This window comes from Bradyrhizobium sp. USDA 3397 (assembly GCF_054060965.1).
Genome location: NZ_JBSSDS010000001.1, coordinates 7871528 through 7927597 on the forward strand (window position 1 = coordinate 7871528; position 56070 = coordinate 7927597).

Annotated in this window: 48 protein-coding genes and 2 pseudogenes (2 of these 50 only partly in view); 22 read left to right on the forward strand and 28 right to left on the reverse strand. The window is 64.8% G+C overall.

Translation table 11 applies throughout. The features are described from left to right. Window positions 1-765, forward strand: the 3' portion of a protein-coding gene (gene pdxR / locus ACVWYQ_RS36615) for a MocR-like pyridoxine biosynthesis transcription factor PdxR (protein WP_404542579.1). The gene continues 681 nt to the left of window position 1, outside the view; the window shows 765 of its 1446 coding nt (coding positions 682-1446); its start codon lies off the left edge, out of view; the stop codon is at window positions 763-765. A 213-nt stretch (window positions 766-978) separates the two neighbouring features. Here the strand turns inward: pdxR and ACVWYQ_RS36620 are convergent, their stop codons facing one another. The 4 genes from ACVWYQ_RS36620 to ACVWYQ_RS36635 all read right to left on the reverse strand — a co-directional run bounded on the left by ACVWYQ_RS36620 (window position 979) and on the right by ACVWYQ_RS36635 (window position 4464). Next, on the reverse strand, window positions 979-2202 hold the full coding sequence (locus ACVWYQ_RS36620; protein ID WP_271545353.1) for a bifunctional alpha/beta hydrolase/OsmC family protein: 1224 nt from the start codon (window positions 2200-2202) through the stop codon (window positions 979-981). A gap of 25 nt (window positions 2203-2227) precedes the next feature. Continuing rightward, the gene (locus ACVWYQ_RS36625; protein ID WP_271545352.1) at window positions 2228-2887 is read right to left on the reverse strand and encodes a sulfite oxidase-like oxidoreductase; all 660 of its coding nucleotides are present in this window, start codon (window positions 2885-2887) and stop codon (window positions 2228-2230) included. Window positions 2888-2973: 86 nt separating this feature from the next. After that, window positions 2974-4197 (reverse strand): cytochrome P450, encoded by a 1224-nt coding sequence (locus ACVWYQ_RS36630; RefSeq protein WP_271545351.1) that lies wholly within the window; start codon window positions 4195-4197, stop codon window positions 2974-2976. Between the two features lie 57 nt (window positions 4198-4254). Continuing rightward, entirely contained in the window at window positions 4255-4464 is a 210-nt protein-coding gene (locus ACVWYQ_RS36635) for a ferredoxin (protein WP_018648108.1), read from the reverse strand. A gap of 138 nt (window positions 4465-4602) precedes the next feature. Between ACVWYQ_RS36635 and ACVWYQ_RS36640 the strand changes: the two genes are divergently transcribed. Continuing rightward, the gene (locus ACVWYQ_RS36640) at window positions 4603-5250 is read left to right on the forward strand and encodes a TetR/AcrR family transcriptional regulator (protein WP_404542576.1); all 648 of its coding nucleotides are present in this window, start codon (window positions 4603-4605) and stop codon (window positions 5248-5250) included. Here ACVWYQ_RS36640 and ACVWYQ_RS36645 read toward each other — a convergent pair. The 4 genes and pseudogenes from ACVWYQ_RS36645 to ACVWYQ_RS36660 form a co-directional block, all read right to left on the reverse strand. Further along, window positions 5247-5897, reverse strand: coding sequence for an aspartate/glutamate racemase family protein (locus ACVWYQ_RS36645; protein ID WP_404542574.1), 651 nt, complete (start codon window positions 5895-5897; stop codon window positions 5247-5249). The genes ACVWYQ_RS36640 and ACVWYQ_RS36645 overlap by 4 nt on opposite strands. Window positions 5898-5991: 94 nt before the next feature. Continuing rightward, a complete protein-coding gene (locus ACVWYQ_RS36650; protein ID WP_275496623.1) occupies window positions 5992-7341 on the reverse strand; it encodes an aspartate aminotransferase family protein in 1350 nt (449 codons plus the stop codon). 110 nt (window positions 7342-7451) lie between these two features. After that, window positions 7452-8870 (reverse strand): amidase, encoded by a 1419-nt coding sequence (locus ACVWYQ_RS36655; protein ID WP_404542571.1) that lies wholly within the window; start codon window positions 8868-8870, stop codon window positions 7452-7454. A 116-nt stretch (window positions 8871-8986) separates the two neighbouring features. Further along, window positions 8987-9764 (reverse strand): annotated as a pseudogene (locus ACVWYQ_RS36660) (SDR family oxidoreductase). 153 nt (window positions 9765-9917) lie between these two features. Between ACVWYQ_RS36660 and ACVWYQ_RS36665 the strand changes: the two are divergent. Further along, window positions 9918-10991, forward strand: a complete 1074-nt coding sequence (locus ACVWYQ_RS36665; RefSeq protein WP_036004872.1) for a tartrate dehydrogenase — start codon at window positions 9918-9920, stop codon at window positions 10989-10991. A gap of 157 nt (window positions 10992-11148) precedes the next feature. Here the strand turns inward: ACVWYQ_RS36665 and ACVWYQ_RS36670 are convergent, their stop codons facing one another. The 5 genes from ACVWYQ_RS36670 to ACVWYQ_RS36690 all read right to left on the reverse strand — a co-directional run bounded on the left by ACVWYQ_RS36670 (window position 11149) and on the right by ACVWYQ_RS36690 (window position 16257). Then, the gene (locus ACVWYQ_RS36670; protein ID WP_456727066.1) at window positions 11149-11790 is read right to left on the reverse strand and encodes a suppressor of fused domain protein; all 642 of its coding nucleotides are present in this window, start codon (window positions 11788-11790) and stop codon (window positions 11149-11151) included. A gap of 165 nt (window positions 11791-11955) precedes the next feature. Next, window positions 11956-13029: a malate/lactate/ureidoglycolate dehydrogenase gene (locus ACVWYQ_RS36675; RefSeq protein WP_404542565.1), complete on the reverse strand. Its 1074-nt coding sequence runs from the start codon at window positions 13027-13029 to the stop codon at window positions 11956-11958. 11 nt (window positions 13030-13040) lie between these two features. Further along, window positions 13041-13952 (reverse strand): NAD(P)-dependent oxidoreductase, encoded by a 912-nt coding sequence (locus ACVWYQ_RS36680; protein ID WP_271545345.1) that lies wholly within the window; start codon window positions 13950-13952, stop codon window positions 13041-13043. A 12-nt stretch (window positions 13953-13964) separates the two neighbouring features. After that, window positions 13965-15215 (reverse strand): Zn-dependent hydrolase, encoded by a 1251-nt coding sequence (locus ACVWYQ_RS36685; protein WP_271545344.1) that lies wholly within the window; start codon window positions 15213-15215, stop codon window positions 13965-13967. A 124-nt stretch (window positions 15216-15339) separates the two neighbouring features. Next, window positions 15340-16257 carry a LysR family transcriptional regulator gene (locus ACVWYQ_RS36690; protein ID WP_275496617.1) on the reverse strand — a complete coding sequence of 306 codons (918 nt, stop codon included), beginning with the start codon at window positions 16255-16257 and terminating at the stop codon, window positions 15340-15342. A 120-nt stretch (window positions 16258-16377) separates the two neighbouring features. Between ACVWYQ_RS36690 and ACVWYQ_RS36695 the strand changes: the two genes are divergently transcribed. The 6 genes from ACVWYQ_RS36695 (at window position 16378) to ACVWYQ_RS36720 (ending at window position 22006) form a co-directional block, all read left to right on the forward strand. Next, window positions 16378-17193, forward strand: a complete 816-nt coding sequence (locus tag ACVWYQ_RS36695; RefSeq protein ID WP_157281198.1) for a putative hydro-lyase — start codon at window positions 16378-16380, stop codon at window positions 17191-17193. 89 nt (window positions 17194-17282) lie between these two features. Beyond that, on the forward strand, window positions 17283-18527 hold the full coding sequence (locus ACVWYQ_RS36700) for an ABC transporter substrate-binding protein (protein ID WP_404542561.1): 1245 nt from the start codon (window positions 17283-17285) through the stop codon (window positions 18525-18527). A 201-nt stretch (window positions 18528-18728) separates the two neighbouring features. Then, entirely contained in the window at window positions 18729-19607 is an 879-nt protein-coding gene (locus ACVWYQ_RS36705) for a branched-chain amino acid ABC transporter permease (RefSeq protein WP_271545340.1), read from the forward strand. After that, window positions 19607-20590 carry a branched-chain amino acid ABC transporter permease gene (locus ACVWYQ_RS36710; protein ID WP_271545339.1) on the forward strand — a complete coding sequence of 328 codons (984 nt, stop codon included), beginning with the start codon at window positions 19607-19609 and terminating at the stop codon, window positions 20588-20590. The genes ACVWYQ_RS36705 and ACVWYQ_RS36710 overlap by 1 nt, the downstream gene beginning before the upstream one ends. Next, window positions 20587-21318, forward strand: a complete 732-nt coding sequence (locus tag ACVWYQ_RS36715) for an ABC transporter ATP-binding protein (protein ID WP_271545338.1) — start codon at window positions 20587-20589, stop codon at window positions 21316-21318. The genes ACVWYQ_RS36710 and ACVWYQ_RS36715 overlap by 4 nt, the downstream gene beginning before the upstream one ends. Continuing rightward, entirely contained in the window at window positions 21302-22006 is a 705-nt protein-coding gene (locus ACVWYQ_RS36720; protein ID WP_271545337.1) for an ABC transporter ATP-binding protein, read from the forward strand. Before ACVWYQ_RS36715 ends, ACVWYQ_RS36720 begins: the two co-directional genes overlap by 17 nt. Before the next feature lie 181 nt (window positions 22007-22187). Here the strand turns inward: ACVWYQ_RS36720 and otnC are convergent, their stop codons facing one another. Then, window positions 22188-22874 carry a 3-oxo-tetronate 4-phosphate decarboxylase gene (gene otnC / locus ACVWYQ_RS36725; RefSeq protein ID WP_271545336.1) on the reverse strand — a complete coding sequence of 229 codons (687 nt, stop codon included), beginning with the start codon at window positions 22872-22874 and terminating at the stop codon, window positions 22188-22190. Between otnC and ltnD the strand changes: the two genes are divergently transcribed. The 4 genes from ltnD (at window position 22873) to ACVWYQ_RS36745 (ending at window position 27822) form a co-directional block, all read left to right on the forward strand. Next, entirely contained in the window at window positions 22873-23898 is a 1026-nt protein-coding gene (gene ltnD, locus ACVWYQ_RS36730) for an L-threonate dehydrogenase (RefSeq protein ID WP_271545335.1), read from the forward strand. The genes otnC and ltnD overlap by 2 nt on opposite strands. A gap of 13 nt (window positions 23899-23911) precedes the next feature. Beyond that, on the forward strand, window positions 23912-24694 hold the full coding sequence (gene otnI / locus ACVWYQ_RS36735) for a 2-oxo-tetronate isomerase (protein ID WP_157281212.1): 783 nt from the start codon (window positions 23912-23914) through the stop codon (window positions 24692-24694). After that, window positions 24691-25962 (forward strand): 3-oxo-tetronate kinase, encoded by a 1272-nt coding sequence (gene otnK, locus ACVWYQ_RS36740; protein ID WP_456727067.1) that lies wholly within the window; start codon window positions 24691-24693, stop codon window positions 25960-25962. Before otnI ends, otnK begins: the two co-directional genes overlap by 4 nt. Before the next feature lie 168 nt (window positions 25963-26130). Further along, window positions 26131-27822, forward strand: a complete 1692-nt coding sequence (locus ACVWYQ_RS36745) for a methyl-accepting chemotaxis protein (RefSeq protein WP_404542555.1) — start codon at window positions 26131-26133, stop codon at window positions 27820-27822. A 140-nt stretch (window positions 27823-27962) separates the two neighbouring features. Here ACVWYQ_RS36745 and ACVWYQ_RS36750 read toward each other — a convergent pair whose 3' ends face one another. Beyond that, window positions 27963-29471, reverse strand: coding sequence for an acetyl-CoA acetyltransferase (locus ACVWYQ_RS36750; RefSeq protein ID WP_404542552.1), 1509 nt, complete (start codon window positions 29469-29471; stop codon window positions 27963-27965). A 119-nt stretch (window positions 29472-29590) separates the two neighbouring features. Then, window positions 29591-30724 (reverse strand): nitronate monooxygenase, encoded by a 1134-nt coding sequence (locus ACVWYQ_RS36755; RefSeq protein ID WP_404542550.1) that lies wholly within the window; start codon window positions 30722-30724, stop codon window positions 29591-29593. 282 nt (window positions 30725-31006) lie between these two features. On the opposite strand from ACVWYQ_RS36755, the pseudogene yghU reads away from it, so the two are divergent. Continuing rightward, window positions 31007-31883, forward strand: a pseudogene (gene yghU, locus ACVWYQ_RS36760) (glutathione-dependent disulfide-bond oxidoreductase). 135 nt (window positions 31884-32018) lie between these two features. Here yghU and ACVWYQ_RS36765 read toward each other — a convergent pair. The 4 genes from ACVWYQ_RS36765 to ACVWYQ_RS36780 form a co-directional block, all read right to left on the reverse strand. Beyond that, a complete protein-coding gene (locus ACVWYQ_RS36765; RefSeq protein ID WP_275496603.1) occupies window positions 32019-32633 on the reverse strand; it encodes a flavin reductase family protein in 615 nt (204 codons plus the stop codon). 168 nt (window positions 32634-32801) lie between these two features. Then, window positions 32802-34079 (reverse strand): acyl-CoA dehydrogenase family protein, encoded by a 1278-nt coding sequence (locus ACVWYQ_RS36770; RefSeq protein ID WP_275496602.1) that lies wholly within the window; start codon window positions 34077-34079, stop codon window positions 32802-32804. Window positions 34080-34370: 291 nt separating this feature from the next. Beyond that, a complete protein-coding gene (locus ACVWYQ_RS36775) occupies window positions 34371-34751 on the reverse strand; it encodes a VOC family protein (protein WP_404542544.1) in 381 nt (126 codons plus the stop codon). A 106-nt stretch (window positions 34752-34857) separates the two neighbouring features. Continuing rightward, window positions 34858-35637, reverse strand: coding sequence for an SDR family NAD(P)-dependent oxidoreductase (locus ACVWYQ_RS36780; protein ID WP_404542542.1), 780 nt, complete (start codon window positions 35635-35637; stop codon window positions 34858-34860). A 166-nt stretch (window positions 35638-35803) separates the two neighbouring features. Here ACVWYQ_RS36780 and ACVWYQ_RS36785 point away from each other — a divergent pair, with 166 nt between their 5' ends. The 3 genes from ACVWYQ_RS36785 to ACVWYQ_RS36795 are packed head-to-tail and all read left to right on the forward strand — an operon-like array spanning window position 35804 to window position 37956. After that, entirely contained in the window at window positions 35804-36592 is a 789-nt protein-coding gene (locus ACVWYQ_RS36785) for an enoyl-CoA hydratase/isomerase (RefSeq protein ID WP_404542540.1), read from the forward strand. Further along, complete coding sequence (locus ACVWYQ_RS36790) at window positions 36589-37575, forward strand: phosphotransferase family protein (RefSeq protein ID WP_404542537.1); 987 nt, start codon at window positions 36589-36591, stop codon at window positions 37573-37575. Before ACVWYQ_RS36785 ends, ACVWYQ_RS36790 begins: the two co-directional genes overlap by 4 nt. A 3-nt stretch (window positions 37576-37578) precedes the next feature. Then, window positions 37579-37956, forward strand: coding sequence for a DUF6285 domain-containing protein (locus ACVWYQ_RS36795; RefSeq protein WP_157281234.1), 378 nt, complete (start codon window positions 37579-37581; stop codon window positions 37954-37956). Between the two features lie 253 nt (window positions 37957-38209). Here the strand turns inward: ACVWYQ_RS36795 and ACVWYQ_RS36800 are convergent, their stop codons facing one another. Next, the gene (locus tag ACVWYQ_RS36800; RefSeq protein WP_271545327.1) at window positions 38210-38989 is read right to left on the reverse strand and encodes an enoyl-CoA hydratase-related protein; all 780 of its coding nucleotides are present in this window, start codon (window positions 38987-38989) and stop codon (window positions 38210-38212) included. A 210-nt stretch (window positions 38990-39199) separates the two neighbouring features. Here ACVWYQ_RS36800 and ACVWYQ_RS36805 point away from each other — a divergent pair, with 210 nt between their 5' ends. After that, a complete protein-coding gene (locus ACVWYQ_RS36805; protein ID WP_404542535.1) occupies window positions 39200-40474 on the forward strand; it encodes an acyl-CoA dehydrogenase family protein in 1275 nt (424 codons plus the stop codon). A gap of 127 nt (window positions 40475-40601) precedes the next feature. Here ACVWYQ_RS36805 and ACVWYQ_RS36810 read toward each other — a convergent pair whose 3' ends face one another. Beyond that, complete coding sequence (locus ACVWYQ_RS36810) at window positions 40602-42179, reverse strand: fatty acid--CoA ligase (RefSeq protein ID WP_404542533.1); 1578 nt, start codon at window positions 42177-42179, stop codon at window positions 40602-40604. A 260-nt stretch (window positions 42180-42439) separates the two neighbouring features. Continuing rightward, entirely contained in the window at window positions 42440-43312 is an 873-nt protein-coding gene (locus ACVWYQ_RS36815) for an SDR family oxidoreductase (RefSeq protein ID WP_157281243.1), read from the reverse strand. Between the two features lie 116 nt (window positions 43313-43428). On the opposite strand from ACVWYQ_RS36815, the gene ACVWYQ_RS36820 reads away from it, so the two are divergent. The 3 genes from ACVWYQ_RS36820 (at window position 43429) to ACVWYQ_RS36830 (ending at window position 46585) form a co-directional block, all read left to right on the forward strand. Further along, on the forward strand, window positions 43429-44238 hold the full coding sequence (locus ACVWYQ_RS36820) for a crotonase/enoyl-CoA hydratase family protein (protein ID WP_404652623.1): 810 nt from the start codon (window positions 43429-43431) through the stop codon (window positions 44236-44238). Window positions 44239-44378: 140 nt separating this feature from the next. After that, the gene (locus tag ACVWYQ_RS36825) at window positions 44379-45923 is read left to right on the forward strand and encodes an acyl-CoA synthetase (RefSeq protein ID WP_456727068.1); all 1545 of its coding nucleotides are present in this window, start codon (window positions 44379-44381) and stop codon (window positions 45921-45923) included. A gap of 257 nt (window positions 45924-46180) precedes the next feature. After that, a complete protein-coding gene (locus ACVWYQ_RS36830; RefSeq protein ID WP_404542528.1) occupies window positions 46181-46585 on the forward strand; it encodes a YccF domain-containing protein in 405 nt (134 codons plus the stop codon). Between the two features lie 70 nt (window positions 46586-46655). Here ACVWYQ_RS36830 and ACVWYQ_RS36835 read toward each other — a convergent pair whose 3' ends face one another. The 3 genes from ACVWYQ_RS36835 to ACVWYQ_RS36845 all read right to left on the reverse strand — a co-directional run bounded on the left by ACVWYQ_RS36835 (window position 46656) and on the right by ACVWYQ_RS36845 (window position 49840). After that, window positions 46656-48080 (reverse strand): TRAP transporter large permease, encoded by a 1425-nt coding sequence (locus ACVWYQ_RS36835; RefSeq protein ID WP_145627859.1) that lies wholly within the window; start codon window positions 48078-48080, stop codon window positions 46656-46658. Beyond that, the gene (locus ACVWYQ_RS36840; RefSeq protein ID WP_271545321.1) at window positions 48077-48640 is read right to left on the reverse strand and encodes a TRAP transporter small permease subunit; all 564 of its coding nucleotides are present in this window, start codon (window positions 48638-48640) and stop codon (window positions 48077-48079) included. Before ACVWYQ_RS36840 ends, ACVWYQ_RS36835 begins: the two co-directional genes overlap by 4 nt. Before the next feature lie 93 nt (window positions 48641-48733). Beyond that, a complete protein-coding gene (locus ACVWYQ_RS36845) occupies window positions 48734-49840 on the reverse strand; it encodes a TRAP transporter substrate-binding protein (protein WP_271545320.1) in 1107 nt (368 codons plus the stop codon). Window positions 49841-51061: 1221 nt separating this feature from the next. Between ACVWYQ_RS36845 and ppc the strand changes: the two genes are divergently transcribed. Continuing rightward, window positions 51062-53860, forward strand: coding sequence for a phosphoenolpyruvate carboxylase (gene ppc / locus ACVWYQ_RS36850; protein ID WP_404542526.1), 2799 nt, complete (start codon window positions 51062-51064; stop codon window positions 53858-53860). A gap of 70 nt (window positions 53861-53930) precedes the next feature. Here the strand turns inward: ppc and ACVWYQ_RS36855 are convergent, their stop codons facing one another. Both ACVWYQ_RS36855 and ACVWYQ_RS36860 read right to left on the reverse strand, forming a co-directional pair. Beyond that, window positions 53931-54845, reverse strand: a complete 915-nt coding sequence (locus tag ACVWYQ_RS36855) for an SDR family NAD(P)-dependent oxidoreductase (RefSeq protein WP_109144458.1) — start codon at window positions 54843-54845, stop codon at window positions 53931-53933. Window positions 54846-55032: 187 nt separating this feature from the next. Then, window positions 55033-56070: the 3' portion of a thiolase C-terminal domain-containing protein gene (locus tag ACVWYQ_RS36860; protein WP_275496593.1), read on the reverse strand. 102 nt of this gene lie beyond the right edge of the window; 1038 of the gene's 1140 nt are visible here — the last part of the coding sequence; its start codon lies off the right edge, out of view; the stop codon is at window positions 55033-55035.

Sequence of the window (56070 nt, forward strand, 5' to 3'; positions counted from 1 at the left end):
GCTGCCTTTCACGCATCCGGCGCGCGCCTGACCGGCATCAGGCTGGACGAACAGGGCATGCAGCGAATGCCAGGCCTTGGAGCTCCCAGGCTGATCTTCATGACGCCGTCGCATCAGCACCCAACCGGCCGATTGATGTCGCTAGCCCGCCGAACCGAGTTTCTCGCGGCAAGCCAGCCCGGCAGGACCTGGATCGTCGAGGACGATTACGACGGCGAATTCCACTACGACAGCCGGCCGGTGCCGGCCTTGCAGGGGTTAGATGCCCATGGCCGTGTGTTCTATGTCGGCACATTCTCGAAGGCGATGAGGTCGGACATCCGGCTCGGCTATCTGGTCGCGCCGGCGGCGCTGGTCAGCACCTTGGAGATCGCGCAGCAGCACATGGGACTGATCGCCGCCAGCCACATCCAGGAGGCACTGGCCGAATTCATCGCCGATGGGCACTTCCTCGCGCATCTGCGCCGGATGCGCCGGCTCTATCACGCGCGCCGCGATCACCTCGTCGAGGAGCTGCAGCGGCATCTCGGTGGCATGCTCTCGGTCGAGGTGCCCCCCGGCGGTATCCAACTCGTCGCCCGCCTCAAGCGCGGTCGGGCCGATCAGGCTGCAGTCAAGCGACTGGTCGCTGCGGGCGTCGAAACGCGAGCTCTGTCCAGCCTTGCGCTCGGCCGCCCGCGCGATCACGGCCTGCTGCTCGGCTTTGCGGCGTGGCGCGAAAACGAGATCAGCGCGGCCGTGCGCACGATGGCGTCGTGCTTTTAGAGCATGGAGATAAGGCTCGATGCGGCAACGAAGGAGGTGCGCTCCCTCTCCCGCTTGCGGGAGAGGGGTGGGGAGAGGGTGTCTCCGCAAGCGAGAATCCCCATGTGGAGAGAACCCTCACCCGGCGCTTCGCGCCGACCTCTCCCGCAAGCGGGAGAGGTTCGAACGAGCCCGCGGGCGGTCTATTCAACTTAAAGCCAATCCGCTTAGGCGCTACCCGACGGCCTTCGTCACGATCCGGATCTCCGACGTCAGCGTCCGGTGCACCGGGCATTTGTCGGCGATCTCCATCAGCTTCTTGCGCTGCTCGGCATCGAGCGCGCCGTCGATCGCGATGTCGCGCTCGATCTGGTCGAGCATGCCCTCGCGTGTCTCGCACTCCGCACAATCCTTGGCGTAGATCTTGGAATGCTTCAGCGTGACCGTGACGCGGTCGAGCGGCAGCGACTTGCGGTCGGCATAGAGACGCATAGTCATCGAGGTGCAGGCACCTAAGCCGGCGAGCAGGAAATCGTACGGGCCGGGCCCGGCATCCGCGCCGCCGGCCGCAATGGGCTCGTCCGCCACCAGATGATGCGGGCCGACAATGATGGTCTGGTTGAACGTGCTCTTGCGGGTCTCCTGCACGACGACCTTGCGCGGCTCCTCCGGCAGATCCATCGCCTTCGCGGGCGTCGCTGCATCGACGTAACGGCTGGCCCAGGCCACGATCATGTCGGCCGTGTAGAGCGCGTCGGCAGGCTTGGTCAGAAGATGATCGGCGTGGTCGAGCGAGACGAAGCTCTTGGGATGTCTTGCCGCGACGAAGAGCTTCGTTGCGTTGTCGATGCCGACGGTGTCGTCAACGGGCGAATGCATCACCAGCAGCGCCTTGTGCAGGCCGGTGACGTCCTTCATCAGCTCGTGCTCGGCGATGTCGTCGAGGAATTCGCGCTTGATCCGGAACGGGCGTCCCGCGAGCGACACTTCGACCTCGCCCTGCGCGCGGATGTTGTCGAGATGCTCCCGGAACAGGCCGGTGACGTGAGCGGGATCCGAGGGCGCCGCGATGGTGGCCACCGCTCTCGCCTCGGGAATCCGTCCGGCAGCGGCGAGGATCGCGGCGCCACCCAGGCTATGGCCGATCAGGATCGAGGGTGCCTTGCGGGTCTCGCGCAAATGATCGGCGGCGCGGACGAGATCGGCGACGTTGGAGGAGAACGTCGAATTGGCGAAATCGCCGCCACTGGAACCAAGCCCGGTGAAGTCGAAGCGCAGCACCGCGATGCCCTTGGCAGCGAGCGCGACCGAGATGCGCTTGGCGGCCAGCGTGTCCTTGCCGCAGGTGAAGCAGTGCGCGAACAGCGCGAACGCCGCGGGCTCGCCGTCAGGCAGCTCCAGCGCGGCCGCGAGCTGGTGGCCGCCTTCGCCGGTGAATTGAAAGCGTTCCGTCGGCATGGGCTTCCCCCCGTCTTGCTCGAACCTAATCGCCCGAATAGCGCTGCTCGGCCCAGGGATCACCGCGGTTATGATAGCCGCGGACTTCCCAGAAGCCCGGCGCGTCCTCGGTCAGGAATTCGATGGCCTGGAGCCATTTCGCGCTCTTCCAGAAATAGAGGTGCGGTACGACCAGTCGCACCGGGCCGCCATGCTCGTCCGTCAGCGGCTGGCCGGACCAGGTGTGGGCGAGCAGCGCGTCCTCGGCGGCAAAATCCTCCAGCGCGAGATTGGTGGTGTAACCGTCATAGGAATGCAGCACGACGAAGCGGGCATCCTCGCGCGGCTGGCAGGCCGCCAGCAGCTCACGCGTGGCGAGCCCTTCCCATTCGTTGTCATAGCGCGACCAGGTCGTGACGCAATGGATGTCCGAGGTGAACTGGGACTGCTTCTGCGCGGCGAATTCGGCAAAGGTCCAGAAAACGGGGGTCTCGACCGCGCCATAGACGTCGAGCCGCCAGCGCTCGCGCGAGACCGGCGGCGTGACCCCGAGATCGAGCACCGGCCAGTCCTTGGTGAGATGCTGCCCGGGTGGAAGCCTTTGATCCTCCGGGCGTGTAATCTTGCCGGTGAGAAAGCGGCCCTCGCGCGCCCACTTCTCCTTGGTGCGCGTCAGCTTGCTGTCGGATGGCGTCTCGTCGGTCATGGCCTGTGCTGGTGGCAATGCATGGCTGAGGCCTGCTTGGTGTTGCGCACGCCATGAAAGGCCTGTCCGCTTCCTTTGGGAAGGCCTTACATCGCCTTTCCGAGCAAAAATGGCAACTGGCGGGGGCCGCGCACCGTTCCTTGCGACCAAGTCACCGTACCTGCCGGATCGAGCCGGAAGTCGGGAATCCGCTTCAGCCATTCCTCCAGCGCCACCTGCATTTCCATGCGCGCGAGGTTGGAACCGACGCAGCGGTGGATGCCGAGGCCGAAGGCCGCATGGCGGTTCTCGCGCCGGTCGATCACGACTTTGTCAGCGTCCGGAAACATCTTGGGGTCGCGGTTGGCTGCCGGGAACGACAGCAGCACCATGTTGCCCGGCTTGACCGGACAGCCGGATACCGTGGTCTCCTTGACCACTTCACGCGCCATCGTCACCGGCGAATAGGCGCGCAGCAGCTCCTCCACGGCTGTCGGGATCAGTCCGGGCTCGGCGATCAGCCGCTCGCGGTCGGCCGGCGTCTTCGCAAGATGCCAGAGCGAGGAGCCGATCGCGCTCCAGGTGGTGTCGATGCCGGCGATCAGCAGCAGGCGCAGCGAGCCCATCACATGGGTGTCCTCGAGCGGATTGCCGTTCTTGTCCCTGGCGTTCATCAGGTAGGAGATCAGATCGTCGGTGGGCTTGCTCTTGCGCGCTTCGATATGGCCGCCGAAATAGGCCGTCATCTCCTGCACGGCCTGGAGCAGCTTGCTCTCGTCCCTGATGCCGAGCTCGAGGATCATGTGGATCCAATTGATGAAAAGGTCGCTGTCGCTCTCGGGGATGCCGAGCATGTGCGCGATCGCCCGAACCGGGATGTGCTTGGTGTAGCGTGCCGCAGCGTCCACCCTCTGCTCGGCGATGAAGTCGTCGATCAGCTCGTTGCAGATGGCGCGGACGCGCGGCTCGAGCTTCTTCATCGCGTCCGGGGTGAACGGCGGCAGCAGCAATTGCTTGGCCGGTTTGTGCTCGGGCGGATCGGAGGTGATCGGCGGGGCTGCGTTCCGGCTGGTGATTTCCGGCCGTACGTCGCGGACGATGATGCGGCGGGAGGAGAAGTGCTCGGTGTCGTTGGCGATCTCGCGCACGGCTTCATAGGTCGTCGGCAAATAGCAGCCGAGGAAACGTTCGGTGTGCACCACGGGACTTATGGCCCGCAGCTCGTCCCAGATCGGGAACGGGTCCTCGGTCCATTGCGGATCGGTGTGGTCGAAATCATGGACCCAGTCGGTGACGGGCGGATGGGCGACAGGCTGGTCGACGTCGGACATGGCAGGCAATCCCTTGGCTCGTATTCGCTGAACGCATGCGGGGCGGCAACGGCCGCACTATTCCTCGATCACATCGATTGCGATTTCCGGGCAGTTGGATTTCGCAAGCCAGGCCTTGTCCTCGAGTCCTGGCGGGACGGTGCCGTCACCAGCTTCGTGCGCGTTGCCGTATTCGTCGAGCTCGAAAAGCTCCGGCGCGAGCGCCTTGCAGCGGGCATGACCCTGGCATTTGTCGGGATCGACGTGAACCTTCAGTCGCTCTGCCATTCTCGGCTTCCTTGGTCGTGTGCGCGCGAGGGCCCGAAGGCGGCGCGTTTCCCCATCCCAGCTTTATTTAAGTTATATGCTATTACATTCGCGGCGGGCTTCCCCTGTCAAGCGCAAACTTATAGGCTTCGCCCCGACATGCGCTCACGACCAGCCCGCAAGCCCGAGAAGACCTACCACCATGGCGATCTCCGCGATGCGTTGATCGAGGCCGCGCTGCAAGAGGCAGAGCGGGGCGGCGCGGAGGCCATCAGCATCAAGGCGCTTGCCAAGAAGCTCGGGGTCTCGCAGCCGGCGCCATACCGGCATTTTGCCGACCGCGAGGCGCTGCTCGCCGCCGTCACCGCGCAAGCATTCCGGCAGCTCTCGGCGCTCTTGCGCGAAGCGATGGCAAAGCCGTCGCAGCAATCGAAGCTCTCGCGGCTCGCACAGGCGACGCTCGATTTCGGCTTGCGCCGGAATGGCATCTACCGCCTGATGTTCGCCTCGCGCACGGTGTCCTGCGCGGCCAAGGGCAGCGAGCTGCACGAGGCGACGCGGGAGACCTTTGCGCTCGTGATCGAAGCTCTGGAAGCGCCCGCCGTGGGTTATTTGCGCGAACGGCAGGCGCTCAAGATCTGGGCGGCGCTGCACGGGGTGGTGATGCTGGCCGAGCAGGGCCTGTTCACCGGCGAGGCGGCGCATGCCACGCGCGAGGAACTGGTCGAGGATTTCGTCAACGAGACGAAGGCTGCGCTTGCGGTCGCGATCAAGGATGCGCGGCGTCGGACCAAGGCCGGCGCTTAGGGCTTCGCCTTCAGCAGCTTCATCAGCTTTTCGACCGCGCTGTCCGGCGTGGTCACGACGGGGCGGCCTGTGGCCTCCGCGACCAGCGGCGCCGTCGCGGCGATGCTGAATTGCGCCAGCGCGATGACGTCGCAATCGCGCAAGCTCCGTGAGGCCTCCGCGATCAGCCGGTCATGCGTGGCGCGGTCGCCGCGGTCGAGCGCGGTCAGCGCGCCGTCGGCGAGCTTCGGCACCACCTCGACGGAGTCGGGAAACTCGGGCGGCATCGACGCCAGCGTCGGCGGAAAGCTCGAGAGCAGGCCGATGCGCCGGCCCATGGTCACCGCCCTCTCAATCATGGCCTCGTTCGGCTTCAGCACGGGCATCGGCGCATGCGCGCGCGCGACGGCCTCGATGCACGGGCCGAAGGCGGAGCAGGTGAACAGGATTCCATCTGCTCCCGTCGCCGCTGCGTAGTCGCCGAGCGCGAGGAAGCGTTCGGTCATGGCATCATTGAGTTGCCCGTCGCGGGCGAGATCCGCCGAGAGACTGTCGTCAAGCAGGTTCATCAGCCGCGCCTCGGGCCACGCCTGCGCAAACGCTGCCTCGATCGGGGCGATGGAATGCTTGAGGGCGTGGATAAGGGCGATGCGAGGGGGCGTCGTCATGGAACGTCATTGCGCATGGAAGGTCTCGCACTTTTGAGACGCTGTGCATCGCGAAGTGCTACGTTCCGGTCGACGAAACGGTGCGCGCCGCCCCTCATTCGTCGACACTGCGTAATACGTTATCGACGGCGGTTCCCAGCTTGTCGACGATCAGGTCGATCTCGCCAGCCGAGGTGATGTAGGGCGGCGCCAGCAGCACGTGATCGCCGCGGACACCGTCCACGGTGCCACCCCCGGGATAGCAGCCGAGCCCATGCGCAAACGCCTCGGCCTTGATCTTCTGGTTCAGCTTGAGCGCCGGATCGAACGAGGTTCGGTCGGCGCGGTCGGCGACGAGCTCGATTGCCCAGAACAGGCCGCGTCCCCTGATGTCGCCGACATGGCGATGATTGCCGAAGCGCTCGATCAGGCGCTGCTCGAGCTGCTTGCCGCGCTCCTTCACGCGGGCGAGCAGGCCGTCCTCCCGGATGACGTCCTGCACCGCGAGCGCGGCCGCGCAGGCGAGGGGGTGTGCGAGATAGGTGTGACCGTGCAGGAACGCGCCCGAGCCCGCGCGGATGGTGTCGATGATCCTGCCGCTGACGAGCATGGCACCGATCGGCTGATAGCCGCCGCCGAGCCCCTTGGCGATCGCCTGAATATCGGGCGCGACGCGCTCCTGCTCCCAGGCATGCGTCGTGCCGGTGCGGCCCATGCCGCACATGACCTCGTCGAGAATGAGCAGTGCACCGTGGCGGTCGCAGACCTCGCGCACCGCTTTGAAGTAGCCGTCCGGGGCGGTCACGGCGCCGGCGGTGGCGCCGACGACGGGCTCGGCGAGGAAGGCCGCGACGGTGTCGGGGCCGAGCCGCTGGAACTCGGCTTCGAGCTCGGTGGCGAGGCGCGCCACAAACTGCGCATCCGACTCGCCCTCGCGCTTCTCGTGATAGGCGAAGGCCGGCGTGACGTGGCTGAAAGCGGTCGACAGCAGCGGCGCATAGGGCGCGCGGCGCCAGGCGTTGCCGCCGGCGGCAAGCGCGCCGAGCGTGTTGCCGTGATAGCTCTGTCGCCGCGCGATGAAATGCTGCCGCTGCGGCTCGCCGCGCTCGATGAAATATTGCCGCGCCAGCTTGATGCTGGCTTCGATTGCCTCCGATCCGCCGCTGACGAAATAGGCGTAGGCGAGCCCGCCGGGCTCGTGTCCGACCAGCTTTTCGGCCAGTGCTTCAGCCGGCTCGGAGGAGAAGAAAGCCGTGTGCGCGTAGGCGAGGGTGGACGCCTGATTTGCCATCGCCGCGATGACGCGCGGGTGCTGGTGGCCGAGGCAGGAGACCGCCGCGCCACCGGAGGCATCGATGATGCGGCGTCCGTCCTCGGCGAAGAGATAAATGCCCTCGCCGCCGATCGCCTTGGGTGGCGTTTCGCGCAGTGAGCGATGTAGCACACGGCTGGTGCGAGTGCTCATGGATCAACCTTTCTCCGAGACGCAGGTCGGCCGCGGCAAGCCGCGCCTCGGTATGTTGCCGCCGCCGAGCGAGAACGCCCCTCCGGCGAACGACTGCGCAGGCGCGGAGCTCAGTCCTTCACCTTCGGATAGATCGGCGTCGTGCCGCGCAGGCCCAGAATGTCTTCCAGCACCTTCGCTCCGGCGATCACCTGCGCGTCGGCGCGCGGCGCGCCGACTACCTGCACGCCGACCGGCAGGCCCGAGGCCGTGAAGCCGCAGGGCAGGGAGAGAGACGGGCAGCAGGCCAGCGTGATGGCGTAGACGATGCCAAGCCACTCGACGTAGTTTTCGAACCTCTTGCCGGCGCATTCGGCGACATAGCGATGCTCGATCGGGAAGGGCGGAACGATCGTGGTCGGCGTCAGCAACAGATCGTAGCTCTTGAAGAACTCGACTGCCCGCGCCGTCATGCCGACGCGCTGCGCCTCGGCGCGCGCGAGCTGCTCGACTGTCAGCTTGAGACCCTCCTCGATGTTCCAGATCACCTCGGGCTTGAGCAGGTCGCGCTTGGTGCGCAGCAGATTGGCCTTGGTGATCGCAAAGTCGAAGGCGCGCAGCACGTGGAAGCATTCATGCGCCTCGCGCCAGTCCGGATGCGCCTCCTCGACGATGGCGCCGGCTTCGGCGAAACGTTCGGCGGCCTTTCGTGTGATCGCCTTCACTTCGGGATCGACCGGGGTGATGCCTAGATCGGGCGAATAGGCGATGCGCCTCGGCCGCTTGCCCGCCTGGGCCGCCGACAGGAACGAGGTTGCGGGAGCCGGCAGCGACAGCGGATCGTCGGCATAGTCGCCGCTCATGGCATCCAGCAGCAGCGCGAGATCCTCGACGTTGCGCGCCATCGGGCCGACCACGCCGAGATTGCGATCGATGCCGGACTTTGGGGTATGCGCGACGCGGCCGATGCTCGGCCGCATGCCGACGACGCCGCAGAAGGCCGCGGGGCTGCGCAAGGATCCGCCCATGTCGGAGCCTTGGGCGAGCCAGGCCATGCCGGTCGCCAGCGCCACCGCCGCGCCGCCGGAGGAGCCCGCGGCCGATTTCGTCGTGTCCCAGGGATTGAGCGTCGCGCCGAACACCTCGTTGAACGTGTTGGCACCGGCCCCGAACTCTGGCGTGTTCGACTTGGCGTAGACGACCGCGCCGTTGGCCTCGAGGTTCTCGACCATGAGGTCGGACTTCGCGGGGATGTTGTCCTTGAAGATCGGCGAGCCCTGCGTGTTCAACACGCCCGCGACGTCGGTCAGATCCTTGATCGGCACCGGCAGCCCGGCGAGCAGCCCGCGCGCGCCGGCCGGCTTCTGCATCAGTGTCTTCGCACTCTCCCGCGCGCGATCGAAGCACAGCGTCGGCAGCGCGTTGACCTTGCCGTCGACCTCCTTGATGCGCTTCTCCAGCACGTCCAAGAGCTCGAGCGGCGAGACGTCGCCGGAGCGCAGCTTGTCGACGACGGTGCAGGCGGTTTCGCGGATCAGGTCTTGAGACAAATATCTTACTCCAGTGCTTGTTGTGTCGTCATTGCGAGCGCAGCGAAGCAATCCAGACTGTCACTGCGGCAAGATTCCTGGATTGCTTCGCTGCGCTCGCAATGACGAGAATAGAGTTAACCCCACCCGGCGCTGATGCCGCCGTCAACGGTATAGATCACCCCCGACGTATAGCCGGCGCGATCCGAGGCCAGGAACGCCATGAGGTCGCCGATCTCGCGCGCATGCGCGGGACGGCCGAGCGGCAGGCTCTTCTGGAATTCCTTGTAGCGGCTCTCGTCGCCGAACTGGTGCTTGGCCCGCGTCTTCAGCAGGGTGACGTGGCGGTCGGTGCCGACGGGGCCGGGATTGATGCCGACCACGCGGATGTTGTCGGCCAGGCTCTTGCCGCCGAGCGCCCGTGTGAACGCCATCAGCGCGGCATTGCCGGCGCTGCCGCAGATGTAGTTGGCGTCGAACTTCTCGCCGGCCGCGCCGATGTCGTTGACGATGACGCCGCCACCCCTGGCTTTCATCTGGGCGTAGATGTAGCGCGTCAGGTTGATATAGCCGAACACCTTCAATTCCCAGGCGTGCCGCCAAGTCGCCTCGTCGATCTTGTCGATCGAGCCGCCGGGGAATGTCGCCGGCGTTGTTGACGAGCACGTCGATGTCGGCGGCTTCCTTCGCCAGCCGGGCCACGTCCTCCTCCTTGCGCAGATCGACGATGCTCGTTGTGGCGTCGATCTGGTGCGCGGCGCGCAAACGGTCGGCCAGCGCCTTGAGTTGATCGCCGCTACGCGCCGCGAGGAGGAGATGCGCGCCTTCCTCGGCGAAGGCCTCGGCGGCGGCTGCGCCAATGCCCTTGGACGCGCCGGTGATCAGGACGCGCTTGCCGCGCAGATGCAGATCCATGGGGGTACTCGTTCGTGGGAATAGGATCAAATCAGTAGGCGCTTGGCCGCGCCATGGTCAACATTGCAGTGCAGCGTTGCACTGCCGCCGCGTTTGGTCCATTGCAGTGCAGTCAGAAGGCGGCGACTGCCGGACCAACCAAGGACGTTCTCGATGAGCAAGAAACAATACCGGATCGCGGTCATTCCCGGCGACGGCATCGGCAAGGAGGTGATGCCCGAGGGCCTGCGCGTTTTGGAGGCGGCGGCGAAAAAGCACAACGTCTCGCTGCATTTCGACCATTTCGACTTCTCCTCTTACGACTATTACGAGAAGCACGGCCAGATGATGCCCGACGACTGGAAGGAGAAGATCGGAAAGCACGATGCGATCTATTTCGGTGCGGTCGGCTGGCCGGCCAAGATCCCGGACCACGTCTCGCTGTGGGGCTCGCTGATCAAGTTCCGCCGCGAGTTCGACCAGTACGTGAACTTGCGCCCGGTGCGGCTGATGCCCGGCGTGCCGTCGCCGCTGGCGGGCCGCAAGCCCGGCGACATCGATTTCTGGGTCGTGCGCGAGAACACCGAAGGCGAATATTCCTCGGTCGGCGGCCGCATGTTCCCGGACACCGACCGCGAGTTCGTGACGCAGCAGACGGTGATGACCCGCACCGGCGTCGACCGCATCCTGAAATTCGCCTTCGAGCTCGCGCAGTCGCGGCCCAAGAAGCACCTGACCTCGGCGACCAAGTCCAACGGAATCTCGATCACCATGCCCTATTGGGACGAGCGCGTGGAGGCGATGGCCAAGAAGTTTCCAGGCGTGAAGTGGGACAAGTACCACATCGACATTCTCACCGCGAACTTCGTGCTGCATCCGGACTGGTTCGACGTCGTGGTCGGCTCCAACCTGTTCGGCGACATCCTCTCCGACCTCGGCCCGGCCTGCACCGGCACCATCGGCATCGCTCCGTCCGGCAACATCAACCCCGAGGGCGATTTCCCATCCGTGTTCGAACCGGTGCACGGCTCGGCGCCCGACATCGCAGGCCAGGGCATCGCCAACCCGATCGGCATGATCTGGTCCGGCGCGATGATGTTCGAGCATCTCGGTGAGAAGGAAGCCGGCAAGTCGATCGTCGAGGCGATCGAGCGCACGCTCGCCGAACGCACGCTGCGCACCAAGGATCTCGGCGGTAATGCCGACACGACGGCGTGCGGCAAGGCGGTTGCGGATATGGTGGATTGAGGCGGGGCACCCTGCGTAGGGTGGGTTTAGCCCTGCGCCGCGCGAAGCGTGGTCCGCTGGGCGTAACCCGCCACTGTTCGTATCCGCAGAGACAGAAGTGGTGGGTTACGCCAAGCAGATGCGCTTCGCGCATCCGCTCGGCTAACCCACCCTACGACTACACATACGACTTCCGCGCCGGATCGAAGATCGGCGGATAGTCGTTCTCGTCGAGCAGATCGAGAAACGGATCGAGCCCCCTGGACTTGATCAGCCCGAGCTCCTGATGCGAGATCAGGTTCACGGTCAGGATCTCCACCGGATCGCCCGCAATCTCCAGCGCCTCGGCGATCTCCTTGTCGGGGCCGATGATCGGTGTGAGCAACAGGAACGTCTGGAAGTCCGTTCCTGCAACCGGCGGCCACGGAAGCGCGACGCGATGGCCGAAGCCGAACCAGGTCGTGTCGATGAACGGCAGATTGGCCAGCCAGCGCAGATTGGCGCAAACGTCCTGCGTCGGCTCGCGGACGTACCACATCAGCTCGGCCCGGGGCTTTGCGTCCCCGGGGACGCCGTGCATCCGTTGCTCGCTCATGCCGTTGGTGAGAAGGACATAGCCTTCGTCGGAGCCCTCCTGGCAAACCGGGACGAAATCGCGGCCGAAGGCGTGGATGTCGATGCGGCGCTCCGCGTAGTCCGTGAATGTGCGCTCGGGCTCGCCAAGCTCGCTCTCGTAGATGGCGAGCCGTTGCCGGTAGAGATCGGATCCGGGCGACGGAAGGTTTGAGCCGGACACGAATTTTGCGAGACGGGAGAGCATGCGAACCTCGGGCGGATGCAATCGGATATCCGCATTGTCGCAAGGTCATGCGGGGCGGTTCAAACCCGTGCCGCGAGCACGTCGATATCTTCGCCGCCGTCCAGTCTCTCTTGCGCGATTGGTCATGAGGCGCGAGGCGACGCCGAGGAACGCGCCTCGCTCCGATCAGCTCGCGATCTTCTCGATCGCCGTCTGTTCCAGCCCGAACTTCTTCCCGGCATCCAGGATCTCCTGCCAGGTGGTTGGGTCGACCGGGATTCCCTCGGCGAGGCGTTTCTTCTTGATCTCGCGCTCCGGCTCGCCCGCGATTTTGACCTTGTCGACGCCGGGGGCAGGCGGCGAGCCGGTGTGCCAGCTCACGAAGCTCTCAACTTCGCGTGCAAGGTTCTCGCCGGTGCCGAGCTTGCCGGGGTCGATGACGATCGAGAGCATGCCGTTGAGGACATTGTACTTGCCGTCGGACGAGCCCTTGACCACCTGCCCGCCGGAGAGCGCGCCGCCGAGGATCTCGCACACCAGCGCGAGCCCCGAACCCTTGTGCTCGCCGAACGGCAGGATCGCGCCGTACGGCGGAATCACGGTGTAGCGCGGGTTTGTCGTCTGCTTGCCTTCATTGTCGATGACCGTGCCGGGTTCGAGCGCGACGCCTTTGTTGTGCGCGACGCGGGTCTTGCCCTGCGCGATCCTGCTGGTGGCGAAGTCGAGCACGATCGGATCCTTGCCGGCGCGCGGGATGCCGACGCAGAACGGGTTGGTGCCGTGGCGTGCGTCGCTGCCGCCCCAGGGCGCCACGATCGGCCGCGAGATCACGTTGACGAAGTGGATCGAGACCAGGCCGTGATCGATGCACTGCTCGGCCCAGTGGCCGATGCGGCCGATGTGATGCGAATTTGAGAGGCCGACAAGGCAAACACCGTTCTTCTTTGCGCGCTCGGCCGCGAGCTCCATCGCTTCATGGCCGATCACCTGGCCGTAGCCGGTGAGGCCGTCGAGGGTGAGAAGCGGGCCGGTGTCAAGCACGATCTTGACGTGTGAGTTCACGGCGAGGCCGCCATTGGTGACGCTCTGGACGTAGCGCGGAATCATGCCGACGCCGTGCGAGTCGTGTCCCTTCAAATTGGCTTCGACGAGATTGGTGGCCACGAGCTCGGCCTCGCGGTCCGAGGAGCCGCCGGCCCTGACGATGGCATGGATGGCCTTGGTGAGCGACTCAGCCTTGATGATGCGATAGTCGGCCATTGTTGTTGCTCTTATCCCTTCACGATCCGGCGGCAATGGACCAACGCCGCTTCAATCAGGTTCTCGCTCGCCTCCGGTGTGCGGAAGGCCGAATGCGCCGACAACGTCACGTTCGGCAGCTTCGTCAGCGGATGATCGCCGGGCAGCGGCTCGATGTTGAAGACATCGAGGCCGGCGTGGCGGATATGGCCGGACTTCAGCGCCTCGATCATGGCGGCCTCGTCGACAACAGCGGCGCGGGCGGTGTTGATGAGGATGACGCCGCGCTTCATTGCGAAAATTTTCTCGCGCGTGATCATGCCGCGCGTCTCGTCGTTGAGCAGCAGGTGCAGCGACACCACATCGCTTCTCGCCAGCACGCTGTCGAGGTCGGTGAACTCGACGCTCGCGTGGCTCTTCGGCGAGCGATTCCAGGCGATCACCTTCATGCCGCTGCCGGACGCGATGCGCGCGACCTCCGCGGCGATGCCGCCGAAGCCGATCAGGCCGAGCGTCTTGCCGGTGAGCTGCATGCCGTCCTCGCGCAGCCAGTTGCCGGCCCGCATCTCGCGGTCCATCATCGCAATGACGCGGGCCGACGCCCACATCAGCGCGATCGCGGATTCCGCAACCGCGGTGTCGCCGTAGCCCTTGATCAGATGCACGGAAATGCCGAGCTCGGCGAGCTCTTCCGGATTCATGTAGCTGCGCGCGCCGGTGCCGAGGAACACGACGTGCTTCAGGCCGGTGCATTTCTTCGCGACCTCGGTCGGCAGCGCCGTGTGGTCGACGATCGCGATCTCTGCGCCGTCGAGCACTTCCGGATATTGCTCGGGCGTGATGTCGGGATTCCTGTTGATCCGCACCTTGGGATCACCGGGCTTCTCCAGCCGCTCCATGATCACGGCAAGCGATTCATTGGCGTCGACGAAAACTCCGCGCATAATTCTCTCCGCTCAGGATGCGACGCCGGCGATCGCCAGCACGGTATGCATGAGGACGTTGGTGCCCGCGGCGCAGTCGCCCTGCGTCGCATCCTCCAGCTCGTTGTGGCTGATGCCGTCCTTGCAGGGCACGAACACCATCGCCGCCGGCATGATCGTGTTGAGGTTGCAGGCGTCGTGGCCGGCGCCGGAGGTGATGCGGCGCGAGGAATAGCCGAGCGTCTTGGCGGCGTTCTCGACGGCAGCAATCAGCTTCGGATCGAAATGCGTCGGCGGCTTGCGCCAGACCAGATCGATCTTGACCTCGACCTTGCGGCGCGCCGCGATCTCGGCAATCGCGGCTCGCAGATCGCGGTCGAGCGCGTCCATGATGGCGCCGTCGGCACTGCGGCAGTCCATGGTGAAGGCGATCTCGCCGGGAATGACGTTGCGCGAGGGATTGGCGATGACGGCCTCGCCGATGGTGCCGACTGCGTTCGGTCCGTGCTTCCTCGCAATCGACTCCATCGCCAGCACGATTTCGGACAAGGTCGCCAGCGCATCGCGCCGCAGCGGCATCGGCGTGGAGCCCGCATGGCTCTCGAAGCCGGAGATCTTGCCGTCGTACCAGAGCACGCCCTGGCCGGAATCGACCACGCCGATGGTCTTGCCTTCGGCTTCCAGGATCGGCCCCTGCTCGATGTGCAGCTCGACGAAGCAGCCGAGCTTCTGGAAGCCGACCGGCTTGTCGCCGCGATAGCCGATGCCGTCGAGCGCCTGGCCGACGGTGGTGCCCTCGGCGTCCTTGCGCGACAAAATGTCGTCGGTGGTGAAGTCGCCGACATAGGCGGCAGAGGCCATCATCGCAGGTGCGAAGCGCGAGCCTTCCTCGTTGGTCCAGTTCACGATGCAGATCGGCGCCTCGGTCTCGATGCCGGCATCATTCAGCGTGCGGATCACCTCCAGCGCGCCGAGCGTCCCCAGGATGCCGTCATACTTGCCGCCGGTCGGCTGGGTGTCGAGGTGCGAGCCGATGCCGACGGGTAGCTTCGACATGTCGCGGCCTTTGCGCAGGCCGAACTGTGATCCGAGCGCGTCGACGTGGACTTCCAGTCCGGCATCCTCGCAGGCCTTGCGGAACCAATCGCGCACCTGCTTGTCTTCACGGCTCAACGTCAGCCGCCGCACGCCGCCCTTGGCCGTCGCGCCGAATTGCGCGGTCTCGTGGATGGAGCCCCACAGGCGGGCAGAATCGATTTGCAGGTTGGTCGCGGCTCGGCTCATGCGGTCGTTTCCATTTGTCGCTGTCATTCCGGGGCGCCCGAAGGGCGAACCCGGAATCTCGAGATTCCGGGTCTGGTGCTTACGCACCATCCCGGAATGACGGGAGAAAGGTCCGGCGCCTTTTTCAATGACGCGCCTGTGCGGGCGCGTCAACCGCGAGGCTGCTCTGCGCAATTTGCCGTGCAAGCTCGGCGACGCGCTGCACGGCGACGACATCGGGCGAGGCCAGCCAGCTCGCGGTGAAAGTCAGTGGCGCGATGGAAAGATCGGTGTCGAGCAGCTGCAGGCGTCCGTCGGCAAGCTCGTTCTCGACGATGGCGTCGGGGATCACGGCGATGCCGAGTCCCTCGACCGCCATGTGGATGACGGTCGCCAGCGAAGCGGACGCATGCAGGCGGATCGGCGGCAGCTCCGGCCGGTCGAACACCTCGCGCACGACCTCGTAGGGCTTGGTCTTGCGCGGGAAGGTGATGATCGGAAACCGTGCGAGCTCTGCTGGCGTCACCGGGCCCTTGCCGAGCCCGAGCGACGGACTTGCGAGGAAGCCGATCGGATAATCGGCGAGCACGCGGTTGTGCACGCCGGAGGCGGACAGCGGTCCGACCACGAAGGCGAGCTCGATCTCCTGCGCGAGCAGGCGCGCGGTGAGGTTCGGCGTGATGTCGACCTCGATCTCCAGCGACAGGTTCGGATAGACCTCGTTGACGCTCTTGACGAGCCGCGGCAGCCAGGTGTGCACGATGGTCTCGGCGACGCCGAGCCGCATCACGCCGCGCATCGCGGAAGCATCTCCGATCTCCGCCATCATCGCCGCGCGCAGGCCGATCAGCTTCTCCGCATAGACCATCATCTGCCGGCCGCTCGGGGTCGGGGAGGCGATGCGATGATCGCGGTTCAAGAGCTTCACGCCCATCTCGCGCTCGAGCTGGGCGATGCGCTGGGAGATCGCCGGCTGGGTGGTATTGAGCCGTTGCGCGGCGCCACGGAAGCTGCCGAGCTTCACAACCCAAAGGAACGTCTCGATCGACCTGAAGTCCAGCATTGGAAGGATTTTCCCGATCGATAAATCAGATTTATCGAGATTGATTAGAAACGAAGATTAGACTTTATAGCACGCTTGGTGTTGGCTTGTCTTTGTCGAGTTTATAGGCAGGTCGATCACATGACTGTTTTGGTGGCAGCGCAGCAAACTGAAACACCCGACGCCCTCCCGAGCCGCAAGGCCCGGCTCGCCTACCGCGAGGGGCTGGTCGCCTCCACCGCCGGCGCCGCCCCCGGATATGTCCAGGGCAATCTGGCGATCCTGCCGGCGGAATATGCCGGAGCCTTCCACCGCTTCTGCCAGCTCAATCCCAAGCCGTGCCCGATCATCGGCATGTCCGATGTCGGCAGCCCTTACATCCCCTCGCTCGGCGCCGATCTCGACATCCGCACCGACGTGCCGCGCTACCGCGTCTGGCGCGATGGCGACGTCGTGGACGAGCCGACCGACGTGACGAGCTATTGGCGCGACGACCTCGTCACCTTCGTGCTCGGCTGCTCGTTCTCGTTCGAGGAGGCGCTGCTCGAGGAGGGCATGCCGATCCGCCACATCGAGAAGAACGTGCGCGTGCCGATGTACCGCACCAACATCGCCTGCGGTGTATCAGGTCCGTTCGCCGGCCCGATGGTGGTGTCGATGCGTCCGTTCAAGCCGGCCGATGCGATCCGCGCGGTGCAGATCACCTCGCGCTATCCGGCCGTGCACGGCGCGCCCGTGCATCTCGGCCATCCGCATCTGATCGGCATCAAGGATATCGCCAAGCCCGATTACGGCGATCCGGTGCCGGTCGCCGACGACGAGATCCCGGTGTTCTGGGCCTGTGGGGTGACGCCGCAATCGGTCATCAACGCCGCGAAGCTGCCGTTCGCTATCACGCATTCGCCCGGCCTGATGCTGGTGACCGATCTCAAGAACAGAAACATGGCCGTGATTTAGTGGGCAGCGTCTGCTGCTTCTTCAGGCTTTACCGCATCCACCAATCGCTTCATTCGATCAGCCGAAATTCAGGAACAGGGGACTTTGCCATGACGATCACTCGCCGCGACGTGTTGTTGGGAGCCACCGCCAGTGCCGCTCTCGTGCCGCTGGCAGCGCGCGCACAAACGACGGAAGTTGTGATCGGCGTGATCTATCCGTTCTCCGGCGGCAGCGCGCAGCAGGGCGTCGACGCGCAGAAGGCCTATGAGACCGCGCTCGAAGTCATCAACAAGGACAGCGATTTCGACCTGCCGCTGGCAAAGGGCGAAGGCCTCCCGGGTCTCGGCGGCGCCAAGATCCGCCTCGTGCTCGCCGACCATCAGGCCGATCCGCAGAAGGGCCGCGCCGAGGCCGAGCGCCTGATCACGCAGGAGAAGGTTTGCGCGATCATCGGCACTTACCAGAGCGCGGTGGCCGTCACCGTCAGCCAGATATGCGAACGCTATCAGGTCCCGTTCCTGTCCGCCGACAATTCCTCCCCGAGCCTGCACCGCCGCGGCCTGAAATATTACTTCCGCGCCTCGCCGCACGACGAGATGTACTCGGCCGCGATGTTCGACTTCTTCGATGCGATGAAGAAGAAGGGCACCAAGATCGAGACGCTGTCGCTGTTCCACGAGGACACCATCTTCGGCACCGATTCCGGCAATGCCCAGACCAAGATTGCCGGCGAGCGCGGCTACAAGATCGTCACCGACATCAAGTATCGCGCCAACTCGCCCTCGCTCTCGGCCGAGGTGCAGCAGCTCAAGACCGCCAATGCCGACGTGCTGATGCCGTCGAGCTACACCACTGACGGCATCCTCCTGGTCAAGACTATGGCCGAGCTCGGCTACAAGCCGAATGCGATCGTGGCGCAGGATGCCGGCTTCTCCGAGAAGGCGCTTTACGACGCCGTCGGCGACAAGCTCGAAGGCGTGATCTCGCGCGGCACCTTCTCGCTCGATCTCGCGCAGAAGCGGCCGATGGTCGGCAAGATCAACGAGATGTTCAAGGCGAGGTCCGGCAAGGATTTCAACGACCTCACTTCGCGCCAGTTCATGGGCCTGATCATCCTCGCCGACGCCATCAGCCGCGCCAAGTCGACCGACGGCGAGAAGATCCGCGATGCGCTCGCGGCGACCGACATCCCGGGCGAGAAGACCATCATGCCCTGGAAGCGCGTCAAGTTCGACGAGATGGGCCAGAACAACGACGCCGATCCGGTGCTGCTGCAGTATGTCGGCGGCAAGTTCGTCACCATCTTCCCGCCGCAGGCTGCGATCGCCGAGGCGATCTGGCCGATGAAGTAAAAGCTGCGGAGGGCAGCGGGGCAGGCGGGGTGGGAGCAAACTGCTCCCACCGTCATTGCGAGGAGCCCGCGACAAAATTGCGTAGCAATTTTGCGCTGGCGACGAAGCAATCCAGACTGCTTCCCTGGAAACATTTCTGGATTGCTTCGCTTCGCTCGCAATGACGAAGCCTGTCGTGACGTTTCGAACGGGGGACCAGAGTTGACAGCCCAAGCCATTATCCAGAGTCTCGCGAGCGGCCTTCTGATGGGCCTGCTCTACGGATTGATCGCGGTCGGCCTCGCGCTGATCTTCGGCCTGATGGACGTCACGAACTTCGCCCATGGCGAATTCCTGATGATCGCGATGTATCTGTCCTTCTTCCTGTTCGCCTTCTTCGCGATCGACCCGTTGCTGTCGGCGCCGCTCGTCGCCGCGGCACTCTTCATATTCGGAGCGGTCGTCTATCTGCTCCTTGTCCGCTTCGCCATGCGGGCCAAGGCCAATGCCGGCATGGTGCAGATCTTTACCACTTTTGGCCTTGCCATCGTCATGCGCGGCCTCGCGCAGTACTTCTTCACGCCGGACTATCGCAGCATTCCGCAGTCCTGGCTCGGCGGCAAGACCATCTCGATTGCCGGGATCTTCCTGCCGGAGCCGCAACTGGTCGGCGCGCTGGTCTCGATCGCGGCTTTTGCAGGTCTCTACTTCTTCATCCACAAAACTGATTTCGGCCGCGCAATCGAAGCGACCCGCGAGGATCCCGGTGCAGTCGCCCTCGTCGGCATCGACAAGAACCGCGTGTTCGCCTTCGGCTGGGGCCTCGGTGCCGCGCTGGTCGGCCTCGCCGGCGCGATCATGGCGGTGTTCTTCTACATCTATCCCGACGTCGGCGCCTCCTTTGCGCTGATTGCCTACGTCACGGTGGCGCTCGGCGGCTTCGGCAGCGTGTTCGGCGCCTTCGCCGGTGGCATCATCGTCGGTCTCGTCGAGGCAATCACCGCGCTGGTGCTGCCGCCGTCGCTGAAATCGGTCGGCATCTACTCGGTCTATCTGCTGGTCGTCTTCATCCGGCCGCGCGGCCTGTTCGGATCGATCTGATGGACAAGGATTTTGCAGCGCGGCGCCGCCGCGACCTCATCATCGCCGCAGCGCTCGCTGCCATTGCCGCGCTGACGCCGTTGTTCGTGAAGGACGTCGTCGTCCAGAACATCCTGATCCTGACGCTGATGTATGCGGGATTGTCGCAGAGCTGGAATATCCTGTCCGGCTATTGCGGGCAGATCTCGCTCGGCCACGCGCTGTACTTTGGCCTCGGTGCTTACACCACCGAGCTGCTGTTCACGAAGTTCGGCGTGCTGCCCTGGTTCGGCATGCTGGCGGGCGGGGTGGTGTCGGCGCTGATCGCGATGGGGCTCGGCTATCCCTTCTTCCGCCTGCGCGGCCATTACTTCGTGATCGCAACCATCGTCATCGCCGAAATCGGCTTGCTTCTGTTCCACAACTGGGAATGGGCAGGCGCCGCGATGGGTATCACCATTCCAATCCGCGGCGACAGCTGGCTGAAATTCCAGTTTCTGCGCACCAAGCTGCCCTACTTCTATTTCGCGCTGGCGCTGTGCTGCCTCGCCTGGTTCGTGACATGGTGGCTGGAAAACTCCAAATGGGGATTTTGGTGGCGCGCGGTCAAGGACAACCCGGAGGCGGCCGAGAGCCTCGGTGTCGACGTGTTCAATTCCAAGATGGGTGCGGCCGCGGTTTCCGCCTTCCTTGTCGCCGTGGGCGGCAGCTTCTACGCCCAGTTCGTCTCCTATATCGATCCGGAAAGCGTCATGGGCTTTCAGTTCTCGCTGCTGATGGCGCTGCCGGCCGTGCTCGGCGGCATCGGCACCCTGTGGGGGCCGGTGTTAGGGGCGGCCATCCTGATCCCGCTGACTGAGCTGACGCGCTTCAAGTTCGGCGGCTCGGGGCGGGGTGTCGACCTCATTGTCTACGGCACGCTGATCGTTCTGATCTCGCTGGCCCTGCCGCGCGGCCTGCTGAGCCTGTTTTCACGCCCGAAGAAGACGGGAGCTGCCCGATGAGCGCGCTGCTCGAAACCCGCGGCGTCTGGCAGCGCTTCGGCGGCCTCGTCGCCAACAGCGACGTCTCGATCTCGGTCGGCCGCGGCGAGATCGTCGGCCTGATCGGCCCGAACGGTGCCGGCAAGTCGACGCTGTTCAATCTCATCGCCGGTGTTCTGCCGCCGACGCAAGGCTCGATTCTATTCGACGGCGAGGACGTCACCAAACTGCCGGCGGCCGAACGCTGCCGGCGGGGCATCGGCCGCACCTTTCAGGTCGTGAAGAGCTTCGAGACCATGACTGTCATCGACAACGTCATCGTCGGCGCCCTCGTGCGTACCACCGTGATGCGCGAGGCGCGCCGCAAGGCGCATGAAGTGCTGGAGTTCACCGGCCTTGCCGCGCGCGCCGACGTGCTCGCCAGCGACCTCGTGCCGGCCGAGAAGCGCCGCCTCGAAGTCGCGCGGGCGCTTGCGACCGAGCCGAAGCTGCTGCTGCTCGACGAGGTCCTCACTGGCCTCACGCCGACCGAGGCGCAGACCGGCGTCGCGCTGGTGCGCAAGGTGCGCGATGCCGGCATCACGGTCTTGATGGTCGAGCATGTCATGGAGATCGTGATGCCGCTGGTGGACCGCGCCATCGTGCTCGACCTCGGCAAGGTCCTGGTCGAGGGCAAGCCCGCCGACGTCGTGCGCGATCCCAAGGTGATCAAGGCATATCTGGGAGATCGTCATGTTGTCGGTGCGTGAAGTCACGACCGCCTATCAGGGCCTGGTTGCGATCTCCGCGGTCTCGATCGAGGTCCAGAAGGGCGAGATCGTCTGCGTCGCCGGCGCCAACGGCGCGGGCAAGTCGACGCTGCTGAAGTCGATCGCCGGCGCCGAGCGTCCGCGCTCGGGCAGCGTGACCTTCGACGGCAAGCGCCTCGACGGCATGGCGCAGCATCACATCACGGCCACCGGCATCGCGTATGTGCCGGAAAACCGCCGTTTGTTTCCGCGCCTGTCGGTGCGCGACAACCTTCGCCTCGGCAGCTATCTCTACAGGGGCGAAGCGAACCGCGAAGAGCCGCTCGATCTCGTCTTCAAGCTGTTCCCGCGCCTCCAGGAACGTCTGGAGCAGCGCGCCGAGACGCTCTCCGGCGGCGAGCAGCAGATGCTCGCGATCGGCCGCGCGCTGATGACGCGTCCACGCCTGTTGATGCTGGACGAGCCCTCGCAGGGGATCATGCCGAAACTGGTCGACGAGATCTTCCAGGCCGTGAAGCTCATCCGCGACTCCGGCATGACCGTCCTCATCGTCGAGCAGCGCATGGCCGAATGCCTCGAGATCGCCGACCGCGCCTACATCCTGCAAACGGGCCGCGTGCTGATGCAGGGCTCGTCCGCGGAGATCAAGGGCAATCCGGACGTGAGGAAGGCGTATCTGGGGCTGTAGCCGAATAGTATCGGGCACGCCCGCGCAACATACCCGGTGTCATCGCCCGACTTGATCGGGCGATCCAGTACTCCGAGACGTCAGAGATATGCGGAGAAGCCGCGGCGTACTGGATTCCCCGCTTTCGCGGGGAATGACAGCGGTGGTGAGGCGACGCTCGTCCACCCCTTACCGCAAGTCGCTAATGCTCGTACCCGTGCTCCGGCAACGTCACCCCGAACACCTTCACCAGATCCGTCACCTGCTCCGGAGACAAATACCGCGGGTTCATCCCGCGCAGCAGCAGATACAGCTTCGCCGTCTCCTCCAGCTCTTCCGTCGCGAACACCGCCGCCTCCAGCGTATCGCCGGCGACGACAGGGCCGTGATTGGCGAGCAGCACGGATGAATATTTCCCCGCCAGCCCCTTGATCGCATCTGCGACCGCGGGGTCGCCGGGGCGGTAATAGGGCACGAGCGCGGTGGCGCCGCATTTCATCAAATAATAGGCCGTCATCGGCGGCAGCGCGGCGCGCGGATCGATCTCGGGCAGCATCGAGAGCGCCACCGAATGCGTGGAGTGGAGATGCACGATGGCACGAGCACTGCCGCGCGTGTCGTAAAGCGCCGTGTGCAGCGGAACTTCTTTCGTCGGGGCATCGCCCGAAACCAGCCGGCCCCGGCTATCCAGCCGCGACAGCTTCGCCGGGTCGAGGAAGCCGAGCGAGGCATTGGTCGGGGTCACCAGCCAGCCGCCATCGTCCAGCTTGACGCTGATATTGCCGGAGGAGCCCGGCGTCAGCCCGCGCTCGAACAGGGATCGTCCGAAGCGGCAGATGTCCTCGCGCAGCCGTGTCTCGTTGCTCGTTTCGGTTCTCATGGCCGTCATGCCTGCTTGTCTCACGCTTTGGCAGCGCGGCCAAGCCGTGTTATTCGGTTGCCAAGCTGCCGCAAAGGGCGGCTATTTGGGAAACGTTCGCAAGGGTCAGTTGCATATGTCCGCCTCCACGTCACAAAGTCAGCGTATCGCCGTTGTCGGGCTCGGCTCGATGGGCTTTGGCATGGCGACCTCGCTCAGGCGCGCCGGCCATGCCGTGACCGGCTGCGACGTCTCGGCGGATGCCGTCGCACGTTTCGTGAAGGACGGCGGCACCGGCGCCAAAACGCCGGCCGAGGCGGCCACGAATGCCGACATCGTCGTCAGCGTCGTCGTCAACGCCGGCCAGACCGAGGCGATCCTGTTCGGCAAGGACGGCACCGCCGAGACCATGCCGAAGGACAGCGTGTTCGTCTCCTCGGCGACCATGGACCCGGACGTGGCGCGGCGCCTGGCCAAGCAGCTGGAGGCGACCGGCCGGCACTATCTGGATGCGCCGATCTCCGGCGGGGCGCAGCGCGCCGCGCAAGGTGAATTGACGATCCTTGCTTCCGGCAGCTCCGCGGCTTTTGCGAGGGCGCGGCCGGCGCTCGATGCCATGGCTGCAAAGCTCTACGAGCTCGGCGATGCCGCCGGGCAGGGCGCTGCGTTCAAGATGATCAATCAGCTGCTAGCCGGCGTCCACATCGCCGCCGCCAGCGAAGCCATGGCGTTCGCGGCCAAGCAGGGCCTCGACATCCGCAAGGTCTACGAGGTGATCACGGCCTCCGCCGGCAATTCATGGATGTTCGAGAACCGCATGCCGCATGTGCTCGACGGCGACTACACGCCGCGAAGCGCGGTGGAGATCTTCGTCAAGGACCTCGGCATCATCCAGGACATGGCGCGCAGCGCCCGATTCCCCGTGCCGGTCTCCGCCGCCGCGCTCCAGATGTTCCTGATGACATCGGCCGCCGGCATGGGCCGCGACGACGACGCATCGGTCGCGCGCATGTATGCGCAGGTCACCGGCGTCAAGCTGCCCGGCGACAAGTAACAGAGGATTTCCAATGCCCCGTTTCGCCGCCAATCTCTCGATGATGTTCACCGAGGTGCCGTTCCTCGACCGCTTCGATGCCGCCGCGCAAGCGGGCTTCACCGCGGTGGAATTTCTGTTTCCGTACGAGCATCCCGCCGAGGCGGTCGGCGAGCGGCTCAAGCGCAACGGCCTGACCCAGGCGCTGTTCAACCTGCCGCCGGGCGACTGGAACGCCGGCGAGAAGGGCTTTGCCGCGCTGCCATCGCGCTTTTCCGATCTCAAGGCGAGCCTGGAGACGGCGCTGCCTTATGCCAAGGCGACCGGCGTCAAGCGCCTGCACCTGATGGCCGGCATCGCCAACCGCGGCGAGCGCGCCGCGATCGAGGCCTTCTACAAATCTGTGGCCTGGGCTGCCGAGTTCTTTGCGCCGCACGGCATCGATATCGTGATCGAACCGATCAACGCGCGCAACGTGCCCGGCTACTTCCTCAATGATTTCGGCTTCGCGCGGGATCTGATCCAGGAGCTGAGGCTTGCGAACCTGAAGCTCCAGTTCGACATCTATCACTGCCAGATCATCCATGGCGACGTCACCATGCGGCTGCGCGAGATGATGCCGATCATCGGCCACATCCAGATCGCCAGCATTCCCTCGCGCAACGAGCCCGATGGCGAGGAGCTGAACTATCCGTTCCTGTTCGAAGAGCTCGATCGGCTCGGCTATGCCGGCTTCGTCGGCTGCGAATACAATCCCCGCGGCAAGACCACCGATGGGCTTGCCTGGTTCAAGCCCTATGCGGGAGTGAAGCCGTGACCCCAGCGTTAGGCTGCATCGCCGACGACTACACCGGAGCCTCCGATCTCGCCAACACGCTGACGCGCGCCGGCCTGCGCACCGTCCAGACCATCGGCATCCCTGCCGACGATCTGGCGCTGCCCGAGGTCGATGCCGTCGTGGTGTCGTTGAAGAGCCGCTCGATCGAGGCCGGCCTTGCCGTGTCGCGCTCGCGCGCGGCGGACAAATGGCTGCGCGGCCGCGGCGCGGGCCACGTGCTGTTCAAGATCTGCTCGACCTTCGATTCCACCGACGCCGGCAATATCGGCCCGGTCATGGATGCGCTGCGCGCCGATTGCGGCGAGGGAGCCGTGCTGGTGACGCCAGCCTTTCCGGAGACCGGGCGCACCGTCTTTCAGGGCAATCTGTTCGTCGGCGCCGTGCCGCTCAGCGAGAGCCCGCTGAAGGACCATCCACTCAACCCGATGCATGATTCCAACTTGGTGCGCGTGCTGGCGTGCCAGAGCAGCACGCAGATCGGCCTCGTCGATCTCGCCACCGTCGCGCGCGGCGCGGAGGCCGTGCGGGCACGGCTGGCCGAGCTCGCCGCCAGGGGCATCGGTGCTGCGATCATCGACGCCGTGTTCGACCGCGACCTCGAGACCATCGGGCTCGTGGCCGCCGAACATCTTCTGTCGGTCGGCGCGTCCGGCATGGGCCTGGGACTTGCGCGCGCGCTGGTGTCGACGGGCAAGGTGAAGCCGGCACTGAGCAGCGAAACCGGCGCGGCCGTCGGCGGCCTGGCGGCATGCCTTGCCGGCAGCTGCTCGCAGGCGACGCTTCAGCAGATCGCGTATGCCGCGGGTGTCATGCCGGTGTTACATCTCGATCCGGAGCGTATCATTACGGGGGCGGGCGAAGCCGAGCGTGCGCTGGACTGGGCAAGGCCGCGACTGGCCGAAGGTCCGGTGCTGATCGCATCGAGCTCGACGCCCGATCAGGTCGCCGCGCTGCAGGCGCGCCACGGTCGCGACGCCGCCGGTCATGCGATCGAGCAGGCCATGGCCGATATTGCAGAAAACCTTGTAAAATCAGGCGTGCGGCGACTGATCGTTGCCGGTGGCGAGACATCCGGCGCCGTTGTCGATCGGTTGAAGATTCCCGGATTTCTCGTAGGAGTAGAGATCGCGGCTGGCGTTCCGGTGCTGCGCGCGGTCGGCGCCGAAAGCGACATGCTGCTCGCTCTGAAGTCGGGAAATTTCGGCGGCGGAGAGTTCTTCTCCGATGCGCTTAGGCTCATGCGCTGAGCGCAGGACGTTTTTAGCTGCCTGTTCATTTCTTTCAGGCTCCGTACTCGCACGGAGTCGCAGTTGCCATCCGCGCAGATGCTCTGGCGTTGGATGCCGGCGCTGCTCCCCTTTGGTTGATTTTTAGAGCTTTGACGCGCGCTCGCGCCAGCACAACGAGACCCGATTATGTTTGCCAAGCTTTCCATCCGCGCCAAGATCATCAGTGTCGTGGCGTTCCTGCTGGTCGCGATGACCGGCATGGGCCTGCTCGCCGTCATGAAGATGCGGACGATGAATGCCAACACCGTCGACATCACCACCAACTGGATGCCGAGCGTCAGGGTGATCGGCGACCTGCGCGCCGCAGTCATCACCTATCGGAACGTGGTGCGCCAGCACATGCTGGCCGAAGCTCTGGACGACAAGCTCGCGGTGGAGAAGACCGCTGCTACGGTGACCGAGGCGCTCGCCAAGACGCGCAGCAGGTACGAGCCCATGATCAGCTCCCCGGAAGAGCGGGCGCTCTACGGCCAGTGGTCCAAGCTCTGGGATGAGTACAAGAAGGGCACCGAGGAGGTGATGGCCTTGTCACGCAAGGAGGCCGGCAAGTTCCCGCGCGAGGCGCAGGAGCTCAACTCCAAGACGGTCAACAAGATCGGCCTTCAGGCAGACGAAGTCCTCAACAAGGACATCGAGCTCAACACCAAGGGCGGCGAACAGGCGGCTCATGATGCCGCCGACAGCTACGCCTATGCCTTCATGCTGGTTTCGGTCATTCTCGGCGCCGCCGTCCTGATCGGCATTGCTCTCAGCTTCTATCTCGTCCGCGACGTCTCGAACGGCATTAATTCCATCACCCAGCCGATGCAGGCGCTGGGCAACGGCGACCTTTCCGCCGAGGTCCCGCATCGCGGCGAGAAAACCGAGATCGGCGCCATGGCCGACGTGCTCCAGATCTTCAAGGAGGCGTTGATCGCCAAGAAGGCCGCCGACGAAGCCGCCGCGGCCGACGCCGAAGCCAAGATCGAGCGCGGCCGCCGCGTCGATAACATCACCCGCGAATTCGAAACGATGATCGGCGAGATCGTCCAGACCGTGTCATCGGCTTCGACCCAGTTAGAGGCCTCCGCATCGACCCTGACGGCGACCGCCGAGCGGTCCCAGAAGCTCGCGACCACGGTGGCCGGCGCCTCGGAGGAAGCCTCCACCAACGTGCAATCGGTGGCCTCGGCGACCGAAGAGATGGCCTCGTCGGTCGGCGAGATCAGCCGCCAGGTGCAGGAATCGGCGCGGATGGCGGGCGATGCCGTAGGCCAGGCGCGCGCCACCACCGAGCGCGTCAGCGAACTATCCAAGGCCGCCGCGCGCATCGGCGATGTCGTCGAGCTGATCAACACCATTGCCGGCCAGACCAACCTGCTGGCGCTGAATGCCACCATCGAGGCGGCGCGCGCGGGCGAAGCCGGCCGCGGCTTCGCCGTCGTCGCTTCCGAGGTGAAGGCGCTCGCGGAGCAGACTGCGAAGGCGACCGGTGAGATCGGCCAGCAGATCTCCGGCATCCAGGCCGCGACCAATGATTCGGTCGGCGCGATCAAGGAGATCTCCTCGACCATCGAGCGCCTGTCGGAGATCTCGTCGGCCATCGCGGCTGCGGTGGAAGAGCAGGGCGCGGCGACGCAGGAGATCGCCCGCAACGTTCAGCAGGCGGCGCATGGCACCCAGCAGGTGTCGTCCAACATCACCGACGTGCAGCGCGGCGCGACCGAGACTGGCACGGCCTCCTCGCAGGTGCTGTCGGCGGCGCAGATGCTGTCGAACGATTCCGGCCGGCTGAAGAGTGAGGTCAGCAAGTTCCTGACCAACGTGCGCGCCGCCTGACTCTCTATCGCGTCGGAAAAATAGGCGCCGAAGGGCTGAGATCTCGTAGGGTGGGCAAAGGCGCTCTTGCGCCGTGCCCACCATTCTTTCCGGATCACACGAAGGTCGTGGGCACGCTTCGCTCTGCCCACCCTACGAGATCACGCCACCCGCCACTCCGGCACGCCATCTTCTGCCATGGCGATTTCGCCGAGCGAGCCGACCGGGGTGCGATCCATGGCGAGCAGATGCGCCAGCGTCGCGCCATCGCTGGCCGGGATCCGCGCCAGCGTGCGGCGATCGTCCTCTGTCCGCAGCATCACGACGCCATGCTCGATATTGCCGCCGCGACCGTAAAGCACGGTGAAGCTCTCGACCTTGCCCTTGCCAGTGGCCTCCGCGACGAACTCCGGCACCGCGCGCTTGTTGCGGTCCGCATCGGCCTGCACGCTCGTTTCCTGCACCAGCGCCTCGCGCGGCGCCGTCTTCGACACTACCAGCGCGTGGTGCTTGGTGACGAAGCCGCCCTGGCCGTAGAGCAGGCCGCGCCTGGCGCCGTCGCGCAAACGGCGCACCATCGCGCAGGCCGCGTGCGTCATGTAGGTGTTGAGCGGCGCGCCGAAAAAGGTGAGGCCGCCGGTCACGGTCGGCTGCACGTCGGCACCTAAGCCCAGCGTCCGCCGCGCCATTTTGGGCACGCAGGGGAAGCAACTGTAGAGCTCGATCGCGTCGAACTTGTTGCCGTCGCCGCCGGCGAGGTCCATCGCCGCTTTCAGCACGGCGTTCTGCGGGTGGCTCTCGTAAAACTGGTCGCGCAGCAGATAGTCGCGCGGCTCTTCCGCGGAGGCGCCGCCGAGCGGGTAGACCAGTTTGTCTTCGGCGATCCCGGCCGCGCGTGCCTTGGCGAGACTGGTGAGCAGCAGCGCGCCGCCCATGTTGACGCTGGGATTGGCCACCATCAGCTTGTTGTAGGGCCAGGCGATCAGGCGGTTGTCCGCGGTCGGCGTCGTGATCTCCTCCGGCGCATAACGCCGCTTCAGCCAGGCATTTGGATTCTGCGCGGCGGCGTCCGAGTAGCGCGACCACAGCGTGCCTGATTCCACCATGGCCTCGCGCGGCGTCTGCCCCCAATGCGCCGAGGAGGCCGCCTCATAGAACGGATAGACGGTCACGGGCCGAAACACGCCGAGCTTCACCGCTAAGGGCTTCTGGAACGCCGCGCCGCGCTTCGGTTCCTCGACGTCATGGGCGAACGGCGTCCACGGGAGCTTGACGCCGGTGCGCTCCGCCTTGGTCGCGGTCGATTGCGCCTCGGCGCCGCAGATCGCCGCCACGCTGCACTCGCCGCGCGCGATGCGCTTGGCCGCCTCGTGGATGTAGCGGATCGGGCTCTCGCCGCCGACTGGGCCGTAATAGCAATGCGCGGGCGAGATGCCGAGGCGTTGCGCCAGGAGCTGCTCCGGATCGCGATAGCGCCAGCTCAGGAAATTGACGACGTCGAGCGATTGCACCTCGCCGAGCAGTTTTGCACCGGCGTCTTGTTCGGCGCGCCGCAGCGCCTGTTCGAGCAGGTCGAGCGGTTCGAGACCCGCCGCGATCTCCTTCGGGCGATCGATGATCTCGCCGATGCCGACGATGACGGGGATGCGGTCTTCGGGGATATTGGTCATTTCTTCTTGCTTCAATTCACGATGTCAGTTGTTCGTCATTGCGAGCGCAGCGAAGCAATCCAGAATCTTTCCGCGGCGGCAGTCTGGATTGCTTCGCTGCGCTCGCAATGACGAATGGACTACTCTGCCACCAGCGCATTCATGTGCTCGACGGCTTCGGCAAAATCCTGCTTGAACTCCTGTACCACGGCGCCCGCTGATTTCACGCTGTCGATCAGGCCGACGCCCTGGCCGACGAAATAGCTGACGAGATCGCGCGCCCTCGCGTTGCCGCTTGCGGCGGCTCGATCGATCGAATGGAACGCGTCGCGGCTGATGATGCTTTGCAGCGGCATTGGCAGCGCGCCCGGGCTATCAGGCGCACGGTCCCAGGCATCGGTCCAGACCGAGCGCAGCTGCCGCGCCGGCTTGCCGGTGCGGCCCTTGGAGCGGACGGCATCACGCGAGGACGCCGCGATCATCTTCTCGCGAAAGATCTCGCTCGTCTCGGACTCGACGGTCGCAAGCCACACCGAGCCGGTCCAGGCGCCCGCCGCGCCCATCGCCATGCAGGCCGCCATCTGCCGTCCCGTCATGATGCCGCCGGCCGCTAGCACCGGCACGTCGCGGATCGGCTTGATCGCCTTGATCACCTCCGGCACCAGCACCATGGTCGAGACCTCGCCGCAATGGCCGCCGGCCTCGGTGCCCTGCACCACGAGGATGTCGACGCCGGCCGCGACCTGGCGCAGCGCGTGCTCCTTGGCGCCGACCAGCGCTGCGACCGGCACGCCATGCTTCTTGCCCATCTCGATCATCGCCTTCGGCGGCACGCCCAGCGCATTGGCGATCAGGCGGATCGGATGATTGAAGGAGACCTCGAGCAGTTGAAGCGCGGTCTTGCCGTCGAATGGCTGCGGCTGGTTGTCCGCGACCTCGGTGGTGGTCAGCTCGATGTCGTACTTCTTCAGGAGATCGCGCGTGTAGTTGCGGTGCTCCTGCGGCACGCGCGCCTCCAGGCTCTTCCAGGTGACGTCCTTCTCGCCCGCGGTCGAGATGTTTTCCGGAATCAGCACGTCGATGCCATAGGGCTTGCCGTCGACATGATCGTCGATCCACTTCAGCTCACGCTCGAGCGTATCCGGCGTATGCACCGTCGCGCCCAGCACGCCGAAGCCGCCGGCGCGGCTGACGGCGGCGACGACGTCACGGCAATGGCTGAAGGCGAGCAGCGGGAATTCGATCCCCAGCATGTCGCAGATCGGCGATTTCATGGCTCTCTCCTGGAGGCAGGCTTCGCATTCTCGTTGCTTTCGCTGGCAAAGCAAAGTGACGCGAGCGGATCGATGACATGCCGGATCCGGCGGTGCATCTTGTGTATAGACGTTGCGCTCTATCCGGGGGCCGCAGCCCTGCGGGCGCCCCGGAATGACGGAGGGGAGGGGCTGCTATGACAAAACGCAGAGTTGTCCCATCCGGCAATGCATTGCGGCGCCCTTGTCATCGGCCGTTTGCGGGCTAATTAATGCAGACGCATCCTTTTTCCCGGAGCCCGCATGACCGACGCCCCCGCCTACGTGCCGCCCAAAGTCTGGACCTGGAACAAGGAGAACGGCGGGCAATTCGCCAACATCAACCGACCCATTGCCGGCCCCACCCACGACAAGGAGCTGCCGGTCGGCAAGCATCCGCTTCAGCTCTACTCGCTGGCGACGCCGAACGGGGTCAAGGTCACCGTGATGCTGGAGGAGCTCCTGGCGCTCGGCCACAAGGGCGCCGAATACGACGCCTGGCTGATCAGGATCGGCAATGGCGACCAGTTCGGCAGCGGCTTCGTCGAGATCAATCCGAATTCCAAGATCCCGGCGCTGATGGACCGCTCCGGCCCAGAGCCGATCCGGGTGTTCGAGTCCGGCTCGATCCTGTTCTACCTCGCCGAGAAGTTCGGTGCCTTCCTGCCGAAGGACGTCAAGGCCCGCACCGAGGCGATGTCCTGGCTATTCTGGCAAATGGGCAGCGCGCCCTATCTCGGCGGCGGCGTTCGGCCATTTCTACGCCTATGCGCCGACCAAGATCGAATATGCCATCGACCGGTTCGCGATGGAGACCAAGCGCCAGCTCGACGTGCTCGACCGGCGTCTCGCCGACAACGAGTATCTGGCGGGCAAGGACTACACCATCGCTGACATGGCGGTGTGGCCCTGGTATGGCGCACTCGCCAAGGGGCTGGTCTATGGCGCCGGCGAATTTCTGTCGGTGCAGGACTACAAGAACGTGCAGCGCTGGACCGACCAGATCGCGCAGCGCCCCGCCGTGAAGCGCGGCCGCATGGTCAACCGCGTCTCCGGCGATCCCGCCAGCCAGCTCCACGAGCGCCACGACGCGAGCGACTTCGAGACCAAGACCCAGGACAAGCTCGTGCCCGCGACGTAGCTGACGGGTTCATCACCTCAGGTCCCTCGCAGTCTCGCGCGTGGAGAAAGGCATTTCACCCCAACCCTCTCAGCGCGAGCCAAGCTCGTCGCGGCCCCGTAAGAATGGGGCGAAGGAGCGCACCGTTGCTGCGGCCTATTTCTTCATGCCCTCCGCCGCCGGAAACACCACGCGGTCATCGGTGCGGCAGTAACGGTCGGCGAACATGCGGCCGATCGGGTGATAGCGGTCCATGTGCACCCGCATCGCCTTGTCGTCCCAGAGCTCGTCGCGGATGTGGAAGTGGAGGCCTTCGCCCATGATCAGCCGGCGATCGTCGTTGACGTCGATCAGCTTCCAGAGCTTGCACTCCATCGCCCAGGGCGTGTCAGCTAGCCGTGGCACCGCGATCTTCGTCGAGGGCGCAAGCTTCAGCCCGAGATAATCGGGCTCGCTGATCTCAGGCGGAAAATCGCCGCTGCTCTCGTGCATCGCCCGCGCCAGCGGCTCGTCCGTGAGGTTGACCACGAATTCACCGGTGCGCTGGATGTTGAGAAACGTGTCCTTGTCCTCGCCGTTCGGCTTGCGGTTGGCCGCGAACATGCAGAGCGGCGGATCCTCGCAGAAGGCGTTGAAGAAGCTGAACGGGGCGGCGTTGACCACGCCGGTCGGCCCGAGCGTGGTCACCCACGCGATCGGCCGCGGCAGAATGAAGGACGTCAGCACCTTGTAGCGCTCGCGTGGCGTCAGCTCACTGGCGGCGTAGTCCATTGGGGCTCCTCGGCTTTCTTCGCCTCTCCCCGCCTGCGGGAAGAGGCCGATGCGCGGAATGCGCGGCGGGTGAGGGGGCTCTCCGCGAGTCCGACTGTCACCGTCCTCGCGGAGAATCCCCCTCACCCTCTCCCCGCAAGCGGGGAGAGGGAAAAGAGATAAGGCGCCTTACGCCATGCTCAGCTCGTGGCGGCCCACCACCATCCAGTGCACCTCGTCCGGACCGTCGGCGAAGCGCAGGTGCCGCACGTCCTGATACATCTCGGCGAGCGGGGTCCAATGCGAGATGCCGGTGGCGCCGTGCATCTGGATGGCCTGGTCGATGATCTTGCAGGCGCGCTCGGGCACCATGGCCTTGACCATGGAGACCCAGACGCGGGCCTCCTTGTTGCCGAGCACGTCCATTGCCTTGGCGGCCTTTAATACCATCAGCCGCATCGCCTCGATCTCGCAGCGGGCCTGGGCGATGATCTGCATGTTGCCGCCGAGATGGGCGATCTTCTTGCCGAAGGCTTCGCGGGTGAGGCCACGCTGCACCATCAGGTCGAGTGCCTTCTCGGCCTTGCCGATGGTGCGCATGCAATGATGGATGCGGCCCGGGCCGAGGCGGAGCTGCGAGATCTCGAAGCCACGGCCTTCGCCGAGCAGGATGTTCTCCTTCGGCACGCGCACATTGTTGAAGCGCATGTGCATGTGGCCGCGCGGGGCGTGGTCCTGGCCGAACACGTACATGGGACCGAGCACCTCGACGCCGGGCGTGTCGCGCGGCACCAGGATCTGCGACTGCTGCTTGCTCGGCGGCGCGTCCGGGTTGGTCTTCACCATCACGATGAGGATCTTGCAGCGGGGATCGCCGAGACCCGAGATGTAGTACTTCTCGCCATTGATCACCCATTCGTCGCCGACCAGCTTTGCGGTGGTCGAGATGTTCTTGGCGTCGGAGGAGGCGACGTTCGGCTCGGTCATGACATAGGCCGAACGTATCTCGCCGTTGAGCAGCGGCTTCAGCCATTTCTCCTTCTGCTCCTTGGTGCCGACCCGTTCCAGCACTTCCATGTTGCCGGTGTCGGGCGCCGAGCAGTTCATGGTCTCCGAGGCCAGCGGGCTCTTGCCGAGCTCGGCGGCGATATAGGCGTAGTCGAGATTCTTCAGGCCCTGGCCGGTCTCGTCATCGGGCAGGAAGAAGTTCCAGAGGCCTTCCTGCTTAGCCTTGTTCTTGGCCTTCTCCAGCACCTCGAGCTGCTTCGGCGTAAAACTCCAGCGATCTTCTTTGCCTTCGCCGGCCTTGGCGAACTCGACCGACATCGGCTCGACGGTATCGCGGATGAACTTCTTGACGTGATCGTAAAGCGGCCGGACTTGGTCCGACATTCGCAAGTCGTTGAGCTCGTCGCCGGGATTGAGCGTGTAGTTGGTGGTGCGGGGAATGTAGGTGTGTTTTGTCATTGGTCCTCCCGGGGGTCACTGAGATCGCATTGGGGGCGAGAATAGTCGCAGCGACGCCAAAGCGCGAGCGCGCATTTACCGCGCGGAGCCATGCCACCTGATGGAATATCGCGAGGGCGTTTGAAATGTTGTTTGAATGGGGCGACGCGCAAGTGGGCTCTAAGCGCCGTCCGATCCCCAGGAGTCCGTCATTGCGAGCGCAGCGAAGCAATCCAGAATCTTAACCGCCGCGGCAGCCTGGATTGCTTCGTCGCAAGAGCTCCTCGCAATGACGGGAGAGACCGGTCGACCTCAGGCAGGCATCCGGTGCATCGCGCAGATCTTGTTGCCGTCGAGATCGCGCAGGTAAGCCAGATACAGCTTGCCGCCTGGGCCCTGACGCACCCCGGGCGGATCCTCGATCGATTTTGCGCCGGCTGCAACGCCCGCTGCGTGCCACGCATCGACCTGTTCCGGCGAATTGGCGGCAAAGCCGATCGTGCCGCCGTTGGCGCAAGTCGCCGGTTCGCCGTTGATAGGCTTCGATACCGAAAACACGCCGGTCTTGGTGATGTAGAAGATGCGGTGGCCGTCGACCCTGGCCGGCCGCACCTCGAGCGTGCCGAGCAGTTGGTCGTAGAACGCCTTGGCCTTGTCCAGGTCGTTGGTACCGATCATGACGTGTGAAAACATTTGCCCGTTCCCTCAGTGTTGTAGCCCGGATGGAGCAGAGCGAAATCCGGGTCTTGCTTGCTTTTGGCCGTCCCGGACTCGCTGCGCTCCATCCGGGCTACGAGAATCAAAACGCGGTATAGCCGCCGTCGATCACGAACGTATCCGCGGTGTGATACGACGACGCCTTGCTCATCAGATACACCGCGATGCCGCCGAAATCGGAGGCTTCGCCGAAGCGCCGCATCGGAATCCGCGGCATCACGTTGGCTACGAACTTGTCGTTCGCCATGAGCCCTGCGGTCATGTCGCTCTTGATCCAGCCCGGCAAGATCGCATTCGCGGTGACGCCGTGACGCGCCAGCTCGACGCCGAGGGCGCGCACCAGCGCGTTGATGGCGGCCTTGGTCGCGGCATAATGCTCGTTGCGCGCCGTGCCGAAGATCGAGGCGAGGCTCGAGGTCGCGACCAGCCGGCCAAAGGGATCGCCGGCATTGGCGCGATCCGTCATGTGCTTGGCGGCGGCCTGGAACGCGTGGAACACGCCGTCGAGATTGGTCGCGAACATCGTGCGCCATTCCTCCTCGGTGCGCTCGATGAAGGCGCGCCGGCCACCGCCGCCGATGCCCGCATTGGCGAAGCAGCCATCGACCCGGCCGAAGGTGTCGAGCGTCGCCTTCATCGCTGAATCGACCGAGGCCGGATCGGTGACGTCGCAGACGCGGCTGTCGACCTTGCCGGACAGGCCCGCCATGCTCGCGGCGGCGGCCTTGTTCTTGTCAGCATTGCGGCCCCAGATCGAGACGTTGCAGCCCTGGCCCGCGAGCGCCTGCGCGATGCCGAGCCCGATGCCGCCATTGCCACCGGTGATCACGGCGACGCGGCCGGAAAGGTCGAAGAGGTTCATGGCGCGTTTCCTGTTTTTAGACTGCGGCGCATCAGCCGCTGCGCACAAGATTGCTTGCTATGCTCCGATCACCATGGACAAGACCGCGCCAAAAATCAAATATGCGCCCCGGCAAAACGAATTCCGGCCTGCGAAACTGACGCGGGCCGCAACCGATGAGGAAACCATGCAGTTCAAACACGTCACGCTCGATTTCGATGGCTCGGTCGCGATCCTCAAGCTCGACCATCAGGAGGTGATGAACGCGGTCTCCGTCGACATGCTGGGCGGTCTTTCCGAGGCGCTCGATGCGATCGAGGAGAAGAAGGACGCGGTGCGCTGCGTGGTGCTGACCGGTGCGGGGCGGGCGTTCTGCACGGGCGCCAATCTGCAAGGCCGCAACAACCAGGCGAAGAAGACCAAGGCCGGCCTGACGCTGGAGACCGGCTTTCATCCCTTCCTGCGCCGCATCCGCAACCTGCATTGCCCCATCGTCACCGCGGTCAATGGCCCGGCCGCCGGCGCCGGCATGAGCTTCGCGCTGCTCGGCGACATGATCCTATGCGCGCGCTCGTCCTATTTCCTGCAGGCCTTCCGCCGCATCGGCCTCGTGCCGGATTGCGGCTCGACCTGGCTGTTGCCGCGCCTTGTCGGACGCGCGCGCTCGATCGAATTGTCGCTGATGGGCGAGCGGCTGCCGGCCGAGAAGGCGCTGGAATGGGGCCTTGTCAACCGCGTCTATGATGACGGCGTCTTGATGGAGGAAGCGATGAAGCTGGCGCGCGATCTCGCCAGTGGGCCGACGGTGGCGCTGTCGCTGATCCGCAAGCTCTATTGGGACAGCCCGGAAAATTCCTTCGAGGATCAGCTCAATCTCGAATTCCAGTGCCAGCTCCGCGCCGGCGACACCGCGGATTTCCGCGAGGGCGTCGGAGCGTTCCTCGAGAAGCGGCCCGCGCAGTTCAAGGGCAAATGATCGAGGCGGCGCTTTCACGCAGCGTCCGGCGCTGGTGCGAAGGGGCGACCGGCGCGACCTCTGCGGCAAAGCTCTCCGGCGGCGCCAGCCAGGAAACCTGGCGCTTCGACATCACCCATCCCGACGGGCCGATCGGCGCGATCTTGCGCCGCTCGCCAAAGGGCTATGGCGCCGCGCCGACCCGTGCGGCCGGTCTTGGCGCGGAAGCGCAGCTGATGCAACTCGCCTATGAGGCCGGCGTGCCGTCGCCGCGCGTCCTGCATGTGCTAGTGCCGGAGGACGATCTCGGCACCGGCTTCATCATGCAGCGGGTCGAGGGCGAGACCATCGCGCGCAAGATTCTTCGTGATGAGGAGTTTGCTGCGGCGCGACCCATTCTGGCGCGGCAGATCGGCGGCATTCTCGCAGGTCTGCATCGGCTGCCGCAGGACAAATTGCCTGCGTTGCGCAGCAGGGGCGCGAGCCAGGAGATCGCCGAGTTCGAGCGCGACTATCGCAGCCTGAACTGGCCCAAGCCCGTGTTCGAGCTGGCGCTGCGCTGGCTGCGCGATCACGATCCCGGCCCGGCGGCCGAGACCACGCTGGTGCACGGCGATTTCCGCAACGGCAATCTCATCATCGGCGCCGACGGCGTTCGCGCGGTACTGGACTGGGAGCTCGCCCATCTCGGCGATCCCATGGAGGACCTTGGCTGGGTCTGCGTCAATTCCTGGCGTTTCGGCGAGATCGACAAGCCCGTCGGCGGTTTTGGCACGCGCGAGGAGCTGTTCGCCGGCTATGAGGCGGCAGGCCGCAAGGTCGATCCGGACCGCGTCAAGTTCTGGGAGGTGATGGGCACGCTGCGCTGGGGCATCATGTGCGGCGGCATGATGCAGCGCTTTCGCGAGGGACCCGACCATTCCATGGAGCGCGCCATGATCGGCCGCCGCGCCAGCGAGACCGAGATCGATCTGTTGCGGCTTTTGGCGCCGCGCGGGAGCTGACACATGCAGGACGAGCCGACCCCGATCGAGCTGACCAAGGCAGTCGCCGATTTCCTCCGCAGCGACATCACGCCGCTGATCTCCGGCCACCAAGCCTTCAAGCTGCGCGTTGCCATCAACATCCTCGACCTCGTCACGCGCCAGCTGACGCAGGAGGAGGGGAGTGATGCGAGAGAGATCGAGCGCCTGCGCACGCTGCTCGGCGTCGACGGTTCGGTGACGGAGCTCAACCGCGCGCTCGCCGAGCGGATCGCCAGGGGAGAAGTCGATCTCGCGACTCCCGGTCTCGCCGAGCATCTCTGGGCGACCACGATGGACAAGCTTGCGGTCGATCAGCCGAACTACGCATCGTACAAGCGCGAGCTGGGGCGGGGCGGATAGCTCTTTCCCCGTCATCGCGAGGAGCCCTTGCGACGAAGCAATCCAGACTGTCTCTGCTGGGCAGCCTGGATTGCTTCGCTACGCTCGCAACGACAGTGTTGAGAGAGGGAGCGCTCCTCTCTCCTCCGTCATTCCGGGGCGTCGCGAAGCGACGAACCCGGAATCCGTTCATCCGCACGTTCTGTCGCTCGATGGATTCCGGGCTCGCGCCTGTCGGCGCGCCCCGGAATGACGAGTTGGGGAGACTCGTTTCCTACTTCCCCACCCATTTCGGCGGGCGCTTCTCGGAAAACGCCTTCGGGCCCTCGATGTAATCCTGCGAGGCGACCATCGCCTGCACGGCCGGATAATCCCGCTGCTCCGCGATCGCCTGCTCCAGCGACGCGCCAAGCCCCTTCTGGATCGCCTGCTTCGAGGCCCGGATCGACATCGGCGAATTCTTGGCGATCATCTCTGCCCAGCGCAGCGCGGCCGCGAGCGCCTCGCCCTGCGGCACCACCTCGTTGACGAAGCCGAGCTCGAGCCCCTCCTTGGCGCTGACATGGCGCGCGGTGAGGATCATGCCCATGGCGCGCTTCAGCCCGATCTGCCGCGGCAGCCGATGCAGGCCGCCGGCGAGCGCGGCAAGGCCGACGCGCGGCTCGGGCAGGGCGAAGGTCGCGTTCTCCGCGGCGATGATGAGGTCGCAGGCGAGCGCGATCTCGAAGCCGCCGCCCATGGCGACGCCGTTCACGGCGGCGATGATCGGCTTGTCGCAGTCGAAGCGTGAGGTGAGGCCGGCGAAGCCGCCCTTGTCCCAGCCGCGTTTTCCCCCCGCTGCCTGCCACTTCAGATCGTTGCCGGCGCAGAACGCCTTATCGCCGCTGCCCGTGACGATCGCGATCCACTGCTCGGGATCTCCCGAGAAATCGTCAAACACCTTCTGAAGCTCGAAATGCGCATCGGTGTGCAGCGCGTTGTAGACCTCGGGCCGCGACAGCGTCACGATCGTAATCGGCCCCTTGCGTTCCACCTTTGAGAATTTCAGCTCCATCGCGCGCTCCCGGATTTCTTTCGAAGGAATATTGGCGCCATACTACCGTGCGGGTGCGCCAGAGCACCATCGAATTGCGCGGGCGCGCCTTGCGCTCCTCACATCTCGGCTTGCTTGACTTGCACGCGCTCTTCTCACCTTAATCGCACCAAGCAAGAATGCGCCCAGCGCCTTAACGCAAAACGATAAAATCAATCCGGGAGAGAACCTGTGGATTTCTCATTGCCTGCCGATCTCGTTGCCTATCTCGGAGAGCTCGACCGCTTCATCGAACGCGAGATCAAGCCGCTGGAACAGGCCGACGACAACATCCGCTTCTTCGACCATCGCCGCGAATGGGCGCGCACCGATTTCGAGAATGGCGGCCTGCCGCGCCATGAATGGGAGGCCTTGCTGCGCAACGCCAAGGATCTCGCGGACGCCGCCGGGCATCTGCGCTTTCCGGTGCCGAAGCAATATGGCGGCAAGGACGGCTCCAATCTCTGGATGGCCGTGATCCGCGAGCATTTTGCCGCCAAAGGCCTCGGTCTGCATAACGACCTCCAGAACGAGCACTCCATCGTCGGCAACTTCCCCGTCGTCACCATGCTCGACCGCTACGGCCGCGACGACCAGAAGGCGATGATCGACGGCTCCATTAAGGGCAAGTACCGCATCACCTTTGGCCTGACCGAGCCGCATCACGGTTCGGACGCCACCCACATGGAGACGCGCGCGGTGCCCGCGACCCGCGACAACGTCAAGGGCTGGATCATCAACGGCGAGAAGATGTGGACGACAGGCATGCACGTCGCCACGCACTGCGCGCTGTTCGCGCGCACCAGCGGCAACGATGGCGATGCCCGCGGCATCACCTGCTTCCTGGTGCCGTCCAAGAGTCCCGGCGTCAAGGTCGAGGAGTACATGTGGACCTTCAACATGCCGACCGACCATCCGCGCGTCAGCTTCACCGACGTCTTCGTGCCGGAGGATGCGCTGTTCGGCGAGGTCGGCCGCGGCCTGTCGCTCGCTCAATGCTTCGTGCACCAGAACCGCATTCGCCAGGCGGCAAGCTCGCTCGGCGCCGCGGTCTACTGCATCAACGAGAGTGTGAAATACGCGCGTGAGCGCAAGCCGTTCGGCAAGGCGCTGGCCGAAAACCAGGCGATCCAGTTCCCGCTGGTCGAGCTTGCGACGCAAGCCGAGATGCTGCGCCTCTTGATCCGCAAGACCGCCTGGGAAATGGACCAGCTCAACGAGGAGCAAATCGAGCGCACGCTCTCCGACCGGGTCTCGATGTGCAACTACTGGGCAAACCGCCTCTGCTGCGAGGCCGCCGACCGCGCCATGCAGGTCCATGGCGGCATGGGCTATTCACGCCACAAGCCGTTCGAGCACATCTATCGCCACCACCGGCGCTACCGCATCACCGAAGGCAGCGAGGAGATCCAGATGCGGAAGGTGGCGGGGTTCTTATTCGGCTATATGGGGCCGGGGAAGCATTAGAGGCTCGCAATGCTCTGGTAGGGTGGGCAAAGCGAAGCGTGCCCACCACCTCTATCCGCAAGCATCAAGCGTAGAGAGATGGTGGGCACGGCGCTTTGCGCCTTTGCCCACCCTACGGCACCGCGGATCAATTCACCCGCCGATCCTTCCCCGCCCAATACGGCTCGCGCAATTGCCTGCGCAAAATCTTGCCGCTCGGATTCCGCGGCAGCGCCGGCAAAAACTCCACGCTCTTCGGCGTCTTGTAGCCGGCGATGCGGGTCCGGGTGAAGTTGATGATGTCGGTCGCGGTCGCCTGCTTGCCCGGCTTCATCACCACCATCGCCTTCACTGCTTCGCCCCATTTCTCGTCGGGCACGCCGATCACGGCGGCTTCGGCGACGTCAGGATGATCGCACAGCGCGCTCTCGACCTCGGCGGGGTAGATGTTCTCGCCGCCGGAGATGATCATGTCCTTGATGCGGTCGTGGATGTAGAGATAGCCGTCCTCGTCCATGTAGCCGGCATCGCCGGTGCGCAGCCAGCCGTCGCTGCGCAGCGTGGATGCGGTCGCCTCCGGCAGGTTCCAGTAGCCCGCCATGTTGGAGCCCGAGCGCGTTGCGATTTCGCCGACCTGCCGCGGCGGCAGCGGCTTGCCGTCCACGTCCAGAATCGCGATCTCCACGCCCGGCAGCGCCTTGCCGGCCGAGCGCATCCGCTCCAGCCCCTCGACGTGATCCTCCGGCGGCAGCGCGACGATGGTGCCGGTGGTCTCGGTCATGCCGTACAATTGCACGAAGCCGCATTTGAAGACGTCGATGCATTCCTTCAGCAGCGCTGCGGGGATCGGCGAGGCGCCGTACAGCATGTATTTTAGCCGCGAGAAGTCGACCGTCCTGGCGCGCGGCTGCCGCACCACGAATTGCATCGCCGCCGGCACCATGAACAGTTTTGTGATGCCCGACTGCTCGAAGAAGTCCAAAACCTTGGTCGGGTCGAACTCGCGTGCGATCACCCCGCGGGCGCCGTGATAGAGTCCCATCACACCCCAGCCGGAGCCACCGATATGGAACACCGGCATGGCCACCAACGACACGTCGTCGGTCGACCACCGGTTCCACTCCGGCTTGTCCTCGGCGTTGCCTGATTGCACCAGGTTGAGGAAGTTGGCATGCGACAACATCGCGCCCTTCGGCTTGCCCGTCGTGCCCGACGTGTAGAGCTGGATCGCGATGTCGCGGGTGTCGATCGGCACCTTCGGATCATCGCCGCTCTGCGCATCGCGCCATGCCGTAAAATCCGGCCATTCCGGCGCGCCGCCCTCGGTGGTGATGATGGTGCGGACGCTTGGTATCTGATCCCTGATCTGGCGGACGAGCGTGATGAACTCCGGTCCCACGAAAAGCACCGGCGCGTTGCAATCTGAAACGATGAAGGCGACCTCGGGCCCTGCTAGCCGCCAGTTCACCGGCGCCATCACGACGCCACCCTTCATCGCGCCCATCAGGAGCTCGAAATAGATGTCGCTGTTCTTGCCGAGATAGGCGATGCGGTCGCCCTTCTTCACGCCCATTGCGAGGAGCGCGTTCGCGACCTTGTTGGTCTTGGCGTCGAACTCGGCGAAGCTGGTGGTGCGGCCCTCGAATTCATAGGCAATAGCGCTGCCGCGGCTCTTCGCACGCTCGCGCACCATGTCGGCGAGGTTCGCCAATGGCTGTGTGGACATGTTTCTCCCGCAGGCGTTTGTTTTTATGCCGGGGAGTGTGGCGTCATCCGCGGGTGAAGACAAGATGGGACAAGATCGGCTGCGGTTTCATGTCCCGGACGCTGCGCAGCACGGAGTGATGCGCTGCAGAGCCGGGACCCAGCATGCTGCAATGTGCGTTGAGAGAGTTGGGCCCCGGCTCAGCAGCGCACCACGTCGCACCGGACGATGCTTCGCATCGCCGGGGACGCGCTGCGCTTCGTCCGGGGCACGGAAAAGCGTCACCCCCGCTTCGCGCGGTCCTTCTCGTTCTGCGCCATGATGCTCTCGCGCGCGGTCTTCCAGTCGTCGTCGCTCCAGTCGCGGAGCTGGTAGAAGTTGCCGCCCATGGCGAGCGCCTGGGCGCCGTCCATGGCGATGGTCTCGCCGTTGATCCAGTCGCAGCCGCCGGAGATCAGGAACACGGCCACGTTCTGCAGTTCCTCCATGGTGCCGACCCGGCCCATCGGGTTCATCGCCTTGGTGCGCGCGCCGGCTTCGTCACCGGGCTTGATGCGCTTGCTCATGCCCTCGGTCGGGATCTCGCCCGGGGCGATGGTGTTGAGGCGGATGCCGTGTCGTCCCCATTCGGTGGCAAGCGACATCGTCATGGCGTGGATCGCCGACTTGCTCATCGCCGAGGGCACCACGTAAGGCGAGCCGTTGCGCACCCAGGTCGTGGTGATCGAGACGACGTTGCCGGGCTGCTTCAACGCGATCCAGCGCTTGCCGACCGCATGGGTCACGTAGAACGTGCCGTGCATGACGATGTTGGCGACCGCATCGAAGCCGCGCGGCGAGAGCTCCTCGGTTCGCGAGATGAAATTGCCGGCCGCATTGTTGATGAGATCGGTGAGGGGGCCATCGCGGAAGATGGTCTCGATCATCTCCTCGACCGCGAGCGCGTTGCGGATGTCGACGCCGTGGCTGGTGACGCGGCCGCCGTAGAGATCCATCAGCTCGGTTGCGGTCTCGTCGCACACGATCTTGCGCCGACCGCAAATGTGCACCTCGGCGCCGAGCTGGAGAAACCGCGCCGCCATCGACTTGCCGAGACCGGTGCCGCCGCCGGTCACGAGGATGCGCCGGCTGGCCAGAAGATTTTCCTTGAACATGGCTGTTTCCTCTGTCGCGATTGTCAGTTAATTGGTCGATTGACTAAATCCGGCCGCCGGCGTCCTGTAAAGCGGCACTGAACAAGAACAGGCAAGAACTAGGGGAGAATTCGTCCATGGACGACCGCGTCTCGATCTCGATCTCGGAAGGCGTCGCCGATGTGCGCCTGGTGCGCGCCGACAAGATGAACGCGCTGGATCAGCCCATGTTCGAGGCCCTCGTCGCCGCAACCGACCGGCTGTCGAAGGAGAAGAGCGTGCGCGCCGTCGTGCTCTCGGGCGAAGGCCGCGCCTTCTGCGCCGGGCTGGACATGGGGCGTTTTGCCGCTATGAAGGAGAAGGGCGGCAACGGAATTCCGGGTGGCGAAAATCGCGATCTCACGGTGCGCACCTATGGCAAGGCCAACTTCGCGCAACAGGCGGTGTGGGGCTGGCGCCAGCTACCGATGCCTGTGATCGCGGCCGTGCACGGCGTCGCCTTCGGTGGCGGCTTCCAGCTCTCGCTCGGTGCCGACATGCGCTTTCTCAGCTCGGATGCGCGCATGTCGATCATGGAGATCAAATGGGGCCTCGTGCCCGACATGGCTGGCACGCCGATCCTGGCCTCGCTGGTGCGCGACGACATCCTGCGCGATCTCACCTACACCGGGCGGATCTTCTCGGCGCAGGAGGCGCTGGCTTACGGCCTCGCCACGCGCATCTGCGACGATCCGCGCGCTGCGGCGCTTGAGGTCGCGCGCGAGATCGCAGGGAAAAGCCCCGATGCGATCCGCGCGGCCAAGCGGATGCTGAACAATCTCTCGGTCGATCCGGGCCCGGCGCTGCTCGCCGAATCCGTCGAGCAGCAGAAGCTGATCGGCAGCCCCAACCAGACCGAGGCGGTGCGCGCCAACCTGGAGAAGCGCGCGCCGAATTTTGCGGATTAGCTTTGGGTCATTCCGGGATCCGCCGTAGGCGCAGGCCCGGCATCCATCGAGCCGCATCGTTCGCTGTGAAATGGATTCCGGGTTCGATGCTGCGCATCGACCCGGAATGACGGCACAAACAACAACAAAGAAAAACAACAATGAGCCAAACCTCCCCCTTCCTCGGCATCGTCTCCGGCGAGCGCCGCCGCTCTCACGTCGAGGTCACTGAGCGCGCCGACCGCATCGCGGCCGGCCTCGCCAAGATCGGCGTCCGCCAGGGCGATAGCGTCTGCATGCTGATGCGCAACGACATCGCCTTCCTCGAAGCCGCCTATGCCGCGATGCGGCTGGGCGCCTATGGCGTGCCGATCAACTGGCACTTCAAGCCGGAGGAGATCAATTACATCCTGAAGGATTCCGGCACCGCGGTCCTGATCGCCCATGCCGACATGCTGCATGGCTTGCGCGATGCGATCCCGCATGGCGTCACCGTGCTCAGCGTGCCGACGCCGCCGGAAATCCGCTCCAACTACAAGATCGATCCGGGTCATCTGAAGACGCCGGACTTCGCGATCGATTTCGAAGCCTGGCTCGCGCAACACCCGCCCTATGACGGCCCGATCGTGCCGCAGCCCATGAACATGATCTACACGTCGGGCACGACAGGCCATCCCAAGGGCGTCCGCCGCAACGCGCCGACGCCGGAGCAGCAGGCTGCCGGTGAGCGCATGCGTGCGATGATCTATGGACTCAAGCCCGGCGCCCGCGCATTGCTGCCGGGGCCGCTCTATCATTCCGCGCCGAACTCGTTCGGCATCCGCGCCGGCAAGCTCGGCGGGGTGCTGGTGCTGATGCCGCGCTTCGAGGCGGAGGAATTTCTGCAGGCGATCGAGCGCTACAAGATCGATACCATCTTCATGGTGCCGACCATGTTCATCCGCCTGATGAAGCTGCCCGAGGAGGTGCGCAGGACGTACGACGTCTCCTCGCTGCGCCACGTCATCCATGCCGCCGCGCCGTGTCCGGCCGACGTCAAGCGTGCCATGATCGAATGGTGGGGGCCGGTGATCTACGAGTTCTACGGCTCGACCGAATCCAGCGCCGTGACCTTCGCGACCTCCGAGGATGCGCTGAAGAAGCCCGGCACCGTCGGCAAGATTTCGGCGGGCGCCGAGCTGCGCTTCATCGGCGACGACGGACGCGTACTCGGCGTCGGCGAGATCGGCGAGATCTATTCGCGCATGGCCGAGATGGCCGATTTCACCTATCACAACAAGCCGGAGAAGCGCGCCGAGATCGACCGCGACGGCTTCATCACCTCCGGCGACGTCGGCTATATCGATGAAGACGGCTACGTCTTCATCTGCGACCGCAAGCGTGACATGGTGATATCAGGGGGCGTCAACATCTACCCGGCCGAGATCGAATCCGTGCTGCATGCGGTGCCCGGCGTGCATGATTGCGCCGTGTTCGGCATCCCCGACGCCGAGTTCGGCGAGGCGCTGATGGCCGTGGTCGAGCCGCAACCCGGCGTCACGCTCGAGGCCACCGACGTTCGCGCGAGCCTGAAGACGCATCTGGCCGACTACAAGGTACCCAAGCACATCGAGATCCGCACTGGCCTGCCGCGCGAAGATTCCGGAAAAATCTTCAAACGCCGCCTGCGCGATCCCTATTGGGAGCAGGCGGGCCGGAAGATCTAGCCCTGCTTGATAGCCGTAGGGTGGGCAAAGCGTCCGCCGTCGCTCGAAGAGCGAAGGCGGAGGCGTGCCCACCAAGTTCGCTTCCGAAGGCAGTTCGTGGGCACGGCGCAAGGGCGCCTTTGCCCACCCTACGAGACTGCGGAGAGATCATCCCGGGTTATGCGGCGCTCCGGGCTTCACCTTGCGCGCCCTGAAGCGTCCTGGCGCGGACAAATTCCGAGCCTATATGAATGGGATCACCACCTCCGGATCGTCCCATGGCCCCCGTTTCCATCCTTCTCAACATCCTCTGGATCCTCATCGGCGGCGCCTGGATGACGTTCGGCTGGTTGATCGCCGCGATCGTCATGGCGATTACCATCATCGGCCTGCCCTGGGCGCGGGCGGCGTTCAACATCGCCGTCTACACGCTGCTGCCGTTCGGCTCGCGAGCAGTCAGCCGCTACGAGGTGACCGGTGTCGAGGATATCGGCACCGGCCCGCTCGGGGTGATCGGCAATATCATCTGGTTCGTGCTCGCCGGCTGGTGGCTGGCGCTCGGTCACCTCCTGACCGCGCTGGTCCTGGCCGTCACCATCATCGGCATCCCCTTCGCCTGGGCCCACCTCAAGCTCGCCGGCATCGCGCTCTGGCCGATCGGCAAGGTGATCGTGCCGGCTTAGGACGTTGCCTCAACGTCGTTCGGCGGCAGAGCGGAGCCGTGTGGCGCTGTCGCGGACTCAATCGCGCGGGCTACTTCTTTTTTGGTGTCAACCAGTCCTCGTCTTCCAGGGACGGTGCTTGTTTCTGCTGTTCCAGGATTTTTCTGTACTCCTCCGGGATCACCTGGCTGCGAGATGCTTCATGCAGCGTGTGCGGGAACCAGGTCGCAATGCCGGGGAAGGCAATCATCAGGCCAACGCAGATCACCTGCAGCACCATGAACTGGAACATGCCAGCGTAGATCGTTCCGAGACTCCAGCCCTTGACCACCTGCTTGAGATAGTACGCTGACATGGCGACGGGCGGCGACAGGAAGGCGGTCTGCAGCACCACCGCAACCAACGCTCCGAACCATATGAGGTCGATGCCCATGCCTTTCACGACAGGATAGAAGATCGGCAGAAACACCAGGATGATGGCCGGCCACTCAAACGGCCATCCCAGCAGGAAAATGAGAAGGAGCACGACAATCAGCATGAGGCTCGGCGGCAACTGCAGGCCGAGCATCGTCTCGGTGATCCAGTTCGCCGAGCCAAGGCGGGCGAACACCGCACCGAAAATGTTCGACGTGACCGCCAGCAGGAGGACCATGCTCGACGTCGCCATCGTCGAGATCAGCGCCCGTTGCAGTCCGCTGAGCGAGAACCTGCGATATGCGATGGCCAGGATCAGCGCGCCGACGCTGCCGATGCCGGCGGCCTCCGTCGGCGTCGCAAGCCCCCCGATGATCGAGCCGAGCGTCGCCGTGATGAGCCCGAGCAGCGGCAGCGTGCCGACGGCGACCTCGCGTGCAATGTATCCAGCGGAGTAGATCCGCTCATCCTTTGGCACTGGCGGCCCGAGCTTGGGATTGATGAAGGAGCGGCCCATCAGATAGATGATGTAGATGCCGGCCAGCAGAAAGCCCGGTCCGAAGGCTGCAGCATAGAGATCGGCGACCGAAACCCCGAGCACCGGCCCCATCACGATCAGCATGACCGACGGGGGAATGAGAATACCGAGCGTGCCGCCCGCCGTGATGGTGCCCGCTGAAAGCTTGGCATCATAGCCCGCCTTCGTCATGATCGGCGATGCCATGATGCCAAGAACGGTAACGGCTGCGCCGACGATGCCTGTCGCCATCGCGAACACGGTCGAGGTCAGGATGACGACGAGGAAGAGCGCGCCGCGCACCGGCGCAAGCAGCATGCGGAACGCCGTAAAAAGGCGCTCCATGAGTCCCGCCTGCTCGGTGATGAAGCCCATGAAGATGAACAGCGGTACGGCGGCGAGAAGTTCTTCCTTCATCATGCCGATGGTCTGGAAGTAACCAAGCTCGAAGACCGTCCCGCCCATGCCCCAGTAGCCGAACGAGAAGGCGAGAAACAGCAACGTGAACGAGATCGGCACACCGATGAAGATCGCGCCCAGCAGCACCAGCAGCATGATGAGGCCGATGAGCGCTTCTGCGGTCATATCTCGACTTTCTCCTTATGCTCCAGCTCGACGCCGGTGCGCGCCATGTAGATGCTCTTGATCAACTCGGACACGCCCTGGACCAGCAGCAGGAGGCAGGCGAGCGGCACGACGAATTTGAACGGCCACAGCACGGGCCGCCAGGGAGTCTGGTCCGAAGTCTCGTTGATCAGCCAGGCGTAGTGAAATTCGTTCCAGCTGATCAGGAACAGCATGATCAGGCTCGGGAAGAAGAAGACGACGTAGGAGATCGTATCGATCCAGCCCTTCCTACGGATCGAGAACTTCTCCCAGAAGAAGTCGGTACGGATATGAGCACCCTTGTGCAGCGCGTAAGCGGCGCCAAGCATGAAGAGCGAGCCGTACAGCATGTAGGTTGCGTCGTAGGCCCATATGGTCGGCGCGTTGAACAGGTAACGCGCTCCAACCTCGTAGGCGACGGCGAAAACCAGCGGCACCGAGAGCCACGAGATGATCGTGCCGGTCCGGTCGGTGAAGCCGTCGATCATCCTGATGATAGCCAGAAGCGCCGGTGGCTGCCCGCCTGTTATCTCAGCCATGCCTCGCTCCTGTCGCCGATCACTCGTGCGGCGCAAGCAGGCCGCCTGCGTGCGAATTGAGGGCGGTCAAATCGGCCGCCCTCGGAGGAAGTCCTATTTCTCGGTTGGGAAGTAGTAGTTCGCCATGAAGGAGTATGGCGGGAAGTAAGACCTCTTGTACGGCACCACAGCGCTGGCATACGCCTTCTGCGAGTCGTGCACCTTCTTGAAGAACGGGTTCTTGGCGCCCTCGGCCGCCGCGATCTCGTCCCACTTCTTGATGAAGGCCAGCAGGATCTCCGTCGGCGTGCGGAGGATCTGTACGCCGTGCTTCTGCTGCATCTCAATCAGCGCATCGGCGTTCTGGCGCTGCCACTTGGTCCACCAGACGAGGAATGTCTCGTTGGCCGCCGACTTGATGATCTCCTGATGTTGCGGGCTGAGCTCCTTCCACACATCGCCGTTGATCACGAGCTCGCCGACCGTCACGTTCTCATGCAAGCCGGGTGAATAGTGATACTTCCAGACATTGTGGAAGCCGAGCTGCATGTCCTCGATGCCACCGACCCATTCGGCGCAATCGATCACGCCGCGTTGCGCGGAGGGAATGATTTCTCCGCCCGGCATGTTGACCACCGTGAAGCCGAGCGCCTGCCACACTTCGCCGGCCATGCCGGTCTGGCGGCATTTCATGCCCTTCATGTCCTCGACCGTCTGGATCGGCTTCTTGAACCAGCCGAACGCCTGCGGCCCTGCAGGCAGGATTGGAAACACGACGAGGTTGAGCTTGAGCTCCTTCTGATAAAACTCGTTGTAAAGCTCGAGGCCGCCGCCGTGATAGAGCCAACCCATCACGTCCATGAAGTCCATGCCGAAGGTGCCGCCGGGACCGCCGGTGAACAGGATCGCGGTCTTGTTCTTGCCGGTCCAGTAGCCGGCCCACGCATGCGCTCCGTCGAGCACCTTCTTGTTGGTTGCGTCCAGCACCTCGAACGCCGGCACGACCTGGCCGGCGGGCATCGCCTCGATCTTCAGCGCGCCGGCTGACAGCTTGTTCACTCGGTCGACGAAATAGGTGAAGTTGTCATAGAGCGTGAGCGACGCCGGCCATGTGGCCTGCATCTTCAACACCTTCGTCTGCGCCATGACTGTTGTGGTGGATACGACAAACGCCGAAGCGATCAGGGCAACGGCGACCAACCCCAGAAACATGCGTTTCATGAGCTATCTCCTCCCTTGGACAACGTGACCGCGGCGAACTATTTTCTTCGTTGTTCTTGATCGCCAAGTCTTCAAACCACGTCTGTCATCATTCTGCCACCATCGCCGCAAGTTGTCATCTTGCTTTCTGGCCGCAGCAAGCGCTGGATTTGGACATGGGCGAGACGTCAGCTCTTTGACCCTTCGGCGACGAACCTCCATTCGTTTGTTGCGCTGGCTGTCGGTGGCAAACCAGACGCCGGGGGGCGCCTTTGGCTGCGGCCGGACGCGTCCAGGCGATGCGGCGCACACCATGCCTCGCGTTGCCCGACGGGCAAAACACGCCAATGCAGGTCAAGTGGCGGGAGTGCAAATATTCTGATTGACCGAATTCGCTGTTTCGGGTAAACCGCAGCACATCCCGGCTCGTCAAAGGGACGTTTCGCGATCGTCACGATACGTAGGCCGGGATGCGATGGACGCGGCAGCGCCGGCGCGTGACGGGATGGCAGGGCGGGCAAACCCGTGAGCCATCGCGATCCGCGGCACGACACGGTGTGGTCACAGCGTTGCTTTTCGGCATTGGGGGCGAGCACGCGCGAGCTTCCGACTGTCCGGGAGGGACGTTCGCGGACGGCAAAAGCGTGTGGTCCTGACGCCCGGGTTCTGTGCGTCAAGGCTTGCGGTGGTGAAGCGGCCCGACCGGGTGCGCGCATCAGTGATCCTCAAGGCAACGGGGGCAATAGTGCATCGCTCCCCGGGGAGAGCGCGCCATAAGCCGTAAAACCATTGCGCAGGGAAGGCCGGGATGTTCCGGCATCACCTGTGGTCACCCCGCGTGCGTCTTGTCGCGTGCGGACCTTGGGTGCCGGCTGGCGCCCGGCCTTCCCTGCGCCCTTACTTCTCGATGAGGGCGAAACGGACAGCAAAACTTCGGGCGCCTGCCCCGCGAGACCGCGAAGGCATGCTTATTATTCGACCAGCTATTTTCTCGCCCCGGACGCAGCGCAGTGCGCCGCACCTTCGCGGCGTGGTGCGCTGCCCATTGCGGCGATGTGCCTGAGGCTCCTGGGGCCCGGCTCTGCGCAGCAACGCTAAGGGGCGTTGCTGCTTGTCCGGGACACGAGATCGTCGCACTCCGATCCACGGTGCGTCGCCCCAACTTCATCTTGCACTGCGGTAGAAAAATATCGCACACTCCGTCGGACCGGGCCGCCAAGGGCGCGAGCAGGGGAGCGAGCCATGTCCCTCCAGACCGTACCATCCGACAGCACTGAGCAGCGCCCCAACCGCCCTGAGGATGTCCAGGCGATGGAGGCCGATGCCCGGCTGCGGGACGACATCCGCCTGCTCGGACGCATCCTCGGCGACACCGTGCGCGACCAGGAGGGGGCCGACGTGTTCGACCTGGTCGAGCGCATCCGCCAGACCTCGATCAGATTCCACCGCGACGAGGACCGGCTCGCCCGCCGCGAGCTCGAGCAGATCCTCGACAGCATGTCGACCTCCGAGACGGTGCGGATCGTCCGCGCCTTCAGCTATTTCTCGCACCTCGCCAACATCGCCGAGGACCAGAACAACATTCGACAGATGCGCGCGCGCGCGGCGGCCCAGAATGGCGGCTCCGGCGTGCTGGCGGAGACACTGGCGCACGCCAAGGCGGCGGGCATTGGTTCCGACCAGCTTCGCACCTTCTTCAAGACCGCGCTGGTCAGCCCGGTGCTGACCGCGCATCCGACCGAAGTTCGCCGCAAGAGCACCATGGACCGCGAGATGGAGATCGCAGCCCTGCTCGACCGCCGCGAGCGCGTCACCATGACCGAGGAGGAGGCGGCTGCCAGCGACGAGCAACTCCGCCGCGAGGTGCTGACGCTGTGGCAGACTAACCTGTTGCGCCGGACCAAGCTCACCGTGCTGGATGAGGTCGCCAACGGCCTGTCGTTCTACGACTACACCTTCCTGCGCGAGGTGCCGCGGCTCATCAACGCGCTGGAGGATCGGCTGGAGGAGGGCGGCGAGCAGGCGGCCGGCGAGCTCGCCTCGTTCCTGCGCATGGGCAGCTGGATCGGCGGCGACCGCGACGGCAACCCGTTCGTCACTGCCGACGTCATGCGCGGCACGCTGCGGCTGCAGTCGAGCCGGGTGATGCAGTTCTATCTGAACGAGCTGCACGTGCTCGGCGCGGAGCTGTCGATCGCAGCCCATCTCGCCGACGTCTCCGAGGAGCTGCGAACGCTTGCCGAGCGCTCGCCGGACACCTCGCCGCACCGGAGCGGCGAGCCCTATCGCCTCGCGGTATCAGGCATCTATGCCCGTCTCACCGCGACGGCTGAAAAGCTCGAAGTCGAGATCACGCGCCGGCCTGTCGGCAAAGCGGCGCCTTACGAGAGCGTGAGGGAGTTGCTGGCCGATCTCGACGTGCTGCATCGCTCGCTGATCTCCAACAACGCCCGCGTCATCGCCCGCGGTCGACTGCGGCTCTTGCGCCGCGCGGTGGATTGCTTCGGCTTTCACCTGGCCCGGCTCGACATCCGTCAGAACTCGGCCATCCACGAGCGCACCATCGCCGAGCTGATCGACGCCGCCAATCCCGGCATGTCCTATCTCGCGCTCGGCGAGGATGCCCGCATCTCGCTGCTGACCAACGAGCTACGCTCGACGCGCGCGCTGGTCTCGCCCTTCGTCAAATACAGCGACGAGACCATGGGCGAGCTCAACGTGTTCCATGCCGCCGCGGAAGCGCATGCGAAATTCGGCTCGGACGCCATTCCCCAATGCATCATCTCAATGTGCAAGGGCATGTCGGACATGCTCGAGGTCGCCGTGCTCCTGAAGGAGGTCGGCCTCGTCCATCCCTCCGGCCGCAGCGCCATCAACATCGTGCCGCTGTTCGAGACCATCGAAGACTTGCAGGCTTCGAGCAGCATCATGGACCGCATGCTGTCGTTGCACGATTACCGCCGGCTCGTCGACAGCCGCGGCAGCGTGCAGGAGGTCATGCTTGGGTACTCCGACAGCAACAAGGACGGCGGCTTCGTCACCTCGGGCTGGGAGCTCTACAAGGCCGAGATCGGCCTCGTCGAAGTGTTCGAGCGGCACCACGTGCGCTTACGCCTGTTCCACGGCCGCGGCGGCTCCGTGGGGCGCGGCGGCGGGCCGAGCTATGACGCCATCATCGCGCAGCCCGGCGGCGCGGTGAACGGCCAGATCCGCATCACCGAGCAGGGCGAGATCATCTCGTCGAAATATTCCAACGCCGAGGTCGGCCGCAACAATCTGGAGATCCTCGCCGCCGCGACGCTGGAGGCGAGTCTCCTGCATCCACGCCAGAGCGCGCCGCGCCGCGAATATCTGACCGCGATGGACGAACTCTCGAACCTCGCCTTCAAGGCCTATCGCGGCCTCGTCTACGAGACCGAAGGCTTCGTCGATTACTTCTGGTCGTCCACCGTCATCAACGAGATCGCCACGCTCAACATCGGCAGCCGTCCGGCCTCGCGCAAGAAGACCCGCGCGATTGAGGACCTCCGCGCGATTCCCTGGGTGTTCTCCTGGGCGCAATGCCGATTGATGCTACCGGGCTGGTACGGCTTCGGCAGCGCGGTCGAACAGTGGATCGCGGAGCATCCAGAGCAGGGCATGCCGTTCCTGAAAGAGCTCTACCAGGAATGGCCGTTCTTCCGCATGCTGCTGTCGAACATGGACATGGTGCTGGCGAAAAGCTCGATCGCGATTGCCTCGCGCTATGCCGAGCTGGTGCCGGACGAAGCCTTGCGTGAGAAGATCTTCGGCCGCATTCGCCGCGAATGGCATTCCTGCATCGAAACGCTGCTCGATATCATGGGCCAGGACCGATTGCTCCAGGGCAACCCGCTGCTGGAGCGCTCCGTCCGCCACCGCTTCCCCTATCTCGATCCGCTCAACCACGTGCAGGTCGAGCTCTTGAGAGAGCACCGCGCGCAGAACCCCGACGAGCAGGTGCTGCGCGGGATCCAGCTGACCATCAACGGCATCTCGGCGGGGTTGCGGAATACGGGGTAGGGCGAGTTGCAAATGGCGAGTAGCGAATAGAAACCCTATTCGCCATTCGCCACTCCCGATTCGCGCTACCTTACACCGGGTCCCAGGTGAAGATGTCGGCGGAGCGGTCGAGCTTGTAGAACGAGCCCTTCAGCGCCGGCATGCCGTGTTCGGCGATCGACTGCGGCGTCCAGCCTTCGCTCCGCTGCACCGAGCGGATCGGACGGTTCTGGCTGAACAGGAAGATCTCATTCATGCGCACGCCAAAGATCTGGCCGGTAACGTCCTTGGCGGAATCGCCGAGCAGGTAGCCGCAGAGCGGCGCGATCTTCTCCGGGCCCATCTGCTTGATCTTCTCGACGCGCGCCTTCTCGGCGTCGGTCTCGGTCGGGATGGTGCCGATCATGCGGGTCCAGGCGAACGGCGAGACGCAGTTGGAGCGGACGTTGAAGCGCCCCATGTCGAGCGCGATCGACTTCGACAGTCCGACGATGCCGAGCTTGGCCGCCGCGTAATTGGCTTGGCCGAAGTTGCCGATCAGGCCGGAGGTCGAGGTGAAGTGCACGAACGAGCCCGACTCCTGCTCGCGGAAGATGCGCGCTGCGGCGTGGCTGACGTAGAACGAGCCCATCAGATGCACCTTGATGACGGCCTCGAACGCTTCCACGCTCATCTTGTGGAAGATCATGTCGCGCAGGATGCCGGCATTGTTGACGACGCCGTCGAGCCGGCCGAAATGATCGGTTGCGGTCTTCACGATCTTGCTGGCGGGAATAGCTTCCGCGACGCTTTCGAAATTGGCGACGGCCGTGCCGCCGCGCTTCTTGATCTCCTCGACCACCTCCTCGGCGGGCGCCGCGTTCGCACCAGCGCCGTCGGCGGCTCCGCCGGGATCGTTGACGACGACCTTGGCGCCCTCGGCCGCGCACAGAAGCGCAATCTCGCGCCCGATACCGCGGCCTGCGCCGGTGACGATGATGACCTTGTCTTGCAGTGATTTGCTCATGTGGGTTCTCCGCTATGCGTTCCGGCGTTTCTTACCTCGCCCCGCTTGCGGGGAGAGGTCGGAGCGCATCGAAGATGCGATCCGGGTGAGGGGGTACAGGTCTCGCGGCCATCTCATCCGTGGAGAGAGGCCCCTCACCCCAGCCCTCTCCCCGCAAGAACGGGGAGAGGGAGAGGCGAGCAGCGGGTTACCTCTCGTTCGTGAACACGATCGTGCCACTCGCGGCGAACATGCCGCCGACACCGTGGCACACCGAAATCTTCGCGTTCGGCACCTGTGCCGGCGCGATGCCGCGCATCTGGCGCACGCTCTCCTGCAGCGCGTACATGCCGTACATGCCCGAGTGCATGTAGGACAGGCCGCCGCCATTGGTGTTGAGCGGCAGCTTGGCCCCAGGCCGCGTGTTGCCGTCGGCGATGAATTGGCCGGTCTCCTCATAGGGCATGAAGCCGAGATCGCCGAGGCCGAACAGCGGCAGATGCGCGAACGCATCGTAGATCATGAGATGGTCGACATCCCCGTGTGCGATGCCGGCCTCCTTGAAGGCGAGCGGCCCCGCGGTCTTGAAGGCACGCGAGGAGTTGAACGTCTCCATCTGGCTGACCATCGGCGTCTCGACGCTCTCGCCGGTGCCCATGATGTAGACCGGCTTGCGCGGAAAATCCCTGGCGCGGTCGGCCGAGGTCAGGATCAGCGCGCCGCCGCCGTCAGTGACGAGGCAGCACTGCAGAAGCCGGAACGGATAGGCGATCATGCGCGAGTTGAGGACGTCGGCGACCGTGATCGGCTCCTTCATCATCGCGCGCGGATTCTTCGCCGCCCACTCACGTTGCACCACCGCGACCGAAGCCAGCTGCTCGTGAGTGATGCCGTAGGTCTTCATGAAACGCAGCACGGGAATCGGGAACATGCTGGGCGGGCCATAGACGCCGAAAGGAGCCTCGAACTGGCCGTTGAGGCTGTCGGCCGGCGTCGAGCGCGGCAGTTTGCCGATCATCGACTTGCCGCTCTCGGCGTGGGTGATCAGCACCGTCTTGCACAGACCCGCCTCGATCGCCGCCGCGGCGTGGCGGACATGCAGCATGAAGGAGCAGCCGCCGACCGAGGTGCCGTCCACCCAGGTCGGCTTGATGCCGAGATAGTGGCAGACCTGCTGCGGCGTTTCGACCGCGGTGGCGAAGCCGTCGATGTCGGACAGCTTCAGCCCGGCATCGGCGATGGCGTT

Bases quoted from the DNA above. Each gene is read 5' to 3' on its own strand.
- ACVWYQ_RS36620 (WP_271545353.1), bottom strand. From the start codon at position 2,202: ATGCCGACGGAACGCTTTCAATTCACCGGCGAAGGCGGCCACCAGCTC.
- ACVWYQ_RS36625 (WP_271545352.1), bottom strand. From the start codon at position 2,887: ATGACCGACGAGACGCCATCCGACAGCAAGCTGACGCGCACCAAGGAG.
- ACVWYQ_RS36630 (WP_271545351.1), bottom strand. From the start codon at position 4,197: ATGTCCGACGTCGACCAGCCTGTCGCCCATCCGCCCGTCACCGACTGG.
- ACVWYQ_RS36635 (WP_018648108.1), bottom strand. From the start codon at position 4,464: ATGGCAGAGCGACTGAAGGTTCACGTCGATCCCGACAAATGCCAGGGT.
- ACVWYQ_RS36640 (WP_404542576.1), top strand. From the start codon at position 4,603: ATGCGCTCACGACCAGCCCGCAAGCCCGAGAAGACCTACCACCATGGC.
- ACVWYQ_RS36645 (WP_404542574.1), bottom strand. From the start codon at position 5,897: ATGACGACGCCCCCTCGCATCGCCCTTATCCACGCCCTCAAGCATTCC.
- ACVWYQ_RS36650 (WP_275496623.1), bottom strand. From the start codon at position 7,341: ATGAGCACTCGCACCAGCCGTGTGCTACATCGCTCACTGCGCGAAACG.
- ACVWYQ_RS36665 (WP_036004872.1), top strand. From the start codon at position 9,918: ATGAGCAAGAAACAATACCGGATCGCGGTCATTCCCGGCGACGGCATC.
- ACVWYQ_RS36670 (WP_456727066.1), bottom strand. From the start codon at position 11,790: ATGCTCTCCCGTCTCGCAAAATTCGTGTCCGGCTCAAACCTTCCGTCG.
- ACVWYQ_RS36675 (WP_404542565.1), bottom strand. From the start codon at position 13,029: ATGGCCGACTATCGCATCATCAAGGCTGAGTCGCTCACCAAGGCCATC.
- ACVWYQ_RS36680 (WP_271545345.1), bottom strand. From the start codon at position 13,952: ATGCGCGGAGTTTTCGTCGACGCCAATGAATCGCTTGCCGTGATCATG.
- ACVWYQ_RS36685 (WP_271545344.1), bottom strand. From the start codon at position 15,215: ATGAGCCGAGCCGCGACCAACCTGCAAATCGATTCTGCCCGCCTGTGG.
- ACVWYQ_RS36690 (WP_275496617.1), bottom strand. From the start codon at position 16,257: ATGCTGGACTTCAGGTCGATCGAGACGTTCCTTTGGGTTGTGAAGCTC.
- ACVWYQ_RS36695 (WP_157281198.1), top strand. From the start codon at position 16,378: ATGACTGTTTTGGTGGCAGCGCAGCAAACTGAAACACCCGACGCCCTC.
- ACVWYQ_RS36700 (WP_404542561.1), top strand. From the start codon at position 17,283: ATGACGATCACTCGCCGCGACGTGTTGTTGGGAGCCACCGCCAGTGCC.
- ACVWYQ_RS36710 (WP_271545339.1), top strand. From the start codon at position 19,607: ATGGACAAGGATTTTGCAGCGCGGCGCCGCCGCGACCTCATCATCGCC.
- ACVWYQ_RS36715 (WP_271545338.1), top strand. From the start codon at position 20,587: ATGAGCGCGCTGCTCGAAACCCGCGGCGTCTGGCAGCGCTTCGGCGGC.
- ACVWYQ_RS36720 (WP_271545337.1), top strand. From the start codon at position 21,302: ATGTTGTCGGTGCGTGAAGTCACGACCGCCTATCAGGGCCTGGTTGCG.
- ltnD (WP_271545335.1), top strand. From the start codon at position 22,873: ATGCCTGCTTGTCTCACGCTTTGGCAGCGCGGCCAAGCCGTGTTATTC.
- otnC (WP_271545336.1), bottom strand. From the start codon at position 22,874: ATGACGGCCATGAGAACCGAAACGAGCAACGAGACACGGCTGCGCGAG.
- otnI (WP_157281212.1), top strand. From the start codon at position 23,912: ATGCCCCGTTTCGCCGCCAATCTCTCGATGATGTTCACCGAGGTGCCG.
- ACVWYQ_RS36745 (WP_404542555.1), top strand. From the start codon at position 26,131: ATGTTTGCCAAGCTTTCCATCCGCGCCAAGATCATCAGTGTCGTGGCG.
- ACVWYQ_RS36750 (WP_404542552.1), bottom strand. From the start codon at position 29,471: ATGACCAATATCCCCGAAGACCGCATCCCCGTCATCGTCGGCATCGGC.
- ACVWYQ_RS36755 (WP_404542550.1), bottom strand. From the start codon at position 30,724: ATGAAATCGCCGATCTGCGACATGCTGGGGATCGAATTCCCGCTGCTC.
- ACVWYQ_RS36765 (WP_275496603.1), bottom strand. From the start codon at position 32,633: ATGGACTACGCCGCCAGTGAGCTGACGCCACGCGAGCGCTACAAGGTG.
- ACVWYQ_RS36770 (WP_275496602.1), bottom strand. From the start codon at position 34,079: ATGACAAAACACACCTACATTCCCCGCACCACCAACTACACGCTCAAT.
- ACVWYQ_RS36775 (WP_404542544.1), bottom strand. From the start codon at position 34,751: ATGTTTTCACACGTCATGATCGGTACCAACGACCTGGACAAGGCCAAG.
- ACVWYQ_RS36780 (WP_404542542.1), bottom strand. From the start codon at position 35,637: ATGAACCTCTTCGACCTTTCCGGCCGCGTCGCCGTGATCACCGGTGGC.
- ACVWYQ_RS36785 (WP_404542540.1), top strand. From the start codon at position 35,804: ATGCAGTTCAAACACGTCACGCTCGATTTCGATGGCTCGGTCGCGATC.
- ACVWYQ_RS36790 (WP_404542537.1), top strand. From the start codon at position 36,589: ATGATCGAGGCGGCGCTTTCACGCAGCGTCCGGCGCTGGTGCGAAGGG.
- ACVWYQ_RS36795 (WP_157281234.1), top strand. From the start codon at position 37,579: ATGCAGGACGAGCCGACCCCGATCGAGCTGACCAAGGCAGTCGCCGAT.
- ACVWYQ_RS36800 (WP_271545327.1), bottom strand. From the start codon at position 38,989: ATGGAGCTGAAATTCTCAAAGGTGGAACGCAAGGGGCCGATTACGATC.
- ACVWYQ_RS36810 (WP_404542533.1), bottom strand. From the start codon at position 42,179: ATGTCCACACAGCCATTGGCGAACCTCGCCGACATGGTGCGCGAGCGT.
- ACVWYQ_RS36815 (WP_157281243.1), bottom strand. From the start codon at position 43,312: ATGTTCAAGGAAAATCTTCTGGCCAGCCGGCGCATCCTCGTGACCGGC.
- ACVWYQ_RS36820 (WP_404652623.1), top strand. From the start codon at position 43,429: ATGGACGACCGCGTCTCGATCTCGATCTCGGAAGGCGTCGCCGATGTG.
- ACVWYQ_RS36825 (WP_456727068.1), top strand. From the start codon at position 44,379: ATGAGCCAAACCTCCCCCTTCCTCGGCATCGTCTCCGGCGAGCGCCGC.
- ACVWYQ_RS36830 (WP_404542528.1), top strand. From the start codon at position 46,181: ATGGCCCCCGTTTCCATCCTTCTCAACATCCTCTGGATCCTCATCGGC.
- ACVWYQ_RS36835 (WP_145627859.1), bottom strand. From the start codon at position 48,080: ATGACCGCAGAAGCGCTCATCGGCCTCATCATGCTGCTGGTGCTGCTG.
- ACVWYQ_RS36840 (WP_271545321.1), bottom strand. From the start codon at position 48,640: ATGGCTGAGATAACAGGCGGGCAGCCACCGGCGCTTCTGGCTATCATC.
- ACVWYQ_RS36845 (WP_271545320.1), bottom strand. From the start codon at position 49,840: ATGAAACGCATGTTTCTGGGGTTGGTCGCCGTTGCCCTGATCGCTTCG.
- ppc (WP_404542526.1), top strand. From the start codon at position 51,062: ATGTCCCTCCAGACCGTACCATCCGACAGCACTGAGCAGCGCCCCAAC.
- ACVWYQ_RS36855 (WP_109144458.1), bottom strand. From the start codon at position 54,845: ATGAGCAAATCACTGCAAGACAAGGTCATCATCGTCACCGGCGCAGGC.